General features: G+C 34.4%; 39 protein-coding genes and 1 pseudogene. 23 read left to right on the top strand and 17 right to left on the bottom strand.

The window, feature by feature from the left end; translation table 11 throughout:
- The 14 genes and pseudogenes from HNS40_RS04730 to HNS40_RS04665 form a co-directional block, all read left to right on the top strand.
- Nucleotides 1–1,325, top strand: a pseudogene (locus HNS40_RS04730) (hypothetical protein); the annotation flags it as partial.
- Nucleotides 1,326–1,432: 107 nt separating this feature from the next.
- On the top strand, nt 1,433–3,511 hold the full coding sequence (locus HNS40_RS04725) for a T9SS type A sorting domain-containing protein (RefSeq protein WP_172278193.1): 2,079 nt from the start codon (nt 1,433–1,435) through the stop codon (nt 3,509–3,511).
- An 8-nt stretch (nt 3,512–3,519) separates the two neighbouring features.
- Entirely contained in the window at nt 3,520–7,062 is a 3,543-nt protein-coding gene (locus HNS40_RS04720) for a hypothetical protein (RefSeq protein ID WP_172278192.1), read from the top strand.
- 13 nt (nt 7,063–7,075) lie between these two features.
- Complete coding sequence (locus tag HNS40_RS04715) at nt 7,076–10,609, top strand: DUF6443 domain-containing protein (protein WP_172278190.1); 3,534 nt, start codon at nt 7,076–7,078, stop codon at nt 10,607–10,609.
- 716 nt (nt 10,610–11,325) lie between these two features.
- Nucleotides 11,326–12,327, top strand: coding sequence for a T9SS type A sorting domain-containing protein (locus tag HNS40_RS04710; RefSeq protein ID WP_172278188.1), 1,002 nt, complete (start codon nt 11,326–11,328; stop codon nt 12,325–12,327).
- Nucleotides 12,328–12,360: 33 nt separating this feature from the next.
- A complete protein-coding gene (locus HNS40_RS23655) occupies nt 12,361–14,241 on the top strand; it encodes an RHS repeat-associated core domain-containing protein (protein WP_172278186.1) in 1,881 nt (626 codons plus the stop codon).
- Nucleotides 14,242–14,244: 3 nt separating this feature from the next.
- On the top strand, nt 14,245–15,111 hold the full coding sequence (locus HNS40_RS04700; RefSeq protein ID WP_172278184.1) for a hypothetical protein: 867 nt from the start codon (nt 14,245–14,247) through the stop codon (nt 15,109–15,111).
- A 228-nt stretch (nt 15,112–15,339) separates the two neighbouring features.
- Nucleotides 15,340–16,959, top strand: coding sequence for an RHS repeat domain-containing protein (locus HNS40_RS04695; protein ID WP_172278182.1), 1,620 nt, complete (start codon nt 15,340–15,342; stop codon nt 16,957–16,959).
- A gap of 12 nt (nt 16,960–16,971) precedes the next feature.
- Nucleotides 16,972–17,418 (top strand): hypothetical protein, encoded by a 447-nt coding sequence (locus HNS40_RS04690; protein ID WP_172278180.1) that lies wholly within the window; start codon nt 16,972–16,974, stop codon nt 17,416–17,418.
- 236 nt (nt 17,419–17,654) lie between these two features.
- On the top strand, nt 17,655–17,918 hold the full coding sequence (locus tag HNS40_RS04685; RefSeq protein WP_172278178.1) for a hypothetical protein: 264 nt from the start codon (nt 17,655–17,657) through the stop codon (nt 17,916–17,918).
- 123 nt (nt 17,919–18,041) lie between these two features.
- Nucleotides 18,042–18,707, top strand: coding sequence for an RHS repeat domain-containing protein (locus tag HNS40_RS04680; protein WP_172278176.1), 666 nt, complete (start codon nt 18,042–18,044; stop codon nt 18,705–18,707).
- On the top strand, nt 18,689–19,279 hold the full coding sequence (locus tag HNS40_RS04675) for a hypothetical protein (RefSeq protein WP_172278174.1): 591 nt from the start codon (nt 18,689–18,691) through the stop codon (nt 19,277–19,279). The genes HNS40_RS04680 and HNS40_RS04675 overlap by 19 nt, the downstream gene beginning before the upstream one ends.
- Nucleotide 19,280: 1 nt before the next feature.
- Nucleotides 19,281–19,688, top strand: a complete 408-nt coding sequence (locus HNS40_RS04670; protein ID WP_172278172.1) for a hypothetical protein — start codon at nt 19,281–19,283, stop codon at nt 19,686–19,688.
- Between the two features lie 172 nt (nt 19,689–19,860).
- Nucleotides 19,861–20,298 carry a hypothetical protein gene (locus HNS40_RS04665; RefSeq protein ID WP_172278170.1) on the top strand — a complete coding sequence of 146 codons (438 nt, stop codon included), beginning with the start codon at nt 19,861–19,863 and terminating at the stop codon, nt 20,296–20,298.
- Between the two features lie 80 nt (nt 20,299–20,378).
- Here the strand turns inward: HNS40_RS04665 and HNS40_RS04660 are convergent, their stop codons facing one another.
- Nucleotides 20,379–21,050, bottom strand: coding sequence for a hypothetical protein (locus HNS40_RS04660; RefSeq protein ID WP_172278168.1), 672 nt, complete (start codon nt 21,048–21,050; stop codon nt 20,379–20,381).
- A gap of 264 nt (nt 21,051–21,314) precedes the next feature.
- Between HNS40_RS04660 and HNS40_RS04655 the strand changes: the two genes are divergently transcribed.
- Complete coding sequence (locus tag HNS40_RS04655) at nt 21,315–22,001, top strand: hypothetical protein (RefSeq protein WP_172278166.1); 687 nt, start codon at nt 21,315–21,317, stop codon at nt 21,999–22,001.
- 167 nt (nt 22,002–22,168) lie between these two features.
- Here HNS40_RS04655 and HNS40_RS04650 read toward each other — a convergent pair whose 3' ends face one another.
- The 7 genes from HNS40_RS04650 to HNS40_RS04620 form a co-directional block, all read right to left on the bottom strand.
- The gene (locus tag HNS40_RS04650; protein WP_172278164.1) at nt 22,169–23,482 is read right to left on the bottom strand and encodes a dihydrolipoamide acetyltransferase family protein; all 1,314 of its coding nucleotides are present in this window, start codon (nt 23,480–23,482) and stop codon (nt 22,169–22,171) included.
- A gap of 193 nt (nt 23,483–23,675) precedes the next feature.
- Nucleotides 23,676–24,266 carry a hypothetical protein gene (locus HNS40_RS04645; RefSeq protein WP_172278162.1) on the bottom strand — a complete coding sequence of 197 codons (591 nt, stop codon included), beginning with the start codon at nt 24,264–24,266 and terminating at the stop codon, nt 23,676–23,678.
- A 1-nt stretch (nt 24,267) separates the two neighbouring features.
- On the bottom strand, nt 24,268–25,074 hold the full coding sequence (locus HNS40_RS04640) for a metallophosphoesterase (protein WP_172278160.1): 807 nt from the start codon (nt 25,072–25,074) through the stop codon (nt 24,268–24,270).
- Nucleotides 25,075–25,106: 32 nt separating this feature from the next.
- Nucleotides 25,107–26,642, bottom strand: a complete 1,536-nt coding sequence (gene lnt / locus HNS40_RS04635; RefSeq protein WP_172278158.1) for an apolipoprotein N-acyltransferase — start codon at nt 26,640–26,642, stop codon at nt 25,107–25,109.
- A complete protein-coding gene (locus tag HNS40_RS04630) occupies nt 26,635–27,576 on the bottom strand; it encodes a tRNA-dihydrouridine synthase family protein (protein WP_172278156.1) in 942 nt (313 codons plus the stop codon). The genes lnt and HNS40_RS04630 overlap by 8 nt, the downstream gene beginning before the upstream one ends.
- Nucleotides 27,577–27,637: 61 nt before the next feature.
- The gene (locus tag HNS40_RS04625) at nt 27,638–28,768 is read right to left on the bottom strand and encodes a glycosyltransferase (protein WP_172278155.1); all 1,131 of its coding nucleotides are present in this window, start codon (nt 28,766–28,768) and stop codon (nt 27,638–27,640) included.
- Nucleotides 28,765–29,802 (bottom strand): lysylphosphatidylglycerol synthase transmembrane domain-containing protein, encoded by a 1,038-nt coding sequence (locus HNS40_RS04620; RefSeq protein WP_172278153.1) that lies wholly within the window; start codon nt 29,800–29,802, stop codon nt 28,765–28,767. The genes HNS40_RS04625 and HNS40_RS04620 overlap by 4 nt, the downstream gene beginning before the upstream one ends.
- Nucleotides 29,803–29,815: 13 nt before the next feature.
- On the opposite strand from HNS40_RS04620, the gene ruvC reads away from it, so the two are divergent.
- Nucleotides 29,816–30,367, top strand: coding sequence for a crossover junction endodeoxyribonuclease RuvC (gene ruvC / locus HNS40_RS04615; protein WP_172278151.1), 552 nt, complete (start codon nt 29,816–29,818; stop codon nt 30,365–30,367).
- A gap of 4 nt (nt 30,368–30,371) precedes the next feature.
- On the opposite strand, the gene HNS40_RS04610 is transcribed toward ruvC, so the two are convergent.
- The 8 genes from HNS40_RS04610 to purH all read right to left on the bottom strand — a co-directional run bounded on the left by HNS40_RS04610 (nt 30,372) and on the right by purH (nt 37,864).
- Nucleotides 30,372–31,145 (bottom strand): outer membrane beta-barrel protein, encoded by a 774-nt coding sequence (locus HNS40_RS04610; RefSeq protein ID WP_172278149.1) that lies wholly within the window; start codon nt 31,143–31,145, stop codon nt 30,372–30,374.
- A gap of 125 nt (nt 31,146–31,270) precedes the next feature.
- The gene (gene tatC, locus HNS40_RS04605) at nt 31,271–32,131 is read right to left on the bottom strand and encodes a twin-arginine translocase subunit TatC (RefSeq protein WP_172278147.1); all 861 of its coding nucleotides are present in this window, start codon (nt 32,129–32,131) and stop codon (nt 31,271–31,273) included.
- Between the two features lie 58 nt (nt 32,132–32,189).
- Nucleotides 32,190–32,687 carry a prolyl-tRNA synthetase associated domain-containing protein gene (locus HNS40_RS04600; protein WP_172278146.1) on the bottom strand — a complete coding sequence of 166 codons (498 nt, stop codon included), beginning with the start codon at nt 32,685–32,687 and terminating at the stop codon, nt 32,190–32,192.
- Between the two features lie 75 nt (nt 32,688–32,762).
- Entirely contained in the window at nt 32,763–33,887 is a 1,125-nt protein-coding gene (locus HNS40_RS04595; RefSeq protein WP_172278144.1) for a TlpA disulfide reductase family protein, read from the bottom strand.
- Between the two features lie 10 nt (nt 33,888–33,897).
- A complete protein-coding gene (mreD, locus tag HNS40_RS04590; protein ID WP_172278142.1) occupies nt 33,898–34,395 on the bottom strand; it encodes a rod shape-determining protein MreD in 498 nt (165 codons plus the stop codon).
- A complete protein-coding gene (gene mreC / locus HNS40_RS04585; protein WP_172278140.1) occupies nt 34,395–35,279 on the bottom strand; it encodes a rod shape-determining protein MreC in 885 nt (294 codons plus the stop codon). Before mreC ends, mreD begins: the two co-directional genes overlap by 1 nt.
- A gap of 14 nt (nt 35,280–35,293) precedes the next feature.
- Nucleotides 35,294–36,316 carry a rod shape-determining protein gene (locus tag HNS40_RS04580; protein WP_172278138.1) on the bottom strand — a complete coding sequence of 341 codons (1,023 nt, stop codon included), beginning with the start codon at nt 36,314–36,316 and terminating at the stop codon, nt 35,294–35,296.
- 15 nt (nt 36,317–36,331) lie between these two features.
- Complete coding sequence (purH, locus tag HNS40_RS04575) at nt 36,332–37,864, bottom strand: bifunctional phosphoribosylaminoimidazolecarboxamide formyltransferase/IMP cyclohydrolase (protein ID WP_172278199.1); 1,533 nt, start codon at nt 37,862–37,864, stop codon at nt 36,332–36,334.
- 407 nt (nt 37,865–38,271) lie between these two features.
- On the opposite strand from purH, the gene htpG reads away from it, so the two are divergent.
- The 6 genes from htpG (at nt 38,272) to HNS40_RS04545 (ending at nt 44,995) form a co-directional block, all read left to right on the top strand.
- Nucleotides 38,272–40,179: a molecular chaperone HtpG gene (gene htpG, locus HNS40_RS04570; protein WP_172278136.1), complete on the top strand. Its 1,908-nt coding sequence runs from the start codon at nt 38,272–38,274 to the stop codon at nt 40,177–40,179.
- Between the two features lie 82 nt (nt 40,180–40,261).
- Nucleotides 40,262–40,852: a LemA family protein gene (locus HNS40_RS04565; protein WP_172278134.1), complete on the top strand. Its 591-nt coding sequence runs from the start codon at nt 40,262–40,264 to the stop codon at nt 40,850–40,852.
- A gap of 12 nt (nt 40,853–40,864) precedes the next feature.
- A complete protein-coding gene (locus HNS40_RS04560; protein WP_172278132.1) occupies nt 40,865–41,302 on the top strand; it encodes a TPM domain-containing protein in 438 nt (145 codons plus the stop codon).
- A gap of 13 nt (nt 41,303–41,315) precedes the next feature.
- Nucleotides 41,316–42,110 carry a YgcG family protein gene (locus HNS40_RS04555; RefSeq protein ID WP_216663597.1) on the top strand — a complete coding sequence of 265 codons (795 nt, stop codon included), beginning with the start codon at nt 41,316–41,318 and terminating at the stop codon, nt 42,108–42,110.
- 167 nt (nt 42,111–42,277) lie between these two features.
- The gene (locus HNS40_RS04550) at nt 42,278–44,041 is read left to right on the top strand and encodes an ATP-binding protein (protein WP_172278130.1); all 1,764 of its coding nucleotides are present in this window, start codon (nt 42,278–42,280) and stop codon (nt 44,039–44,041) included.
- A 63-nt stretch (nt 44,042–44,104) separates the two neighbouring features.
- Entirely contained in the window at nt 44,105–44,995 is an 891-nt protein-coding gene (locus HNS40_RS04545) for an SPOR domain-containing protein (RefSeq protein ID WP_172278128.1), read from the top strand.
- On the opposite strand, the gene HNS40_RS04540 is transcribed toward HNS40_RS04545, so the two are convergent.
- Nucleotides 44,984–51,154 carry a PKD domain-containing protein gene (locus tag HNS40_RS04540; RefSeq protein ID WP_172278125.1) on the bottom strand — a complete coding sequence of 2,057 codons (6,171 nt, stop codon included), beginning with the start codon at nt 51,152–51,154 and terminating at the stop codon, nt 44,984–44,986. The genes HNS40_RS04545 and HNS40_RS04540 overlap by 12 nt on opposite strands.
- Nucleotides 51,155–51,424: 270 nt before the next feature.
- Between HNS40_RS04540 and rpsU the strand changes: the two genes are divergently transcribed.
- Nucleotides 51,425–51,616: a 30S ribosomal protein S21 gene (gene rpsU, locus HNS40_RS04535; RefSeq protein WP_172278123.1), complete on the top strand. Its 192-nt coding sequence runs from the start codon at nt 51,425–51,427 to the stop codon at nt 51,614–51,616.
- Nucleotides 51,617–51,714: the final 98 nt, after the last annotated feature.

The raw sequence follows: 51,714 nt of genomic DNA, 5'->3' as shown, positions 1-51,714 counted from the left end.
ATCCTGCCCATACAGGTATGGTTGGATCCGATGGAGATGGTGATACTTGGCTTAATGTCTCAGCAATTGAAGTGCAGACTTATACTTCTTCGCTTTCTTCAACGGATAAATTAATCTTTGCAAGATCAGGTTCTCAATTGAAAAGCACAAAAATCTCCGATTTAAAAAACTATATGCAGAATAATTTGGATTTTGGTTCAGGTGGCGGAGGAACGATTTCACCTTGGGTAACTTCAGGTTCGAATATTTATAGATCAAGTGGTAATGTTGGGATTGGTATCTCAAGTCCTCAAGAGAAATTACATGTCAATGGAACTATCCAGGTTGAGGATGGTATAAAAATGATAGGTAGTACTAATAAGTTAGTATATGGAGAAAGCTCAAGTAGTATTTTCCAAATTTCTAAAAATGTATTTGGCAAAGGAGTTGAGCCTCCTCCAGCAGGAACACAAACCAATATTATCACAATAGATGCTAATAACCGTGTAGGTATTGGAACAGATTCTCCAAGTGCCCAACTGGATGTTGATGGGGATGTAAGAATAGATCAGGAACTGATAGTCCAAAGTACAGCAAATATACTGGGAGATATTGACTTAGGTTTAGGTTCGACTACTATTAGCTTTGGTTCTTCAACTGTTGCAAGAACTCTAAAGTTAAAGTCAAAGTATAGTTATGGTTCAAAGGGAGTTGTACGAGGATTAGCCATTACTGCCGCAGGAAATGTTGGTATTGGAATTGATAATCCAAGTAAAAGCTTGGAAGTGAATGGAACCACAAAAACCTCAGGTTTTCAGATGACAAGCGGAAGTGATCTGGATGGTAAAATCTTACAATCTGATGCAAGTGGAAATGCTTCTTGGGTTGACCCTGGAACATTAAGTGGTGTTGGAATATGGGATGAAACAAATTCTGTTGCAAACTATTATGGTAGTGTAGGAATTGGAACTGCTAATGTAGGAACACATAAATTAGTAGTTGCAGGCTCTATCAACGCTACTCTAATTAAAGTAACAGAAACAGTACCAAGCTCCGACTATGTTTTCGAATCAGATTATTCCTTAATGCCATTAAATGAATTAGAAACATTTGTAAAAACAAATAAACACTTACCTGAAGTAATGAGTGCCGAAGAGTTTGCTAAAGACGGCTATTCTTTAGGTGAAATGGATGATATTTTACTACGTAAGGTAGAAGAATTAACTCTTTATGTGATAGATCAAGATAAAACCATAAATACTCAGCAGGAAACTTTAGAGCAACAACAAATTCTACTCGAAAAACAGCAAAAGCTGATTGACCAATTATTAGAAGCACAGAAATAATATCCTTAAGATAGCTGCTTATGAATGCCCTCCTCTTAATGGGATCGTTCTGGGAGCTAAAGGAATATTCTATTTCTTAATACACGATTTAAATTAAAACCTATATCATGAAGGTAAAAAATATACTAATAAGCTTATTATTAGCTATTATCTCCCATGGACTTATGGCTCAATCGGTCTCCGTACAGTGGCTAAAGAATAGCGATGGTGCCAGCTGGGATTTGGTGAGCGATATGAAAATGGATGCTGCTAATAATATGTTTGTGGTGGGTAATTTCACTTCTACTGCCAAAAGAGACATTAAAAGCAGCGAAGGCAATAAGGACATCTTTATTGCAAAATATAATTCTGATGGAGAACAAACTTGGTTTCATCAAGTGAAAAGCAAAGATTATTGCCATATCAATAGCTTAGACCTCACTGAGGATGGTAAACTATTAATCTCAGGTTTCTTTAATGAGGAAATCATGCTCGATGAATACCAATTGAAAGCAAAAAAAGGAAATCAAGCCTTTTTTGCAGTGATTGATACAGCCGGGAAGTTCCAGATGGTAAAACATATTGAAGGTTATTTTAAAGGCCTACCCATTTTTGTACAACAAAGAGCTGATAAAGGTTATTGGTTTGTGGGTAGTTATACACGAGATTTAGTCATTGATAAAGAAACCTTTAAAGGAAATTATAGCTCCGAAATATTTGTTGGGAGCTTTAATAAAGATGGAGAATTGGAAAACCATTTGATATTAAATGGCAACGGAGATGAAGAGGTAAAAGGAGTAACCACTACTCTGGATGGTCATTTATTACTAACCGGAAGTTTTGAGAAAAACCTTCATATTGGAAGCCAAACTTTCTACTCCAAAGGATATACCGATGCTTTTTTAGTGGAGCTGAATAATGATTTGGAAGTTGTGGATAGCAAACAGCTGGGTGGCGTTTATAAGGATTATGGCAAAAGCATTGGTTTCGACCATGAAGGCCATTATTTATGGGCAGGATGTTTTTCAGCTCAATTGCAAACAGAAGCCCAGTTCCCCATGCAATCTAGTGGGAATTACGATGTGTTTATTGCCAAGTATAATCCCGAGCGAGAACTCCTATGGATGGAACAATTGGGTGGCAAGGCCAATGACTATTTAATGTCGGTGGCATGTAACCAATACAATAGCATTTACCTAAGTGGAAGTTTTAGAGGAAGCATAGAAAAAGAAGAGCAAGAAATAGAGTCGGTAGACTTTTCTTCTGATGTCTTTCTGGCCAAATTTGAGGCCGGTGGCAAATTTAGATATATGGAAGCCTTGGGAGATACCAATGCCGATTATGCTCGACAACTCATTGTCGACACCGAAAACTATATTTACCTCTCCGGAAATTTCAATGAAAAGTTTAAAGCCTTAGAAGATACCAGCCTCCGAGCAGATCAAGAGGACTATTTTCTAACCAGATTGTATGATTGTGATTTTAGCAAAGCCATACAATTGCCTTCAGATACGGCATTATGTGCTCAGATATTTGAGATACAAGCCGACACCAATTATGTGGAATATATTTGGAATGATATTTCAGGAAATTCTACTAAGAAGGCCGATACCACAGCCATGTATTATTTAATAGCTAAAGATGAATTTGAGTGCCTATCCAGAGATAGCATATTCATACAGCTTAACGATGACCCAAGAGTAGACTTGGGTGAGGATATGGTGGTTTACCAAGGTGATGTGATACAATTGGTAGCTGATCCCCATTTAGAATCTTATCAATGGAATGACCAATCTACACTTTCTTATATGGAGATAAACACTCAAAACTTAGTTTTAGGCGATCATCATTATTCGGTTGCTGTTTTAGATACCAATTTCTGTCAGGGCCAAGGAGAAATTAATATTACAGTTTTGGGAATGGATGATTTAGAAAGCGAAGGAAACAATGAGCTAAGCCTACAAATTTACCCCAATCCAGCTAAAGAGCAATGCTTTCTCAAATTAGAGAACCTCAACTTGAGAGAAGCTTTACAACTAGAGTTCTGTACTCTTGAAGGAACTCGATTATGGGAATTAAAACCCGATATATCCTCCATAAATATGGAGATGGAATTAAATGTGCAGGACTTGGTTCCTGGCACCTATATTTTAATGATTAAAAATGGAACTGTGACTCTGGAGGATAGGGTTGTGGTGGTTAAATAAGTATTATAATGAGAAAGATAAATGTTTTAATACTGTTAATGTTTTGTTTGATTGGTACAGTATACTCTCAAATGAATGAAGGTACAGCCCTTCCTAATGTGTTACCTTCAAACCCTAAAGCATATGAATTTATGAAGTATGGTGAAATACCAGTAGGAAAGTATACTGGTGTCCCCAATATCTCAATTCCCATTTATACTATCAATGCTAAAGGACTCGATATACCAATCTATCTGTCATATCATAGTACTGGTTTTAAAGTTAATGAAGAAGCGGGATGGACTGGTTTAGGATGGACTTTAAATGCAGGAGGGTCTATAACTCAAGTTATTCAAGGATATGATGATTATGGGTTCTATAGGCACAGATCATTACCGGATTTTCAGGAAATAGAGCCTAATTTACCTGATGGTGCACTGGCAGGATGCGAACCTTTTTGGATTGCAGGAACTAATCACATAAGCCACGGTGGATTACTACATCCTTCTTATCCAGAAGGTGTTTGGGACAGTGAACCTGATATTTTTAAATTTAGCTTCTTGGATTATTCTGGTAGTTTTATCCTGGATTGGGAAAATGAAGAATTTGTTTGCTTATCAGACCCCAATATTCTCATTGAATCAAACTATTCTGCTGGAGGAACCCCTGGGGACTTTACTATAATTGTATCAGAAGGACATCACTTTGTTTTTCTAATCAAAGAGGTAGGGACATTTATCTCTCACTATTCAGAGAGTGAAGAAATGGGTGGTGGAATAGGCAGCAATATTACAGATCTTGTAAACCATAATGAAAAATCCTTCAGAACCTATCAATTAATTCAAATTATAACAAATCAAGGAGATGTTATCGATTATGAATACACCAATACAGATGAGGTTGATGGGTATCCAAATATTTCGAAGCACATGTACTTTTATGAGCCTTTTTTAAACTCAAGCGATTTCCAAGTTTTGGGAATCAATCAGTTTGACATATTAAAGACTATTACTGCATCCAAACAAGAATATTCTTATTTAACTTCAATTGAATTTGATGGAGGTTATATTAAATTTAATTCTACTGATGATAGGTTAGACATTATCTCAGCTCTAAAGCTAAATAGTATTGAATTGAGGAAAAGTAAAAATAATTATGTGCCGGTTAAGACTTTTAATTTCGAGTATGATTATTTTAATGGTCATTCTAATGGCGAGAATTTGGACTCTTATTTAATAGAAACAAGTATCATTAAAACGAATGATGAACTGACCAAAAGATTAAAGCTATTATCTGTGCAAGAAGTCGGAAAGCCAACTTATGAGTTTGAATACTTTGAAGAGAATCCTCTTCCTAAAAAGACATCTTTAGCAACAGATTATTGGGGATATTATAATGGGGTTTTGATTAATGAATCACTTTTCCCCAATATTTATAGGTTTGGTTTTCCTTATAATGAAAATTCATTCTATGAGCGTATACGTTACAATAATAAGAGTTCAAGTGTTGAGCATACAAAATCCAGTGTTCTTAAAAATATTGTTTATCCAACAGGAGGATACACAGTATTTGATTACGAATTAAATAGTTTTGATAACTATTATGTACCCAATATTGATGACGGTGAGCAAGGTTATTTACGTATAGGTCCAGACCTGCCACAATCCTTAATTGAGCATGGAGCAGCAATTTTTGGGGAAACTACTTTTTTTGAGGGAAGTGCACAGTTAAGCCTGTGGGGATGTGATTGGAATGATTGTGACAATTCACCTCATATAAGAATTTATTCCTATAAAGACACAGAGGAAAATGGCCTCTTGGATGCGTATATAAATAATGGGTATGGTGTGATGCCAACATTAAATGAATTGGGTGCACAGCCAGGGGGAGACAATTATGATGCATATATTGATCAGGTGATTGATATAACAATGGATAATCCTGAGCCCAATGCAGTTGAGCATTTTCCAGATCTAGAATACGAATTCAAAAGAGGATTAGTTTGGGTAGAAAATGTGGGTGGAGGCTGCGGATATTCGCCTCCGTCAATAGCCAGTGGTGCATATCTACATTTGTCCTATTTTGATTATGGGGAAAATAATAATCTTTCATTTGGAAGTGGACTACGAGTGAAGAAAATAGAATCTTATAATGAAAATGACAACCTGATCGGAAAAAATGAATTTATATATGAAAGAGGAAAATTAATGTCTCCACTTGTATATGCAAATAAGCATACTACTCCTTTTCATGACGAAATGTTAGAGCTTGTTTATGATGACCCCATTATTCCTTGCGTTGAGGTTTGTGAGGAAAGACGTGTACATGCATATAAATACAATATTTACTCTGCTAGTTTGACAGGAATATCAACTTCAGCGAGTGGCAGATATGTCGGGTACACTGATGTTATTGAAAAAAATATTTCAACTCAAAATGATGAAAACAGTACAGGTTATACTGTGACTACTTTCTCAAATGAGCCGGATCAGTCTTCCCTTGGATCTGGCATAGGTTTTTTTTCAACAAACTCAGTTATTTTACCGCCTGAAAGACCAAGCCTAGAGAATGGATTATTATTAGGAGAAAAATATTTTCAAAATGATTTAGAAAATCCTATTTCTGAAACAGTCAATTTATATCAGCCTGGAGTTATTAATACTTGTTTCTATGGAGCCAGATATTCACTAATTGAAAAAAGATTTAGTTTCGTGGATGCGTGTCGCTGTTTTTATGAGACTTATAATAAATGGCAAATAGGGGCTTATCCAAATAAGCAACGAGCTAAATCTTTATTAACTGCAAAAACTGAAATCCATCATTTTGATGATATTAATAGTATAACCAAAACAGTTGAATATGACTATGATGATCATCATCAGTTAAGCTACTCCAAAACAATAAATTCAAATAATGATGTGGTCGAAAGCTTTTATAAATATCCCTATGATTTTTATGGAATATCTCCATTTGATGATATGAGACTTAGAAATAAAATCAGACCAATAGTTGAACAAGAACAAAAGGTGAATGGTCAACGTATTCAACTTAAAAGACTTGATTATATCAGAAAATTAAGCACCTATAGTTTTCCAATTTTTCCAGTAAAAGGCTATAGCGAAGCCAATGGGTCTTCTGGTCCTTTAGAGCTTAGGGTTGATTATCATGAGCATGATTTCAAAGGAAATATACTTGAAGTATCCAAATCTGATGATGTGCATATCGTTTATTTATGGGGCTATAATTACCAGTATCCAATTGCTAAAATTGTTAATGCTGAATATATTCAAGATGTTAAAAATGCCATTGGAGTTGATTATGAGGTCTTACAACAGAAATCCAGTAGCGAATTGGAAGCCATATTCCATAATTTAAGGAATCATCCCAATTTGGAGGGTACTCAAATATGGACCTATACTTACGAACCATTAAAAGGAATGGCATCAGAAACCTCTCCAAATGAAAAAACCACAACCTATACCTACGATGATTTAGAAAGGTTGAATATTATCAAAGATTTTAATGATAATATTATTGAATACATTGAATATCATTATTTTGAGGGAAATTAAATACCAGAAAAAAATGAAAAAAATATCTATAAGTATTATAATTATTGTTTTCAATTTATTAACATATGCCCAAAGCTTTGGTGATGATTGGAATTATAGAGCAATATCAACATATAATAGTGATGAAGAAGTAGCAAGAGTTTCTTTAACTTTAAGTCCTGGTTTTAATACAGCTAATCATAATAATTTTGTTGGATACATTGACCCAGATTTACCTTTAAATGGAGGTGTTTCTGAAACTGATGGAGAATTTAATATGAATTATGTTAGGGTTTACCATCCTTTAAAAGATAATTCAACTCAGATTCCACCCGTACATGACCAAATAGATTATCATGAGTGGAAAGAAACCATTAATTATTTTGATGGCATTGGAAGGCCCATTCAAACTGTTAATGTAAAGGCCTCCTCTTATGATAATGATATTATACAACCTACTATTTATGACGAATTTGGAAGAGTAAAAAAAGAATACCTCTCCTATGCTATTGCTCAAGATGGAGAAAATGGACCTGGTGGTTTCAGATCTAATGCAGTAGAAGAAAACAGTGAGTATTACCATAACTATTTTTCTACAGGTGATGGCTTTTCAGCATTTGCAGATAAAGAGTTTGATGGTTCTCCTCTTGATAGAGTTGTAAAACAAGGATCTCCAGGAGCAGCATGGCAGTTAAGTGAGACAAGTGGTCATTTTATTGAATATAAATACCTGTCCAACTCTAGTTCTGCCGAAACCTTCCCAATACTCAAGGTGGAAGTCGGTAATCTGGTCAATTCTGGAGAAGTTTTTTCTACAAATACTCTATTTAAAACTATTACAATAGATGAAGATGGTAATGAGAATGTTGATTATAAGGACTTTGAAAATAGGGTCATTGTGAAATGTGGAGAAGAGAATACCAAGACTTATTATGTATTTGATGACTTGGGATTACTAAGATATATAGTTCCAACATTAGCAGCATTAAAATGTAATGGTTCATCTGTCCCAACAGAAGATGAAATAAATGCCCTATGTTATTATTATGAATATGATCATAGGAATAGAATGATATTAAAGAAACTTCCGGGAGCAAGTCCGGTTTATTTGGTTTATAATAAAAGAGACCAATTAATTCTATCGCAAGATGGCAATCAAAGACCCTACGATAAATGGTCTTTCACAAAGTATGATGTTTTTAATAGACCCATAATAAATGGTGTTTGTACAATTCCAAGTACTACTGTTAATGACATCAGAACGACAGCCATGAGCTCAGCAAGCTATGAAGATTTTGAAACTAATACCGGATTTAATAATACTGCCTATTCAAATACCACTTATCCCATTTTATCCTCACAAGATGAGATACATACAGTTAATTATTATGATAGCTATCAAGTTTTGGATATTCTTTATACCGATAATATTTATAAATTTGCTGATGATGAATTAGACTTTTTGCATTTGACAAGTGGTGAAGCAAATACTGAGGTAATAGGTCTGCCTACTGTCTCATCAACTAAAGTGCTTTTAAACGATTCAGAAACAGTAATTGATGATTTATTGTTAAGTGTAACTTATTACAATATTTATGAGCAGGCCATACAAAAAATAAGCGATAATCATTTAGGAGGAGTAGATATTGTCTCCTATAAGGTAAATTATACTGGAGATATTATTGAGTCAATTGATAAGCATATATTAAATGACCAAGAAACTAAAATTAGGCAATTATTTTATTATAATCAAAACAAATTATTGACAAGTTCTTTACATTCCGTAAATAATTCCTATCCTGTAGCAACAGTCAATAAATACAACGAACTTGGGCAATTAAGCTATAAAAGCTTACATGCTAATATGCAAAGTGAAAATGCAATTCAGCAAATTGATTATGATTATAATATCAGAGGCTGGATGATAGGGATCAATAATCCCAATAGTTTAGGTGATGATTTATTTGCCATGCAATTGGATTATAATACTGCAAGTAATCAACAATTCAATGGAAATATTGGTGCTATTAGCTGGGCAAGTGAAACATTTGATGATATCAAAACCTATGATTTTGTTTATGATGGTTTAAATAGAATCGAAGCTTCGGTTTATCAAAATAATGGCCTTTATAATACCACCTATACTTACGATGCTAATGGAAATATTGAAACATTAGGTAGGTATATGGATATTGGAGGTGTAGCCCAAGAAATAGATCTTCTTGATTACGATTATAATGGTAACCAGCTATTATCTGTTAATGATCAATTTGGAGATTATTTTGAAAACTATGGATTTAAAGATAATGGGGTGTTTAATGCTGTTGAGTATCTTTATGATGATAATGGTAATATGGAAAGCGATGATAATAAAGGGATAGAAAACATTGCTTACAACCATTTGAATTTGCCAATAAGTATTCAATTTAACAATGATAAAGCAGAAAGCAAAAGCATAGGCTATATCTATACGGCAAATGGAACCAAATTAAGAAAGCACACACACGATGGTAGCAAAGAAAGCATAATAACAGATTATGTGGGAGCTTATGTCTACGAAAATACTACCCTACAATTTATCCAAACCAGAGAAGGCCGTTTAGTACCCAATGAAAGCGGAGGTTATAATTACGAATACGCCCTGCAAGATCATCTAGGTAATACCCGAGTTATGTTTAACGAAGAAGGCGAAGTATTACAAGACCAAAGCTATTATCCCTTTGGTATGAGTATGGGAGAGGCATTGACTTATAATGATATTATAAGTACTCCAGAAAATAAGTATCTTTACAACGGAAAAGAATTACAAGATGATTTTGGATTGGACTGGTATGAATATGGTTTTCGGTTTTATGACCCACAGTTAGCTCGATTCCCAAGCCTTGATCCTGTTGCAGATAAATTTGCTTATGTGTCACCATTTAATTATGCTGAGAACTCTCCAATTTCAAATATTGATTTGTGGGGTCTTCAGGCTGTTTCTAGTATAATAGCTGCTGCTATGCATAGAGATAATCCCAAACTAGCTAAGGATGCAGAATATCTAAAAGGATCTCAAGAAGCTGAAGGACTCGGTATAATTTTAGGTGCAACGGCTATGACTCCAATTGCTTCATCAACAGTTGGGTTTTTTGTTAGATCAGCACCAGAAGTATACGGTGAAACAAGACTGCTTGTAGCATTAACTCCAGAAGTATTAAGGTTTCTTTCAACCAAAAATCCAAGAGTAGTATCTGCATTTTTAACTTTTCTGAATTCTATCAAACCTGAGGGAGAAGTTTCTATGCCGACTGGCTTAACTACAACAGAAAGCTTAATTTTACTATTTAGTTTATTTGATCAAGGTTTAATTGGTGATAGTAGAATTGATGTAAAGAAGAAGTTAAAGTCTGATGCCCCAAAGTCTGATGCCCCAAAGCCTGATGTTCCAAAGCCTGATGTTCCAAAGCCTGATGTTCCAAAGCCTGATGTTCCAAAGCCTGATGTTCCAAAGCCTGATGTTCCAAAGCCTGATGTTCCAAAGCCTGATGTTCCAAAGCCTGACAAACCACAATTAAATAGGTTATAACAAAGATAAATATTTATTATATTTGCTATTTTAATCCATATTAAAAATGCAAATTTGATTTATCGCCTTTGTTTAATAAAATATAGAAAAAAATGAATTTATATGCGATAATAATCTTTATAATATTTTTCGGTCCATTTTTTTTCAAGGATCTGAAGTCAGAAAATTTAGTCAAATTCCCTTTGATTCTGAATTTTGTTTTTACATTATATCTATTTCAATTGTATTCTACTGATATATATAAAGATTTAATTTGGCTATTTGAAGAATATTCTACTATTTTTCAAGAAATACAAATTAGTAAAGAATATTTATTTCAAAACCTAATTAAACTATTTGATACTGTTGAATTTATGTTTAACAACTATATTATATACGTAATTGTCTTGTTGGTAACTAGAAAGCCTAAAGGGAGGATTGCTCTTATTAAAATCTTACCAATTTTATGGGTTATGGTGTCAATTAGTTCAATTTTGGCATATAGAGACATAGAAGAATGCCCTAATTTCAAAATCTTTATTCCTTTTGTATTGTTTGTTATAGGATTTTTCTTATTTGGTGTAAATTATTGTTATAAACAGAATTTCATGAAAAGAATTTTTGTGAATGATTAAATGTTTTTAAACTTATAAAATTGTAGGGTCTTACTTAAAATTCCTATTTAAATCCTGTTTAGTGATGCTTCCTTCAAATAAAACTTTAAAAAAAATAAAAACATGAGAAAAAGCGCTTTGTTAATATTTATCCTCATTCACGTATCCGTTTATTCACAATCATGCTTACCAGATGGGATTCATTTTCAAAATCAGTATCAGATTGACCAATTTTCCCAAGACTATCCATATTGTACGAGAATTGAGGGACCTGTTATCATAGGGGATTATAGCATAACAGATTCAATAAGCAGTTTGGAAGGATTAAGTCAATTAACATCATTTGGCGCTCAATTAGCAATTGTAGGAAATGACAATCTTATGAGTTTAGACGGACTGGAATCTGTTCATACCATTGATGGGGCTTTATATTTGTGGTGGAATCCTCGTTTAACGGATATAGATGCCCTTCAATCCTTAACTACTATTGGAGATTATTTAGCCTTAAACAGAATCGATAATCTTATCAGTTTAGAGGGGCTTTCTTCATTAACAAGTATTGGAGCACTCTTAGGAATATATGTAAATAATAGCTTAACAAGTTTGAATGGTCTGGAGCAATTAACATCTGGTCCCACAGATATTCGCATCGGTTATAATGATAATTTAGCAGATATTTCCGGCATCAATAATATTGACCCAAACTCAATAAGTGGTTCAGTAAAAATTTTTAATAATCCAGCTCTTTCAATGTGTTCTAATCAATTTATTTGCGAGTTTATGTCCTTATCTAGTGATTCATTAGATGTACATGATAACAGCGAGGGTTGTAATAATCTGACAGAAATAGAATCTAATTGTGATACTTTATCAGTCAATAATCAAGAGTTCGAAGATGAATTGGTTATATTTCCAAATCCTACAAAAAGATTCTTGACCTTTAAAACACCTCAAGAATCTAAGGTTGATGAAATTATTATTTATGATATGGCAGGTCAAGTAGTAATGGCGTTTGCATCAAATGCTAATACTATCGATATTTCTGGTCTTAGGCATGGAGTTTTTATACTAGAATTAATTTTTGAGCAAACTTCACCTGTTCGTAGAGTTATTGTGAAAGATTAGGGAATCATCAGTACGGGTGACCTATTCAAAACAGTGGAGCAACACACTGCCAATGGAGAGGAAATAGAAATTAAACAAAGCTTCACTTACGACCATGGCAAGCGTTTAATAGAAACAAGTCATCAAATTAACGAAGAAGATGAAGTGGAGATTTCCAACCAAAAGTATAATGAGCTAGGCCAATTAAGCCATAAGAAACTCCACGGCGCTCTACAACAAATAGATTATAAATACAATATCAGAGGATGGTTAACAGGCATAAATAATCCCAATAATTTGGATAATGATTTATTTGCCATGCAACTAGATTATGAAACAGGAATCAACCCACAGTATAATGGAAATATCAGTTCAGTATCCTGGAGTAGTGAGTATTATGACGATTTAAAGCAATACGAGTTTGAGTATGATGCTCTAAACCGACTAACAGCGGCAGACTATGCCAATAATGCAGCCTATTCCACTTCTTATGCTTACGATAAAAATGGAAACATCAGCCACCTCTCTCGAAATGGGATAGTAAATGAAACAGTAGGTGAAATTGATGATTTGTTCTATGCCTATAATGGAAACCAATTAAAAAGAGTCACCGATTTTGCCACTGGAGATTATAATTCATTTGGATTTAATGAAAATGGGGCTAATAATACCATCGATTACGATTATGATGCCAATGGCAATATGATTTTGGATGAAAACAAAGGAATATCAAGTATTTCTTATAATCACCTTAATTTGCCAACCAAAATTAATATTGAAAGAGAAGAAAGCAAGCAAATAAAATATATCTACACAGCCACAGGCAATAAGCTTCGAAAACAAACCATAGGTAATGCCGCAGAAAACATCACAACCGATTATGTAGGGGCTTTCGTATATGAAACCACCGATGACCTAGAGATTCAATTTATCCAAACCAGCGAAGGCCGTTTAGTACCCAATGCAGGAGGAGGCTATAATTACGAATACGCCCTACAAGACCATTTAGGCAATACCCGAGTGATGTTTAACGAGGCAGGTGAAGTTTTACAAGACCAAAGCTATTATCCCTTTGGTATGAGCCTAGGAAATGAATTAACCTATCAAAACACCGATGATTCTCCAAAAAATAAATATCTTTACAACGGAAAAGAGTTGCAAATGGATTTCGAACTAGATTGGTATGATTATGGAGCACGGTTTTATGATGCCGCTTTGGGGAGGTTTACTACAATAGATCCTTTAGCTGAGTATGCTTTTAATTGGACTCCCTACAGGTTTGGCTATAATAACCCTATAAAATATTCCGACCCATCTGGATTAATGGAAGTTGTACAGACTCATCAATTAGGTGAATATTCAGGTTATTTAAATACTAAAGAATTTGCAATGTATTATAAGGAACAGTCGGATAATGCTGATACTTTAATACTGCTTAAGGAGGTTGAAATTGTGGCTAATAACGAAAGTAATACTTTGTTTTCAGATGGATATGTGCTATATTCGAAAAAAGCGAGGGAATTTGGAGGTCGCAAATCACAATATGATTCTAAATCCATTGATTTAGATGCGCTTATGGAATTTTTGAGTTGGAACCCACATGGTATACCGAATTTATCTGATGACTTAGGTATGTTTTTACGATCTATATATGATAAGATGATTGGAGCCCCTGAGAATGAAGAAGAGCCACCAGTCCCTGTATCTGATGAGAAAGTAAAGGAGGAAACTACTGGAAAAGGGAAAGTGCCTGAAAAAGATTATCATTCTAAAGTAGATGTGCTAGGTAGAATCTATATTAAATATTATGGTCATTTGGATTCAAATATAATGATTGGTCCGATTTATTATATTGACAGGGAAACAAAAGATACTCTTGGTGGAGAACGTTATACGAATGAAAGTTGGGGTCCTGATCCTAAAGCTAAAAAGTAAATTATGTCAAAATATCTAAAATTAATTATAATAATAATTGTATTCAATGCTTGCAATAATGAGGGCGATATATTGAAGAAGGTTGAATACTATTCAGAAAGCAAAGTTATCCGCTCAGAAAGATTTTTCAATTCATTTGAAGATGATAGTCTTGGTAATGTTACAATTGTTGAATATGATAGAGTGGGTAATAAAAAGGCTAAGTACGAATTGAAGAATTTTTTAGTAAACGGAAGGGCTTTTACGTTTTATCCAAATGGTAATATTAAGAGAACAAGTAATTTCAAAAAAGGAATAGAATTTGGAGTTAGAAAGGATTTTACTGAGAAAGGTGATATAAACAATGAAATACTATCTGTCAAAGGAATAGAAATTCTATTTAAAGATTACAAAGAGTATTCAAATCCAAAATTGATAGAGTGTAAGATTTATCCTGTAAGGAACGATACTGCTTTTGATTATGAGGGTAGGATTATATATGATACGAATATGAATGTAATTGATTCTTTGACATTTTATTATGATGTACTTAAAGTAAGTAGTCAGACTTCAGGAGTAATTAAATTGAATGTGGTTTTTTTGGGTACAGCATATAATGAGTATAAAACAAATATTAATCTATTACTTGGAGAATTGAATGTTGAATGTTTTTCCAATGGAAAAAATATGTTAAAGGATACAACTAGAGTTATTAAATCTAATAAGAATGAATTAGAATTTAGTTACAATAAATCAGATATTGAAAATGACTTGTTAACTGGCTTATTACAACTTGAATTGTATTCTCTCGACGGAAAAGAAAAAATTAGAGATGTTTATTTTACCTTTTATTACGATCTAAATTCAGAATATTCGTTGGATGATATGTAATTACTTTTGGATATGCTGTCTTGTTAATTTATTAGGTGTTGTTATAAAATTCATAAGTAAATATTTATTTAGAGTTGATGATTTTTAAAGCAAAAATATAATGAGCTAGGCCATTTAAGCCATAAGAAACTCCATGGCGGCCTACAACAAATAGATTATAAATACAATATCAGAGGATGGTTAACCCAAATTAATAATCCCAATAGTTTAGACAATGATTTATTTGCCATGCAATTGGATTATGAAACAGGAACCAATCCACAGTTTAATGGAAACATCAGTTCTGTATCGTGGAGTAGTGAGTATTATGAAGATTTAAAGCAATACGAGTTTGAGTATGATGCTCTAAACCGACTAACAGCGGCAGACTATGCCATTAATGCAGCCTATTCCACTTCTTATGCTTACGATAAAAATGGAAACATCAGCCACCTCTCACGCAATGGGATAGTAAATGAAACAGTAGGTGAAATTGATGATTTGTTCTATGCCTATAATGGAAACCAATTAAAAAGAGTAACAGATTTTGCCACAGGAGATTATAATTCATTTGGGTTTAATGAAGGTGTTGCCAATTACACTATCGATTATGATTATGACGCCAATGGCAATATGATTTTGGATGAAAACAAAGGAATATCAAGTATTTCTTATAACCACCTTAACTTGCCAACTAAAATTAATATTGAAAGAGACGAAAGCAAGCAAATTAAATATATCTACACAGCCACAGGCAATAAGCTACGAAAACAAACCATAGGTAATGCCGCAGAAAACATCACTACTGACTATGTAGGGACTTTCGTTTATGAAACCACCAATGACTTAGAGCTACAATTTATCCAAACCAGCGAAGGCCGTTTAGTACCCAATGCAGGAGGAGGCTATAACTACGAATATGCCCTAAAGGATCATCTTGGCAATACCCGAGTGATGTTCTCCCAAACGGGAGATATATTACAAGACCAAAGCTATTATCCCTTTGGTATGAGCTTAGGGAATGAATTAACTTATCAAAACACCACTGATTCTCCCAAAAATAAATATCTTTACAACGGAAAAGAGTTGCAGACCGATTTTGAATTGGGTTGGTACGATTATGGGGCGAGGTTCTATGATCCGCAGATCGCCCGTTGGCACGTTATTGACCCAATGTATGATCGTCATTATGATTGGACACCATATGCATATGTTTTAAACAATCCGATTATTAATATTGACTTATATGGATTTACTGATTGGAAAGCAATAATGAAAGGTTCGGCGATGGTTGTTGGCGGATTAACTTCGGTGATAGGCGGAGTTGCTATGGCTTCAACTCCAACAGGAGTTGGGCAGTATGCAGGAGGTGCAGCAATAGTTACTGGGGTTCCTACTATGGGAGTTGGAATAGGTATGATAGCAGCAGGAATTAAAGATGATGGAACGGCACAAAATATTCCAACGGGTCCAGGAGAAACGGCTGGTATGGCAGGAGATAAATTAATGGGGAACGAAAATAATGAATTACGAAATGCTGGCTCTGCTCTTGACCTAGGCATTAATATTGCTACAGCAAACCCACAAACAGCAATAGAGGAAGTTGCATTGGGAGTTGACATTGCAATATCAGTTGATAACATTGTTAACAATGACAATAGCAGTACTGGTACTAATACTAGTTCCAAGCAAACAACACAATCAAATAGCAAGTCTGAAAATGGAAATGGAATTGATTTAGTGTTAGGTCAGCATTTGAAGAGTTCTGATCCAGACTATTGGAACACATTAACAAATGAACAGCAAACAGGATATAATCAAGATAGAGTTGATAGATATCAGCAGCACCTTATAAATGATGACAAATAACAAACTAAAAATATGCTTGAAAATCAGGATAATAAAACTGTTAATAGTATGGATGTAAAATTTAAACCAGCTTTTTTAAACAAAGGCTTCCTTTATTTAATTGTTATAGGGCTTATAATAAGTCTAATTATCTTTATTACCTTGAGCATAGACATTACATTTCGGTACATGTTTAGTGCCTTGATTGTCTTTGCTGGTCTGCTTGTTGTGTTTTTTATCAATAGAAATGAGCCAGAGAAAATAGAGATTAAGGATAACAAAATCTATATCACTTTTTTTAATAAGTCATTTTTTAAAAGAAAGCCTATTGATTTTTCTATTCAAGAACTTGAATCTAAAATAAGTGAAAATGGAATTATTCATTTGACTAATAAAGGAAAGTTAATTGCAATAATCAGAAAAGATGCTTTGATGGAAAGTGACTGGAAAGAATTAAAAAAATTGCTGGTTTCAGGCTAATTAAAGACTGGCATATATCTACAATAAAACCCGGCATCGTCCGGGTTTTTTATTTAGCGTAAGCGTGTTTATTTTTAAAATCACGTATAAGGGCACCCGCTAGCGCGGATTTGTAATCCGTGCGTATAACATAGCCAAAACCAACAATAAAAATTTCTATCTTTGATTCATGTCCGATAAATACAAAACGCACGAGCCAGATAAAGCCTATTTTATAACAATGACAACGGTTGGTTGTGAGACAGATAGAGGATGAGCCAGAAAGCAGACGAGAATGGCTATTGCCATTATTGCAAAAATACTGTGAGCATTTAAAGCGAGAACAAGAATATAAATTATGGCAAAGTGGTAATCATTCTAAAGTTATATATACCACAAAGTTCTTTTATGAGAAATTGAATTATATTCACCAAAACCCAGTTCAAGATATGATTGTTGAAAAACCAGAGAATTATTTGTTTAGCTCTGCACGGAATTATGCTGTTTGTCGAGCGTTTTAGATATTATATTGGAAACGCCTGAATTGAAGACTTATGTTTAATGATATGGTAAACAGTGTTATATGACGCACGGATTGCAAATCCGCGCTAGCGGGAATTGGCGGTTTGGAAATAAAATATGGTATGGACGATCAAAGGTTATACCAAAAAGCTACTTTAACCAATGGTATTATTAAAGAAAAATACTTTATTGGAGGATTGTACGAAAAAGAAATAACAAACGGGATAGAGAGAGAATTATGCTATATTAGCACTCCAGCTGGTACAATAGCGGTTAAAGAATCCAAAAACAATACAGATAAATGGTATTTCTTAACCCACGACCACCTGGGAAGCGTTCATTGCATATTGAATGAAGAAGGAAATATTGAACAGGAATTAAGTTTTGACCCATTTGGAAACAGAATAGATCCTTTAACATGGCAAGCATTTGAAGATGGAACTGAACCCGATTATATATTTGATAGAGGATATACTATGCACGAACATTTAGATAATTTTGATCTAATCAATATGAATGGAAGAGTTTATGATCCTGTTGTTGCACGATTCCTTAGCCCTGATCCTTATGTGCAAGCTCCCGGTTATTCACAAAGCTTTAATAGGTACTCTTATGTGATGAATAATCCACTGAAATATACTGATCCAACTGGAAACAAATGGTGGCATTGTGCTTTGGGTGATGTGTTGTCTGGAGGTGCACTAAGCTCTGCTGCAGTTTTATTTGGGATCCTGTTATTGCAACACTTAATATACAAACTGCAACAGCCATGTCGACAACTTCATTAACAACACTAGCTTATGATCTTGTAAAAAATGGCAAAACCACTCAACTTACAAAAAATGCATTTGCTATTGATCTTGGAATGATGAACAATATCCCTGCTTTTGAGTCACCACAGGCTATTGCTGGCAATTATTTAGCCCATTATAGAAATTTGAATGGAGAAGTATCAAATGTTGAGAATGGCATAGGATATACGTTAGTAAATGGTCCTGGTCAAAGACAAGGTGTAACTTTAGGAGGATATATAAATGGATGGGGTATAAGACAGGATTTCAAACAAGATCCTTTATTTGTTCATGAATTTGGTCACACAATTCAAAGTAAACTAATAGGTCCAATGTATTTGCACTCCGTAGGAATTCCTAGTGGTTTAAGTGGAATTTTTGACTATGAAACTAACACAATAACACATGACCATAATAAAACTTGGTTTGAAATAAATGCTAACCAGTTTGGACAAGCTTTTTTTACCCCAACTTATCAGGTTGGAGATTCTCCATCACAATATCCAAGAGATTATAATGAAATAGATTGGAATTGGTTTTTATTATTTAATCCATTAATACTACTGTAAAATGAAAACTATAATAAAAATTGTATTAATCGTAATAGCGTTGAATTTTATCAGCTGCGAAAAGCTAATACCTGATAGATTGTATTCAATTTGGACTGTAAATAATAGTAATTATATCGTTTATAGAGAGAATAGTGTTTTACACCCTGACACATCGTTAATCGGAAATTATAATGATGTAAATTTAATAAATCCGGGGGAGCGATTATCTATTGATAGTTTTGATCCATGGGAGGATAGGTTTAGTGAGGTTTTCAAAAATGACACCTTAATAGTTTTTTTTATTAATGTTGATACAATTGCCAAATATGGATGGGAATCAACTAAACGTGATTACAGAATTATTGAAAGAAGGGAATATAGTAAACAAGATTTAGCTAAGCAAAACTGGATGATTTATTTTCCGTAACTCATCACTAATATGGCAAAGGGTATGTCAGATATTAAAGTGCCATAAAGTAAATATTTTTTTTACCTGAAGAAAAAATTAAATATAAAAAAACAAGATACTTTATTACAAAAAGATCAGAAATTCTAACTCAATATGGTAATAAATATTATTAACGATAATAAGTAACAATATGAAAACAATTCTTAAAAACAGTTTAATATCAATACTATTAATTCTAACAATTGGTGCCTGCAAAAAATACGATGAAGGCCCGGCAATTAGTTTACGCTCCAAAGAAAAAAGGCTTTGCCAAACATGGAAGAGTAAAGAAATGTATAGAAATGGTGAAGTTGAGGAGGTCAGCAATAAAAGTTTGTATATGAAATTAGAAAAAGATGGTTCTTACTTGATAACCGCAACTTATAATAATAGTGACGGATCTGTAGTTACAAACGATTATACCAGTGAGTGGAGATGGGCAAATAACAAAGAAGATATAGAAATTAGAAGTTTTTTAGATATAAATTCATGGGATACCTACCATATCAAGCAACTTAAATATAAAGAGATAATTCTTGAAAGAGATTATAAAGGCGATCTAATGCGCTATGTATATATAACAGAATAATTTCACTTTTGAAAATTTAGCTATAAAAGCAGGTGTAGAAATTAGGGCTATACCTGTTTTTATTGTTTTAATTAGAAATGTTAAAAGTATACATAAAAAGTTACATCAATTTCCTGATCTTTGTATAAATAATAAGAATTGTTAATATCGGGATAATACCAAGTTGTGTTATCGTAATAAGCCATAATGCTATATACATTACTGCCATACTCCATTGCAGGAATATTTTCAAATGTTAAAAAGCCATTTTCGTTAGCAGTCCCAGTAAAATAAGCTTCAGCCAGTAAATCATCAAAATTATATTCTATGTTTGTGAAATTAGGGTGAGGAATTAACGCTATTGATATATTGGGATAAGTCTCAAAATTAACTATTGAAATATTAACAGTTCCAGCATTAGAATATGGGTTCACCTCAATTGTTTTGTTTTCACCCGAAATAACTTGGAAATACTCTTCAATAGAATATTTCAACTTTCCTAATTGTGAACTCGCTCTACATCCGTATTCACCTTCTAACAATTTTCCTGCATCAATAATGCCACTACTACCAGTTGTACTACTTACAAGAGTATGAGAGGAAGAGGAAAAAATTTCCACATCGGCATTTTCCACAGCATGTTGATTATTATCTATAATTTTTACGGAGATAGCTGCACTGTTTGTTACTACAGTTTCATTGTCGGTGCATTCGTCTTTGGTGCAAGATGTCATTATTACAAATAAGACAAATAATAGGTTTAGTTTTTTCATGATGATTTTTATTATTGAATCGATAGTTTATGGAGCAAATGTATGAAAATAAACTATTAAGTTTAGGTGTATTACAAAAAAATAACTGGCTTGTCTCATTTGTAATATATATGGTTGGGTTCTCTAAAATTATTAGGAAATATTTTTAACTAATAGTTTAGTTTTGTTTGAAACGCTGCATTTTAAAACACAATTTGCAAAACAATTTTACTGGAAATAGAAAATCTAAAATATCCCTACCTTAGCTCCATAAAAGCACAAATTATGAAATATAGCCTCCTCATTTTGTTTTTTCTCTCTATGATTTCCATTGGAAATTCCCAAGAAGCCAAATCATTCTTTACTTTAAAAGGAAGTTACTCTATGCCGGTGGGAGACTATGCAGCATATGATTTAGAAAAGGGATGTTTTACCACGGAAGGAATAAGCCTTGGGGCAGAAGGAGCATGGTATGTTTATAAGAATATAGGCTTTGGCGCAGATATTACTTATAGCCTGCATTCGGTAGATGCTATTGGTATTGCTAATAAAAAGATGGAGGATGCCATATTATTAAATCAATTATATGTTCGGTCTGATCCTTATAAAATGATGACCACTTTGGTGGGCTTTTATTATTCCATTAATGTGATAAATAGATTAACCATCGAACCCAAGCTATTGGGCGGCATGATGTTTGGCAAAAGCCCATGGCAGCTTTTTGAGCAAGAGTTATACCTACTCGGAGAGTCTTATTATAAAATCACCTCCTCAAAAGCTCGATCCTTTGCTTTTAAAGCTGGTGTCAGTTTTAAATATGAATTAAGCTCTTGTTTGGCTCTATCTTTATTTGCTGATTATAGTCAATCTGATTTGAGCTATGGCTTCTATTCTTCTTCTGGTGATTTGAGCTATAAAGATAGAAAGACTGCTTATTTTGATTTTGGGGTGGGTTTGGTATTGTTGTTTTAGTTGATGAAGAATGTAAAAGAAGAGGAACGCTAATTTTTAATTTAGGATTTTGGCGAACTTGCACGAGTTTTGTGATGATTCTAAGCAGTTCTCAAATGCTATGAATATCAGTAAGGGCATAAAAAAACCGGAAGTCTTAACTTCCGGTTGTATAATAAATATAAATATTAGAGTTTCAAATTCATATCGAAGTTTTCAAGATAATCTCTTAAACTTCTCAAGTACATTCCACCTAAAGCACCATCTACAATACGGTGATCGTAGGCCAAAGAAAGAATCATGATGCTTCTAATGGCAATTACATCTCCCTGAGGAGTTTCTATAACTACTGGTCGTTTAACAATAGCACCGATTCCTAAAATAGCAGCTTGTGGCTGATTGATAATAGGGGTTCCGGTAAGGCTATCGAAGCTACCAAAGTTAGTAATGGTGAATGTTCCGCCACTGATGTCATCAGGGTTTAGCTTGTTGGTACGAGCTCTTCCGGCTAAATCATTAACCGATTTTGCTAATCCTACTAAATTCTTCTGGTCTGCATTTTTAATGACAGGAACAATTAGGTTTCCATCAGGAAGTGCAGCAGCCATTCCTATATTTATGTTTTTTCTGTAAATTATATTTCTACCATCAACTGAAGTATTGATTCCTGGATAGTCACGCAATGCTTTTGCAGCTGCCTCAATAAAGATGGGAGTGAAGGTAATTTTCTCGCCCTCTTTTTTCATGAATGCATCTTTATTCTTATTTCTCCAATTGACGATATTAGTCACATCGGCTTCAATAAATGAAGTCACATGGGGAGAAACTTGCTTGCTCATCACCATATGGTCAGCAATTAATCCACGCATTCTGTCCATTTGCTCAATTCTATCACCAGAACCAGCACTAACAGCCGGTGCAGAAATAGTTTTAACAGCAGCTGGAGCTGGACTAGCAGGTGTAGCTACAGTTTTAGCTTCAGCTTTTGGGGCATTATTCCTGGTTTCTAGATAATTCAGGAGGTCTTGTTTGGTCACTCGGCCTTCTTTGCCGCTTCCTGCAATATTGTCTAATTCAGTTAAGCTTACTCCTTCAGTTTTTGCAATGCTTCTCACCAATGGAGAATAAAACTTATCAGAAGAAGAAAAGTCACCCGCCTCTACATGTGCAACGGCTTCAATCTCCGCTTCAATGCTAGCTGCTGCAGCGGCAGGAGCTGCTGTATTAGCTTCTGGACTTTCGTCATCATCTTCTTCATCGCCATCCATAGCTATAATAGCTATTACTTCGCCAACAGCAATAACATCTCCTTCCTCGTAGAGGGTTTTAATGATTTTACCTTCTACAGGAGAAGGAATTTCAGAATCTACTTTGTCGGTAGCAATCTCAAGAATGGCATCATCCTCGTCTACAGAATCTCCTTCAACTTTGAGCCATTTTGTAATTGTTGCTTCTATGATACTTTCGCCCAGTTTGGGCATGATTATTTCAAATTTTGCCATTTTATTTCTTTATTATTTTGTGTGGATCGATTACCAGATGGTAATAATCCAAATGCGTTGCAAATATACAAAAAAAGAATTTATGTAGAATTATTCTAAATTGAAATTATGGGCTTGTTATGATATTATAGAAAAACTTAACAGTTTTTAAGAAGACAACGGAGTAATCTATGATTGATTAAAGTCCAGTGTCTTAAAAATACCATTTAAAACCTAGGTCGAAGTTGAAAATATGGTGGAGTTTTACCGTTTTATTATCGAAATAAGTATAAAGTCCAAAATCATCACAGCTCAGATCCCAATATATTTCAACAACTCTTCTTTTGCCACTTGTGATGGTGAAAAAGTAATTTTGGCCGATGCTGGGGCCAATCCTATTATTCGCAGGCCACCAATAATATCCCTCAGGGTAAATTCCCTTTTTGTTTTTATTATACTGTTCTCCTATGGCATGTGAGCTGATAAAACCGATATTTATTGGAACGATACTCAAGTTCTCATTTACTCTGAAATGCCAGGGTTTATAATTAGATTTTAAATTAAGGGTAAAAACTCGAACCCCACCAATTCCAGTGGGAAGGTAACCAGCTAAGAAATCTATGGCTATTTTATCGTTAACAAAATCAAAACCCATTCCTCCAGCTATCCATCCAATTCCACCGGCATATTGAAGAGAGGCATGGTCAATATGATACCATTTTGTGGAAGTATCAGAATAAATAATTTGAGCTTTTGTAACAAGGAAAAGACCTAATAAGGCTATGAAGAAAATATATTTTTTCATACTAGAACTCCACCTTTTCCATGGAGTAATCAGCTCTATTATTCGCTGTTTTCCATATTTTAATTTTCAAATACAATCTTTTCTGTGGGCTACTGGTATTGATATATTGAATATCACCATAATAGGGAAAAGAATTTGCGAAATCATGATTATGACCATTTAATTGCATCATGGTTTTTCCTGGGTAATGGATGGCATCTACAAAGGCATCAGAAAGGCCTTCATTAAAATCTACATTGTCTGGAGGTACATGATTTATAATGATAGCTCCATTATAATTGGCGGTATCTTTAAGTTGTTCCTCAAGCCAGGTGATATTTGGTACATTTGAGGCCCAGATAAATTCACGACCGTTGGTGTTTATAAATACAAAATTAAAGCCCTGAAGCATAAATGAATAGTCAAAGGAACCGAACATGTCTAAGTATATTTGACCTCCATTATAATTGAAATCGTGATTACCAACAGAGCACAGATAGGGGAAAGGAAGACGGTCGAATATTGTTTTCATGGCTTCGTATTCTTGCAATACTCCAAAATCGGTCATGTCGCCAGTGAATACCATGAAGTCGATTTCCTGGTCTTGCTTGGCGTGTTCAACCATATCTAGAGTCTCGTCGTAAAATCTTTGTACATCTCCTGTTAGCAAAAAACATATGGTGTCTTTGGGTGGAAGATCTAAAACTTGAATGAGGTTCTTATGATTGCTGTATTTCTCCTCATACGGAACTTTAGTCTCATATGGACTATATTTCACACAAGACCCCAAAGCTAAGGTAATAAGGACATAAAAAAAGATATTTCGCATTCATTCGTATTTAGATTGGCAAAAATATAGAATTATAATGATGACTTATCATTTTGGAAAGATTTATGATATTTTTTCATGCTCATAAGGAAAATAAGGAAAGCTATACTAATGATGAAGTATCGGATTTTAGATTCATTTTGACTAAAGAAAGTAATATTAGATATTAATTGGCATTTCTGACTTAGGATATCTGTAGTTTTATATTTGGTAGATTGTAAAATATTACCTTTCTCGTCAATAAACCCGCTAATTCCAGTATTGGCTGAGCGGGCAATAAACCTTCGGTTTTCAATGGCTCTCAATCGGGAATAGGCAAAATGTTGTCTATGCCCTGGTGTGTCTTGCCACCAATCGTCGTTGGTGATGACTAGAAGAATCTGAGCTCCCTTTCTGGCCATTTCACTAGTGATGTCGGGAAATGCAGATTCAAAACAAATCAAAGTTCCGATTTTCCCTGCAGAGGCTAAATCGAAAACTCGTGCTTCTTGATCTCTACCAAAACTCGCAGAATTGCCACCATCTTTTTCTATTTGCTTCTGAAATACTTGATAAAACCAATCGAAGGGCATACTTTCTCCAAAGGGTAGAAGCTTTTGTTTGTGGCGGGTACTTATGATTTCACCCTCCTCTAAATATAAGGCAGAGTTATAGTTGAGGCTATCTTTTGAATAAAATCCACCAATGAGCTGTTTGTGATGGGTTTTTGTCCATTTCAATAATTTTGATATGCTTTTAGGGTAGTTATTTTTGCTGACGTCAAAATTTTCTGGAATGGCGGTTTCGGGAAGAACGATAAGAGGTGCCGTCTTTTTGCTATTAAGCTGATGAATGATTCTTTCACTTTGTGCTAGAGGAGTCATGCCATTAAACTTCTCAATATAGGTGTCAATATTGGGTTGTATGACACTAATTTCAATTGATTGGGTAGGTGGAGTTTCTTGGTTTAACAAGTGGTAGGAGAGAAGTAATGGAAGAGAAATCACAAGTGATGTTGAAACGAAAAATATGGAAGTCTTTATATATTTCTGATTCAATAATGATTTAATAAATCTAAATATCAATCCATTAATGATGAGAATCCAAAAGGCGCCTCCATAAATTCCTGTATACTCATACCACTGAATCCAATTCGGGTTATTGGCAAAAACATTTCCAAGGTCCATCCATGGCCATGATAAAGACCAGAATAAATGCATAATTTCAAAACTCAGCCAATAAAAGCTCAAAATAATCTCGATGGGAACTTTTTTCAGTTTTTGCTTGGTGAAATGCCCAAAGGAAATGACAGAAGCCATTAAGAAAGCATTGATGATCCAAGCGCTGATACTTCCAATTACGGTAGAATGAATCATCCAATAAACAGATAGGAGGTGCCATACAATAAAACTTAAAAAACTCAGTAAAAACAGATTCTTCCAATTTCCATTTTGGGTTTTATCAATTAGATAATAAAGCGGGACAAAAGCAAAAACAACCAGCCAAGAATGTTCGGTAATTTCTGGCCACGATATTCCAAGTAATAGACCAGAAATTAAAGCCAATGTTATTTGAACAGCTTTATTCATCCAATTCAAATTGATGGAAAATAAGATCTGTTGCTTTGGTATAGGAAGCCCATGATTTGGATTTCTTAATCAACTTATATACTTTATGGCTATCTACAAAGCTATGAGCTAGGTATTCCCAAACACCCTTCATTTTAGGTACCAACTGATGTCCTTGGTATTTGTTTAAATAATGATTGATGAGTTTTTGATGGAAAGAAGATAAGCTTTCTTTAAGGTTTGTAACTTCACTTCCTTTTGCCAAAAGAGCCAACTGAGGTTTCATAATCAAGCCTCTGCCCAGCATGAACTTTTCTATCTTTCCTTCAAATAATTCTTGAACACTCAAGATTTCTTTTTTAGAATTAAGATCACCATTATAAACCAATGGATGCTTGGATTGTTCTATTAATGGAAGAACTAGCTTAGGCTTTGCATAGCCTTTATACATTTGTTTGGCTGTTCGAGCATGAATGATGATTTCTTTCAAATCAAAGGTATTAAACAGATCAATTAAAGGGAATATTTCCTCATTCGATTCCAAACCCATACGACATTTGATAGAAATTTCAATGGGCATTTGGGGCATAATATTTTCTAAAATCACCTTCACCAAAGCGGGTTGGTTTAATAATCCAGCACCCATATTCCTTTTGCTCACCATTGGGTAGGGGCAACCTAAATTCCAATTGACGGTTTTATGTCCAAGCTCTTTTAACCTTTCGGATTCTTTTAGAATTAGTTCCGAATGACTACTTAAAATCTGAGGCACATAGTTCAAATACTTATTTAAAGGAGATAAGGCATCTTTTAATTGTGAATTTTTGGCATCCTTATGACTTTCGAGTCGAATATAGGGACCAAAATACTCATCTATTCCACCAAAAACTTCATGGTGAACTGAGCGAAAAACATCATCTGTGATACCTTGTAATGGACTGCTGCTTATTATCATTAAAATGGTTTTTATTGATTGCGAAATTAGATTAAAAAATGCTTACCATCACTTCATAATATTACTTTTTATAGATTCTTCCTTTCCATGTGAATCCTTTAAATTGACCAAATATGGCCGAATAACTAATAAAGAATGGATAGAATAGATTTAGAGGGATAAAGACCCACAATAAGTGTTTTTGAGAGGAGTCTGATGTTGCTTTTTTGAGGAATATGAAATCCACAAATCCCTTCAGAATAAATAGATAGACAAAAGTGCTGGGGAGTTGTATTTTAAATATGGAGCCTATGGCGAGTATGACAAGGCTGAGGTTGGCAAGAAAAACGAGTGTTGAGGTAAATATTAGAAATGAGTCTTTATAACCTGCCGATTTGGAAACCCATCTCATTCTTTGATTTAGCCATCCTGAAACATTTTCTTCGGCAGTGGTTGTTATCCAATAGTTTTGGTCTTTAATAAAAGTGATAGCACTAGGTCCAAATCTTCTTTTCACCTCTTGAAGAAGGAATATATCGTCACCACTCTCATATTTATGATTCATAAGGTCCTCTTTCTCTTGAAGCAAAATTTCTTTCCGGAATGCCATATTGGCACCATTGCACATGATAGGTCTTTGTAGACCAATAGCAGCGCCGCCACTGGCGATCAAACTCAATAATTCCAAAGCCTGCATCTTTTGAAAAATGGATGGACTGTGATTTATTCTAATTCCGCCACTGATTAGTTTTATTGCTGGGTTTTCAAAAGCTTTAGTGCATTCTTGAAGCCATAATCTTGAAAATTCACAATCTCCATCAGTACATTGAATAATATCATATTTTGCTAGTGAAAAAGCTTTTCTGAGAGCCATCTTTTTCCCTGTTTCATGACTAGAAAGGGTGTTTAAGGTAATATCTATTTCAGTATTGGATTTTTTAAATCTTTCCATCAAATTTAGGCTGGAATCATCGCTGTGATCATTAATAAGAATGACTTCAAAATGATTTCTTGGATAATCGAGGTCCAAGATGGATTGAAAAAGGGGGGCTAAATTTTCTTCTTCGTTTCTAGTGGCAATAACAATGCTGATTTTCTTTAAACTAGAGGATTTAGGATTATTATCCTGAATTTTAGTCCATGCCCAATAAAACCTTAAAATCACAAAGATATAAAGTAGAACAATAAGCCAACTTAAGATTACGATTATCATTCTTCAGGATTTTTATCTGTTTCCTCTATTAGGTCTTTCTTTCTAATAAACTTTAAGTTAAAGATAAAAGCACCTCCAATTACTGCTGCGAATGCAATATTGATTAACCAAAGTATAGATGTAGCAGCAATTAAACCGAGTTCAAATTCTGCCTGCGAATATTGACCTATCAATTGGAATACAAAAAGGGTGATTAAGGCCCTTACACCCAATTCTGCAACTGCAATACTCGGAATGATAGTGATTCCAAAGAAAACTAAAAACACCACCATCATTCCATCGATTATGGATAAATCGAAGTGAAAAGCCAGTAATAATAAATAGAATTGAACAGAATAGATTAAATACCTAAGGAGACTATAGGACAAAACTTTTACTAATTCATCCATTCTGTATTCAGCTAAAATATTAAGATGTTTGATAATAGGGTATCTGTAAATTCCAAAAGTTCTATTTAGTCTATTCTCAATGCTAGGGAATTTGAAGAATATAATGAGGAGGATAATATCTATACTAAGAATTAGAATTATAGAAATGGCTATCCATATGTTATTCCATTGTAAAAAATCGGTGACTATAGTTTCAGAAAAGTAGATAAGAGCCACACTTCCCATGAGTATGGTTATCAGCAGCTGACTTAAATTCCCAGTAATGGTAGCAACTGTTCCATCAAGTCTATCCCCCTTCTTTAAAATAAAAATTCGACCTAAGTAATCGCCAATTCGGTTGGGGGTGAAAATACTGATGGCTGTTCCTGCAAATACTGCTTGGATGGAATTACTTAGCTTTACATTTTCTATCTTTCGCATGAGAAATCTCCACTTGATGCTTTCAATGAGCCAGTTAAGTGGCATCAAACCAAAAGCTAATAGCAGTAAAAGAGAATCTTTCTTAGATGCATTGAGTACTCCATTGATACTAAATTGTTCTTGATGTTTACTTAGCTCAAAGAACAAGAAAATATAAACTAAACTAACAAGCAATATCTTAAAAAAGAGATTAAAGCTTTTTCGTATTTTTGTAGAAATCTTCACTTAAACATAAATTTTGAAGCAGGATCGAATTATTTTGGGCATTGACCCGGGTACAAATATAATGGGTTATGGTGTAATACACCAGCAAGATAATAAAATAAAGCTGGTTACCATGGGGGTATTGAAATTAGCTGGTTATGATAACCACCCAATGAAGCTTAAGAAAATATTTGAGCGCACATTGGCTCTAATTGATCAGTATAAGCCAGATGAGATAGCTATAGAGGCACCCTTTATGGGGAAAAACCCCCAGAGTATGCTAAAGTTAGGAAGGGCACAGGGAGTAGCTATGGCTTCTGGGCTTTATAGAAACCTTCCCATTTTTGAGTATGCACCTCGAAAAATAAAACAGTCCATAACAGGGAAAGGAACAGCTTCTAAAGAACAAGTTGCCGGAATGTTAAAACATCTATTAAAAATGACAGAAGAGCCAGAGTATTTAGATGCTACAGATGGATTAGCAGCTGCGGTTTGTCATTATTTCCAAAAATCTTATGGGTTTGAAAAAGAATCGTATACTGGTTGGGGTAGTTTTGTAAAGAAAAACCCAGAAAGGATAAAATAATCTTTTACCTAGACCATCTATTTGAACGTCTAGATTTAGATCTATTGAAGCTACCCTGAGTTTCTTTTGCATTGAAAGTATACCTTAAGCCTACAGAGAAGTTCACATAGAAATCATTATCATCGTTACCATTTTTACCGAATCTAGCATCTAGTTTGTCTGAATTAACAAGAAAAAGAGTTCCATCAATAACAATGGTGAGGTTCTCATCAAGGTTGAATGCTCCGCCAAGGCAAAGAGGTAAAACCCATTCACTCACTCTTTTACCATGAGTAGTTTCTTTACCTTGCATTTTTATAGTGTCTAAAGTAGAGCTATTGCGAAGCACAGAATTAAAATCTATTTGCCCATATCCTATTTTCCCATAAATGTAAAAGGGAGTTTGTTCGTTGGCAGGGTATAACAGTTGAGTAAAATTAAAGATTCCTTGAATTATATACTGGTTATAATTATTTTCGAATTGTAGTCCGGGTGTAGAACCTATAAGTTTCCCACTAGAAAATGTGAATTCGGCTCCCCCCCAATCTGTAATCCATTTCCCGGCTGTTAAAGAATAAGCAAATGAACTTTCTTCTCCGATTTTCTTAAATAGATCTTGATCGTGAGAACTTACATCTCCATAAAAAAGGTTGAGCCCAATATTGGCTTGGACATACCAGTGTTTCCAAATCATACCACCTTTGTGAGTATCAAAGCTTCTTTGAGCCATGCTACTTCCACTTATCATAAGTAGAAATGTGATGATTAATAAAGCTTTTTGTGAGATTTTTGATTTCACTGTTAGGTTTTTTTTAGATGCGTATTAAAGAAAAAAATAATCCTATAGAACAAATATATGATCTTTTTTCAATACCACAATGTGCTTAAAGGGAAATATTAAATTTTTAACCCTCGCTTAGTTTGCTATCGACTTCTTTTTTTTTGTGCTCTTTTAGCCATAAATATGCTAAACTCATAAAGCACCATCAGTGGTAAAGTTACTAGTACTTGGCTAAAAACATCAGGAGGGGTGATTAAAGCAGAAAGAATAAGAACGATTACTAACATGTATTTTCTGTTCTTCTTTAGAAACTCAATGCTAACTAAACCTGCTTTTGTTAGGAAGAAAATAACAACAGGTAGTTCAAAAACGACTCCGACAGAGATGGTAACAGTAACTACAGTGCTGATATAGCTAGTTAAGGAAATGGTATTTGAAACTTCTTCGCTAACATGATAGGAACCAAAGAAATTCAAAGCCAGCGGGACGATTAAAAAGTAGGAGAATACTACTCCCGTAATAAATAGGAGGCTACAAACTAATACGGTTCCACCTGAATTTTTTCTTTCGTGCTCATGTAATGCAGGTTCCACAAATTTCCAGAATTCATAAATGATATAAGGAGCGGCCATCACTACACCAGCCATAAAAGAAATATACATATGGGTCATAAACTGTCCAGCCATATTTATGTTGATGATTTTAAGGCTGAAATCGGAAACACAGAAATAGTCGATATTGATAAGCATCCCCAATTTGCATAATAGTTGATTGGTAATGAAATCAGCTTCCTTAGGTGCTAGAATAATAGTATTAAAAACAAAACTCTTATAGATGAAAGCAACAATAGCTAGTAATATGATAGCTACTAGAGAACGCACCAAATGCCCCCTTAATTCTGTGAGATGATCCCAAAAAGTCATTTCTTTCTCATTGGGCTCTTCAGTCTTCGGTGAAGCTGCTTTTCTACCTTTATTCTTCTTTGTGGAGATTGTTTCGGCCATTCATTAAAATTTGAGCAAATATATTCAAATTAAGATTATAAATCAGTTCAATTTATGATTAGTATAAGTCGAGAAATTCATGTTCATTTCCTGACCAAATGAGGAATTTTTGAAAATCGGATTGGGAAATCTTTAATGAAGCAGTATTGTCATTAGGATGAAAACTTAAAAATTCACTATTCAATAAGTTTTTATCAAAGAATACATAAACATGATTATCATTATCATTAATCAACCCAAAAAGACTAACCGAACCAGGTTTAACACCTAGGTATTTACTCATTCTTTTTTCTGAGGCAAAGGAGAGTTTCCCTTGTTTTAATTTTTGTTCCAAATCACGAATCATGAGTTGCTGTTGGTGCTCAAAGATGACTAAATAATGCTTATTGCCTTTGTGATTTCTGAAAAATAAATTTTTACAATGGGTAGATTTCATTTGGCCCCAATACTTAACGGCCTCTTCAATGGTTGGAGTGGGAGGGTGCTCGTGTAACTCACATTCTATATTTAACTCCTTTAAAACCTCAAAAACTTTATTTCTATCGTTCAATTCCATCCTCTAAAAAATATAAAAAGCCGTCTTTTTATGAATAGTGTTTCATAAAAAAGACAGCTTTTTTGTAGTACAATATTATTTACCGAATATCTCGGCTAATTTTTCTCCAAGAGCTTTGTCTCTTAGGTTTTTCTCTAAAATAATTCCTTCAGGGCTTAATAGTATATTTTGTGGGATAGATCGAATGCCATATAATTTACCAGCGGAATTTTTCCAGCCTTTTAAATCCGAAACCTGTGTCCAAGTTAAACCATCGTCTTCAATAGCTTTTAGCCATTTATCTTTATCATCATCAAAGGAAACACCTAAGACATCAAAGCCATCAGCGTTATATTTATTGTAATTTTCAACAACATTAGGGTTTTCTTTACGGCAAGGGCCACACCAAGCAGCCCAAAAATCAACCAATACATATTTCCCTTTAGTGATTTCAGAAAGTTTTAATGGGTTTCCTTTTGTATCATTCATGGTGAAATCAATCAATGGTTGGCCTATTGCAGTCTTTTTAACGATTTCTATTCTTTCTGTTAAAAATATGCCAGGATTTGATGATTTTACTAAAGGTGTAAGTCCTTCGTATAAAGTTAGCATATCATCTGTTCCTAAGGCATCTTCACTATCCATTAATATCTGTGCTGCTGCAATATTATCAGCATTCTTAGTGATGAAAGACTTGATGTATTCTTTTTTTAAAAGTTGAGCACCATCATATAAGTCGTTGAGATGATCTTCGTTTTTAGCTTTTTCTTCATCAGTCATAGCACGATATTCGTTATAATAGTAATCTTGCCATAGCTCGTCATACTTGTCCATATTGGTTTTGGCTTCAGCAAATGCAGCTTGAATTTCACTACCTTTAATTTCAACCTTATCAATACTGTCTTTATGAAGGTTGATGCTATATGCTGTGTTTTCGAGAAACAGGGGGATTCCACCTCTATAAGCATCGGATACTAGATATACAAATTTGACATCTTCAGTACTTCCACTCATGTTGAATTTCTCTTCAACAATAATAGCTGAATCAATGGTTTCCCAACCATTTTCTCCTCTAACTTTGATAAAGGCATTTCCTTCTGTGACTCCTCTGAATTCGCCAGCTATTTCATAAGATTCTTGTTTCTGCTTAGCTTCGTGCTCACAAGCCGAGAAAATTCCTAAAGCAATAGCAAAAAGCATTAAATATTTAATGTTTTTCATAAGATTGAAATTATTGTTGTTTTTTATAAATAACTAGTTGTGATAAAAATATGGCAATAAAAGTAGCAAAACTACTGAGAATAATGCGATAAAAAGTATCTAAAAAATGGCTAAATCGAAAAACTTCTAAAATAAAGTAGAAAACATGGTGAATGAGAATAAGAACGATTGAGTAGCTGATGAACCAGCGAAAGCCTATATGACTTAAGCTATTACGTTTTCCTTCATCTACATCAGTAGTTTTGAAAGCGTATAATATATAGGGCTGTAAAAAGGCTATTAATACTGTTGAAGCAGCATTTAGCCCTGGGCTTTGTGAAAAAATATCAATACTGAATCCCAATAGGAAACCAGAAATTAATCGGAGCCATGCTGGAGTATTCGCCGGTAGTAGAATGATAAAAAGGACGTAGAAAGCAGGGTTGATATAACCAGAAAATTGAATATGATTAAAAACCAATACCTGAGATATTACCAGGGCAAAAAATATGAATATGCTTTTAAACATTATCTTTCATCCTCCAATGTTTTTTCTAATAAAATTTGCTCTTCATAGAACCTGTTTCGGATAATAGTAACATGTTTTAGGCTGCTAAACTTAGTAGATAGTTTCACGCTTATATAATAGGTATTATCGGATGTGTTTCGATGATAATCTTGAATAACTCCAAGCATGATCCCTTCGGGAAATATATGTGAATAACCACTTGTAATAATACTATCTCCAACTTTTATTGGAATATAGGTTTCAATACTATTGAATTGTGCAAGGTTTGGATTTTGACCATCCCATTGTAAAATTCCTAATTCATTATTGGTTTTTAGCTTAGAACTAATTCTAGTTTTGATATTTAATAAAGAAACTACGGTGCTGAAATCTTCTGATGCACTATAAACAATTCCAACTACACCATTAGGGCCTATGACTCCCATGTTTTCTCTCACCCCTTGTGCAAGCCCTTTATTAAGCATTAAATAATTTTTTTGCTTATGAATAGAATTGCTAATAGTTTTAGCGCCAATATATTCGAAAGCTAAAATATTGGTATCCTGAGGAAGGAATTTATTTTGAGTACTGTCCCACTTTATCAAACTGTCATTTACCGAAATAGTATCAAAAGCAATGAAGTCCCTATCTAGGAAAGATTGGTCCAATTGACTCCTAAGTCTTTTATTTTCTTCAACCAATTGCTCATTAGCTTCACCAAGATCGAAATAGTGAACTATACTTTGCCAACTACTAAAAGCTTCCCCACCCATTTGGTTGCTGGTATAGGAAAATACAGCAGATTGATGTCCATTAGAAACAACCATACTTAAGGCAATAAACTCAAGTATTAAGAACAAAAAGAAAGCGTAGTTTTTCCAGAGGAAATTAAGAAGATTCTGCATTAGGCCATCCTCTCTTATTTAATCAAGAATGTGAACTTATTAAAGTTTTTCAAAGCAATTCCAGTTCCACGAGCCACAGCCCTTAATGGATCTTCAGCTACATGAATAGGAAGCTTTGTTTTTTGGTGAATTCTAACATCTAATCCTCTTAACATAGATCCTCCACCAGCTAAGAATATACCTGTACTGAAAATATCTGCAGATAATTCAGGAGGTGTCATCTCTAAAGCATGAAGAATAGCAGATTCAATTTTAGAAATGGACTTATCTAAAGCATGAGCTATTTCAGAATAATTCACATAAATCTCCTTAGGAATTCCCGTTAGCATATCTCTACCATGAACGGCATAATCTTCAGGTGGGTTTTCAATCTCTGTAGAAGCAGCTCCTACATGGATTTTAATTTGCTCTGCAGTACGTTCTCCAATAGTGATATTATGTTGCTTACGCATATAGTCGATGATGTCCATATTGAAATCATCACCAGCTACTCGAATAGACTTGTTGTTTACAATTCCACCAAGTGCAATAACGGCAATTTCACTCGTTCCCCCCCCGATATCAATAATCATGTTTCCGGTAGGTTCCATCACATCAATTCCTATTCCAATAGCAGCAGCCATAGGCTCATGAATCAATTTCACTTCTTTGGCTCCTGCTTGTTCAGCGCTGTCTTTTACAGCGCGTTCTTCTACTGGTGTAATTCCAGAAGGAATGCAAATCACCATTTTTAAAGAAGGCTTGAACCATCTAGATGGAGCTTTTGTCATTTTGATCATTTCTTCGATCATATATTCTGCTGATTCAAAATCAGCAATTACACCATCTCGGAGCGGACGTATCGTTTTTATATTTTCATGAGTCTTACCATGCATCATTTGGGCTTTTTTACCCACTGCAATAATTCGACCTGTATTTCTTTCAATGGCAACTATGGAGGGCTCGTCAACTACTACCTTGTCATTATATATGATAATGGTATTGGCAGTTCCTAAGTCGATAGCCAACTCTTGTGTTAAGAATGAGAATATACCCATTATATCTTGAGTTTATTAATGTTTAAAATGTCTATTTCCTGTAAATAGCATACTCATATTGTTTTGATTACAATAATCAATGCTATCCTGATCTCGCACTGATCCACCAGGTTGAATCACCGCTTTAACACCTGATTGATTTGCTATCTCTACTGAGTCAGCAAACGGGAAAAAAGCATCTGAAGCCAATACAGATCCTTCTAAATCTAAATTGAAGGCTTCAGCTTTTATAATCGCTTGTTTTAAGGCATCAACTCTACTTGTTTGACCTGTTCCACTACCAATCAACTGTTTGTTCTTCACCAATACAATAGCATTTGATTTGGTATGTTTCACTATTAAGTTAGCAAATACCAAATCCTCAAGTTCTCTGATGCTTGGAGCCTGTTCTGTGATTACTTTCGTATCCTCTTTTGTCTCACTAACATCATCGGAACCTTGTACTAAAGTACCATTTAAAATTGATTTATAGATTTTTGTTGGAAAATCATAAGAATCAGCTTGTAAAATTATTCTATTTTTTTTGCTTTTCAGCACTTCTAATGCATTTTTTTCATAAGAAGGGGCAATTATTATTTCGAAAAATAGTTTATTGACAGCTTTAGCCGTTTCTTCATCCACTTCTTTATTACAAGCCAGCACACCACCAAAGGCCGAAATAGGGTCGCCAGCTAATGCTTTATTCCAGGCTTCAGATAAGCTTTTGTCGGAAGCCAATCCACAGGCATTGGTATGTTTTAGAATGGCAAAAGTTGGTTCGTCAAATTCTGATATTAATTTAATTGCTGCATCTAAGTCTACTAAGTTGTTGTAAGAGATGGCTTTACCATGGAGTTGAGAAAATACTTTTTCTAAATCACCATAAAACATGCCTTCTTGATGAGGATTCTCACCATAACGTAAAACAGCACCGTTTTTTTGTGATATTTTAAAAGAAGGAATTTCTTCAGTACCATTAAAATAATTAAAAATGGCGGTATCGTAATGAGAAGAAACATTAAAGGCTTGAGCTGCGAAATACTTACGATTCTCTATGCTAGAAGCTCCATTTTGTTTCTGAAGCATTTTAAGAAGCTCACCATATTGATCCTGAGAAGGAATAATAATAACATCTTTGAAATTCTTAGCAGCAGCACGAATTAAACTAATTCCGCCAATATCGATTTTCTCAATAATTTGACTTTCTTCGTCAGCTGTAGCCACTGTTTTTTCAAAAGGATAAAGATCGACTATTACTAAATCGATGGCTGGAATATTATACTTCTCCAATTCTGCTAAATCTTCGGCTAAATGACGACGATGTAAAATACCACCAAAAATATCGGGATGTAAAGTCTTCACTCTACCGCCAAAAATACCTGGGTAGTCGGTAATTGATTCAACAGTTTTTGCTTTAAAGCCTTGTTTTATAATGTGATCGTAAGTCCCGCCAGTAGAAATAATCTCTACATTTAATCGGTCTAGTTCTTCTAAGATTTCCTGTAATCCGTCTTTGTGAAATACAGATATGAGTGCGGTTTTTATAGTTTTCAATTCCTTAAATTTAATGTTCTACGGTGCCTCTGGCTGTCGTCGGCAAAGGTCTTAAAAAACATCCACTTGGCAATGAAAAAAGGTCAGCTTTTTAACTTGTGTTACTAACAATTTGTTAAGAGGGATTTTTAGTCTTTATAATTAAGAATTTAAGGGGTGGGGAGGCGTTTTATATGGCGTGTTTTCAATTGCAAAAAAACAAGAACTATTGAGAATGTTAAGAATTAACAAAAGGTCTGAAACCTAAGTCCAATTTTCTTTTCCCATTAAGTCCTGTCTCCCTTCATTTATTCAATCGACATACCAGCCATCCCCTCATTGTCCAATTTAATTAATTTCTTGCCAAAATGACAGAGAAAAAACAATGGTATCTTTTTTGTAAAATAGCCCTACAAAAGAAATAAACTAAAACATATAATATCATGCAAGAGGGAAAAATTAATGTACAGACGGAAAATATATTTCCTATCATTAAGAAGTTCTTATACTCAGATCACGAAATATTCCTAAGAGAATTGGTTTCCAACGCTGTGGATGCTACTCAGAAATTGAAAACACTAGCTTCAATGGGCAAAGTGAAAGATGAGCTGGGAGATCTAACTATTCAGGTTATAGCTGATAAAGAAGCCAAAACCCTTACTATTAGAGATAGAGGTATTGGTATGACAGCTGAGGAAATTGATAAATACATCAATCAAATTGCTTTTTCAGGTGCTGAAGAGTTTGTGAACAAGTTTAAAAATAAGAGTGAAGCAGAACAAAATGCTATTATCGGTCATTTTGGCTTAGGTTTCTATTCTTCTTTTATGGTTTCTGATAAAGTAGAAATCTTTTCTAAGACCTATAAAAAAGGAGGCTCAACAAAAGCTGTTCGTTGGGAATGCGACGGAAGTCCTAATTATACGATAGAGGAAACTGATAAAACAGAAAGAGGAACTGATATTGTTCTACATATTTCTGATGAAGAAAAAGAGTTTCTTGAAGAAAGCAAGATTTTAGAATTGCTTAATAAATACAGCAAATTTTTACCTGTGCCCATTCAGTTTGGTAAAGAAAAAAAACAAGAGAAGGTAGAAGGTGAAAAAGATAAAGATGGTAACGATGTCTATAAAGAAGTAGAAACTGATCGTATCATCAATAATAGTGACCCAATTTGGAAGAAAGCTCCTGCAGAATTAAAAGATGAAGAATACAAAAACTTCTATCATGAGCTTTATCCAATGAATTTTGAAGAACCTCTTTTCCATATTCATTTAAATGTGGACTATCCATTTAATCTAACAGGAGTTTTATACTTCCCTAAATTAAAAAAGAATCTAGAGGTTCAGAAAGACAAGATTCAATTATACAGTAATCAGGTTTTCGTTACTGATTCTGTTGAAGGAATAGTGCCTGAGTTCTTAACTTTATTACATGGTGTAATTGATTCTCCAGATATTCCATTGAATGTATCTCGTTCTTATTTGCAAAGTGATAGAAATGTGAAGAAAATTTCTAATCACATCACTAAGAAAGTAGCTGATAAGTTAGAGGAGATTTTTAAGAATAATCGAGAAGAGCTAGAGGCTAAATGGGACGATATCAAAGTATTCATTGAGTATGGTATGATTTCTGACGAGAAATTTAGCGAGAAAGCCATGAAGTTTGCTTTATTGAAAAATACTGATGGTAAACATTATACTTTCGAAGAATATAATACTCAAGTTAAAGAGACTCAAAAGGATAAGGATAATAAAGTAGTTTATCTGTATTCTACTGACAAAGATGAGCAGTATAGTTATATTCAGGCCGCTAAAGATCGTGGTTATGATGTTTTGGAAATGGATGGTGTTTTAGACAATCACTTCATTAATACATTAGAGCAAAAATTAACTGATGTTCAATTTAAAAGAGTAGATGCTGATACCATTGAAAAATTAATTGATAAAGACGAAAAGTTGCCATCTAAATTAGACGAGAAACAGCAGGAAGTATTAAAGCCTGTTATCGAGAAGAATATCGATAAAGCTAAATTTACTGTTGTTTTCGAATCTTTAAGCGAAACAGAATCTCCAATCATTATTACTCAGTCTGAGTTTATGCGTCGTATGAAGGATATGGAAAAACTTGGTGGCGGAGGAATGATGGGGTTGGGTGGATTCCCTGAAACATATAACCTTGTGGTGAACTCAAACCATCCTTTAGTAACGGAAGTATTAGAGGAAAAAGAAGAGGAGGTTCAGCAAGCCAAGGTGAAGCAAATGTACGATTTAGCTTTGCTTTCTCAAAGTCTACTGAAAGGTAAAGAGCTCGCTGATTTTATCAAACGAAGTTTTAGCCTGATTAAATAACATTAACAAAAAGGCTTGTCACTTCGACAAGCCTTTTTTGTATCTTTGAAATTGAAATATTGTAAATTAAAGAGATGATAAAATGAAGAAATCTTGGATAGTTATTATCGTTATTGTGCTGTTTGTTTTAATTGGTTTCAATTACGGAAAAGGAAAATATAATAGCATGGTTGTGGCTAACGAAACTGTTGACGCACAATGGGCACAAGTGGAAAATGTATATCAAAGAAGAGCCGATTTAATTCCGAATTTGGTAGCTACTGTAAAAGGTTATGCTGGTCATGAAAAAGAGACCTTAGAAGGTGTAGTACAAGCAAGAGCTAAAGCTACCTCTACTACAATTAATGCCAATAATATGAATCCAGCTGCTTTACAAAAATTCCAAGCAGCACAAGATGGATTGAGTTCTGCATTAAGTCGTTTAATGGTGGTTGTCGAAAAGTATCCCGACTTAAAAGCTAATCAGAACTTCTTGCAATTACAAGCTCAGTTAGAAGGAACGGAAAACAGAATTACAGTTGAGCGAAAACGATTCAATGAAACAGCTCGTGACTATAACTTGTCAGTTAAAATGTTCCCGAATAATTTGTTCGCTAATATGTTTGGATTTGAAAACAAAGCATACTTTGAGGCAAAACAAGGATCAGATGAGGCACCAAAAGTTGAATTTTAGAGTTAAATAAATATGCCAAAAGCAAAAGGATTTTTTAGTACAGCAGATGAGATGATGATTCTCAATGCTATTCGTCATGCGGAGAGTAATACTTCTGGTGAAATTAGAGTTCATGTGGAGGATCGTTGCAAAACTGATGTTCTAGATCGAGCTAGTCAGGTTTTCGATCTTTTAAAAATGCAGAAAACCAAACTTCGAAATGGAGTACTGTTTTATTTAGCCGTGAAGGATAAAAAGTTTGCCATTATTGGAGATGCAGGAATTAATGCTAAAGTTGCAGATGATTTTTGGGACGAAATTAAGGTTATGCTTTTGCAAAATTTTAAAAAAGGTGAATTTGCTAAGGGTATATCAGATGGGATTGTGAAGGCAGGAGATCAATTAAAGGTCCACTTTGAATATATGGATGATGATGTGAATGAATTGCCAGATGATATTTCCTATGCTTAAAAAAACAAAAATCATGAAGAAACACATAACTCTAATTATCAATCTGTTTTTTGGATTTCTATTTGCTCTGTCAGCTCAAATACCTGAAAGACCGTCTCCTCCAAGATTGGTAAACGATTTTGCCCATATTTTGACATCCGCAGAGATTAATAATTTGGAGAGAAAATTGGTAAATTATAATGATACCACTTCAACTCAAATTGCAGTGGTTACGGTATCAGATATAGCAGGAATGGATGTGGCTCAATTTGGAACAGAAACTGCACATAAATGGGAAATTGGACAAAAAGGAAAAGATAATGGTGTCCTGTTATTAATAAAAGCGAAAACTGTAAAGTCTCGTGGCCAAGCAAATATTGCAGTTGGTTATGGTTTAGAAGAGTTTATTCCTGATGCTACGGCTAAGAATATCATTGAATACGAAATGCTTCCTTTCTTCAAGGAAGGAAGGATGTACGATGGAATTGATGCGGCAACAAGCAGTATGATGTCTTTATTATCAGGTGAGTTTTCTGCTGATCAATATAATCAAAGAGGTGCGGATGCTGGTGATGCGGTTGGAATTATCGTATTCTTATTCATTATCGGAATATTTATGTTTGCTGGAAGGGCAAGAGGATCACAGCATGGTCTTTCTTCTCGTGCCTCAGGATTTCCTTGGTGGATATTCTTATTCTCAGGTGGAGGTAGAAGCAGTGGGAGTGGTTGGAGTGATTTTAGTGGCGGTAGTGGAAGTTTTGGTGGTGGTGGCTTTGGTGGCTTCGGTGGTGGTGGCTTTGGTGGTGGTGGTGCCAGTGGTAGTTGGTAAAGCTCATTAAAGAATTTATATGCACAAATGATCAATTGATTGCTTGGGTGTTTTTTTAAGCGGAATAGGATTTTGTGAAAGGCTCTATCTTTAAAAATAGTATTCAGAATTCATCATTTGTTATCTAAAGCAAATTATACTATCTTTAGTTCTCCAAAAATGCACTAATGAGAACTTACCAAAGAGGATTCGAACAAAACTCTATAATCACTATAGTCACCTTTATACTTCTGTATATAATGGTGTTTTTTGCTTTAGATTCTCCTCTGAATCATTTGCTATTTGCTTGGCCATCTATAATCATCTATTTGGTGATTATGGGAGGGCGCTTTTGGATGTTATTCAATGGGCAGAAAACCACAGAAGATTATAAAATTACTCAAGTTCTGATATATGCTGGTGCCATATTTTGGTCCATGAATTATGGTTTGGGTTTGATAATGCAACCAAGTATTCAAGAAAACCTATTAATCATCATCTTTCTCATGGGAATTGGAGCCGCTGGAGCTATTGGATTATCAAAAGATAGTAAACTGACAGTAGGCTTTCTTTTGAGTTTGTTTGTGCCTTCTGCTATTTTTTCCTTCATATATTTGGACAAGTTGAATCTGTTTATTGGACTCGCATTTGCGATGTATTGTGTTTACTTAATGTTTTATTCCAATAAATATTATAGAATTTCTCAGGAAAATATAGCAGGTAAATTAGAACTTGAACATCAAAATGAAGCTCTGGAGGATCATCAAAAACTATTAACTATACAAAATCAACAATTAGAAGAAACCTTAAGTAAGGCAAAAATGGCAGATAAGGCCAAAAGCCTTTTTCTAGCCAATATGAGCCATGAAATACGAACACCTTTGAATGGGATTATTGGGATGAGTCATTTGTTGAAACAGACTGAAATGAATGGAGATCAATATAAAAAAGTATCTATCATTGAATTCTCAGCCGAAACACTAGTTTCTTTAGTGAATGATATCTTAGATTTTTCTAAGATTGAAGCAGGAAAGTTAGAGCTAGATTTAGATCATTTTAATCTCCATGAAGTCATCAATAATACTTGCGAATTATTTGTTGAGAAAAGTAAAGAAAAGAAATTGGAATTCCGCTGTGAAATATCACCCGATGTTCCTGTTTTTGTTTACAGTGATGAGATCCGGATTAAGCAAATTCTAATAAATCTAATTAATAATGCCATAAAATTTACCAGTGCAGGAGGAATAGATATTCACATTAACGTTGAAAATAAAACAGAGAAGGGTTTGTTTTTAAAATTTGAAGTTATTGATTCTGGTATTGGGATTAGCAAAGAAAATCAGGAGAAGTTGTTTTCTGCATTTACACAAAGTGATGCATCATTCACGAGAAAATTTGGTGGGACAGGTTTGGGTTTGGCTATTTCAAAAAAACTGTCATCATTACTTGGAGGGAATATTGGTTTAGAAAGTGAATTGGGAAAGGGTTCTAATTTTTGGTTTACGGTTTCTGTTGAGGAAGGAAAGGAGAAAATACTGCAACAGGATGTCGCTGAAGTAGGAATAAGAGAAAGCTTGCAAATTTTATTATCAGAAGATAATAAGATTAATGTTCTTGTGGCAAAGCAGATGATTGAAAATGCAGGTCATAGAGTGGTAGTGGCTAATAATGGAATGGAAGCGGTGGAATGTTTTCAACAACAGGAATTCGATCTAATATTAATGGATATCATGATGCCAGAAATGGATGGCTTAGAGGCCACTTGGATTATACGACAAATGGAAAGAGAAAAGAACACCCCCAATATTCCTATCATTGCTTTAACCGCAAATGTGGTTCAAGAAGACCAAGAAAAATATATATCCGCAGGAATGAATGATTTTATAAGTAAGCCCATCCATCCTCAAATTCTGCTTGAAAAAATAGAAAAGTTATTTCAAGATTCAGAATAATTCTATGAATTCATATGTAAATTCTATAGGTTTTGTAGTTTTACACTTATTTATACGATGTACATGAAAAAAATATTTTCTCTATTTATTGTTTTATTACTTTTTGCCATTGGTGTTTTGGGTCAGAATAAATCCATCCCTGAAGATTTTTGTATTACCCAAAAAGAGTATCAATTATACGAACTCATCAATCAATATCGTGCTAAACTGATGCTTGAACCCATTACCTTAAGTAATTCTTTATGTTTTGTGGCTAAAACCCACGCCAAAGATTTGTCTCAAAACTATCCGATTGGAGAGGATTGTAATATGCATTCTTGGTCAGCAAATAGTGATTGGAAATCATTCTGTTTTCCTGCCGATCAGAATAGGAAAAACGATATTAAGGATAAAGCTAAAGAATTAACTTCTTATCCTGGTAAGGCTTGGGAGATTACTTATTGGGATAACCAAGAATTAAATTTGGATAATGTGGTAGAGTTTTGGACCAGTATAGAATATACCGCAGCCATGCTCAGTAATACCGAAAAATGGAAAGATAAGGTTTGGAGGAGTATTGGTCTCGGTATCTATGATGGTTATGTTTTGCTTTGGTTGGGAGAAAAGGAGGATGTTGAATTAAATACCATCGTCTGCGAAACTGGAGAAAGAATAATGAATAAATCCATCCCAAATGAATTGATTGTGCCGGTAGCTAGTCAAATGAGTTCATCAAGTAACACTGTAAAGGCAAAGCACTATTATATTATTATAGGTAGTTATAAAAAAAAGGCAGATGCACAAGCGGCCATTGATAGTTATCATCAGATGGGTTATCCCAATGCACAGTTAATTGAAGAGCAAGGAAGAGTTAGGGTTGCTATCGATAAACTAGAATCCGAAGTAGATGCAAATGAATCTTTAGCAAAGTATCGTAATAAATTCCAAGGGGCTTGGGTTTTTTTAAAGCAGTAAAGTTACGGAACCTTTCATTACTTTGTGGTTGCCATTTAAATCCTTAACCCTAATTATCCAAGCATAACTGCCAATATCGGCAGGTGTGCCATCTTGCATTTTTCCATCCCAATGGTGGAAATAATCTTGACTATGGAAGAAAAGCTTTCCCCATCTATTATAAATTTTTAAGTCGTATGATTCCATTTCGAAATATTTTCCAATAGGTCCAAAGGTCTCGTTTATTCCATTTCCGTTTGGTGAAAATCCAGAAGGTACATACAAGTTATAAACTGGGAATACATAAAAGAATTTCTCCATGGTATCTTGGCAACCATAATCATTCATGGTAATAAGCTTTAGGCTATAATACCCCGTGTCGTATATGCTATCGCCAATATGAGGTTCGTATGTGTTTTCCCATACAATTGTATCTGATAATAGCCATCTAATATATGGGTCTTCGTTAACTAAATTGGTGACCTCAATCTCTGATGAATTACTAACACTTATTTCTTCAGGATCTAATAGGAAATCAGCATCTATAATAGGATTGATGAGGAGGTAGTCCTCTAGCTCTAAAATGCTTTTACAAAAATGGTCTGAAATATTTTCTAATTTCACATTATATATACCCTCCTCATAAATATGATAAACAGTATCTCTATTGGTTGTATTTATCGCACCATCTCCGAATATCCATAGACGTTCTGCAATTGTGCCGGTATTAATATAACTGGTGTCGATAAATTGAATCTTTGCTTCTCCACAATGGATAGTACTATCTGCAAAAAAACCTATTTTAGGTTTTGGATGAATAGTGGTGTTGAGCAGTAAACTATCGCTACAATTGTTATTAGCAGTCATTTTTAACTGAACATTGTAGGGACCATCTTCATTATACAAATAAGAAAAAGTATTTGCTCCTGGAGAATATTGGTAAATTGAATCTACACCATTTCCTAAGTTCCAGCTTACCCATTCAAATTCTGCATTATTGATACTTGATTCATTTTGAAATTCTGAAATTTGACCATAACATACTTCATTTACGCTAAAGCTGACTTGGGGGCTTGCTAAAATTTCAACTTCTTTTTCAGAACTGTCTTTAATAATCAAATCTTCAATCTGATATTTGATTAATAATTTTGTTTGATAGTTTCCAGGATATTGGTATTGATAATAGATAGTATCTTGTTCTACAGGGATATTTTGCATACTACCATCCCCAAAATATATTGCTTTACTTGTGATAGAATAATCTGAATTGGTATAGGTGCTATCAATAAAAACAGCTGGAGTATTTTGACAAATCCAGTTGGTGTCATTATAATAATGTACCAAGACACAAGGGTAATGATTGATTTCTTGCATACTTATGTCTGAGCAGCCATTTATGTCTTGAATATATAAGCTGCTGTGATAAGCTCCATATAGAGGAGGGTAATGGTGGAAATGGTCTGGGGAATTAGGGCTATGTATTTCTAGATGTTCTCCATCTCCATAGTTCCATTTCCAGTAAGTTAGGGGGGTGTCTGCAGCAATACTTTCATCAGTAAAGATGCTGCTGTCATTACAATAGCTTTCTGTGAATTGGTATGATGAAATAGGGTTTTCCCATATTTTAACTTGTTTTCTGACTTCGTCAATACAACCATTTATATTCGTGGCTTGTAGAGTCACTTCAAATTCTCCAGGATTTATAAATTTATGAAGCGTTTTATTATTTGTGCTAATCAGTTGAGGGCTTCCATCTTGAAATTCCCAAGTATAATAAGAAATACTATCTTCATCAGGTTTAATAATAAAGGTGGATAGTTCTGTAGTATCACCAAAACAAACGGTATCAGCCTGAAATCCTATTTGTAATTCAGGCTTAATAAAAATATTTTTTGTAATAGAATCTCTACATCCTCTTTCGTCTTTTATCAATAAGCTCACATCATAATAGTATCCAATATCCAAAAACACAAAATATGTTTCTGGATCGAAAGAAATATGACCATCAGGGAAATTCCACTTTAAATAATTTATATTGTTCTCGTTGGAGTAAGAGCTGTCACAGAAATATACTAATCCTTCAGTACATGCGGTATCACTGCTAATGAAATTGGCAACTGGTGGCTCCCAAACCCAGGCTGTTTTAGTAATAGTATCACTACAACCGGCATCGTTACCAGCAATTAATTGAATCTCATAATAACCAGGATTATTATATAAATGATTTGGATTTTGTTCAGTACTAGTTTCTGTGTCTCCAAAATTCCAAATCCAGAAATCAATAGCTGATTGAGGTTGAGAAAGATCTGTAAAACTAGTTGGGGTATTAAAACAGACGGTGTCAGATCTAAAATTAGTGATAGGAGCGTTGTAAACTGGAACCATATGGCTTTTATTGTTCGTACAGTTATTGGTATCGATAATACTTAGGTTTACTATAAATTCTCCGTCAGTTGTGTATTCATGAGTAGGGTTTGAGTAATTACTCGACAGGCCATCTCCAAAATCATAATCCCAAATACTTATTGCCCCCATATTTATGAAATCGGAGTCGTTGAACTCTGTGGGGGTGCCGAGACATGCCTCAGTATAGGAAAAGTCTACTTCTGGATTTTCATAAATTTGAATGGGTATTTGAATGGTGTTTGAACATCCAATAGAGTTCATGACGCTGAGTGTGACATTATGATTTCCTGCAATTGAGTAAATATGAAAAGGGTTTGGTTCTTCAGAGTAATTGCCATCACCAAAACTCCAATTCCAAGAAGCAATATTTCCTTCTATAGCTTCACTGTTATCTGAAAAATGAATAGTAGTGTTTTCACAAGCTCCTCCATTGGTGTAGGAGAAAGAGAAATCGCTAATCGGGTTGTTTTTTACCCAAACACTATGCGTGACTTGATCAATACAAGAGTTTTCATTTTCCACCAGCAGTGTTACAGTGTAGAGGCCAGCTTGTGTGTATAAATGTGTAGGGCTGGAGACGGAACTAATATTACCATCTCCAAAATCCCATTCCCAAGTAGTTATTCCTACATCTGAGGAGGATAAATCATTAAAATTGGTGTAGGCACCGAAGCAAATGGTATCAAAACTAAACTCAGATATTGGATTTTCGTAGACAGGCACGATGTGGTCGATGGCGTTCTGGCAACCATTAATATCGGTAATAGAAAAAATCACATTAAAATCTCCACTAGTAGAATAGGAGTGCGACGGGTCGGATTGGTTAGAGAAGTTTCCATCCCCAAAATCATATGCCCAAACACTAGTATTTTCTACATCGATAAAGTCGCTATCTGTGAATAGGGTCGACGACCCTAAGCAGGCTGGGGTAAAACTAAAATCAATTTCAGGTGCTAAATTGATAATGATTTGTTTTTGGATAACATGGATGCATGAGGCAGAATTGGTTACTGTTAAAGTTACGTTATAAGTGCCAGGGCTATCGTATTCGTGAATTGGGTTTGTTACCGTTGAAAAATTTGAATCACCAAAATTCCAATACCAATTTGTAATATCATAACTCAGACTAGTGCTTAGGTCGGTAAAACTAATATCACCCCCAGGACAAAAGGTGCCATTTAAGGCTTCGTAGTTGAAATTGGCGTGTGGACTGGGAAGTACTTCTACTGGTTTCGAAATACTATTGGTACAACCTTCGGATGTTCCAACTTCTAAACTTACGTTATAGTTAATCACACTAGTTGGAGGATAAATATAACTAGGGTTCTGGTTTGATGAAGAACCACCATCGCCAAAACTCCAAGACCATTGATTGATAGGTGTGGACTGGCTGATAATGGTTGATAAATCAGTAAAATGTGTTGGGTTAGATTGGCAAGATAAATCATAGCTAAAGTCAGCAACAGGAACTTCAAATACATTTAGTGAGTGAGAGACTGAGTTACTGCACCCGTATATGTCAAAGACTTCTAGATGAACGAAATACTCTCCAGTTGAGGTGTAGGTGTGAGAAGGATCTGAGCTGTTTCCGGTGTTGCCATCCCCAAATTCATATGACCACGAATTTATTTCTGATGAATTACTATAATCACTATCAATAAAGTCTGTTGTAGACCCTAGACATACTTCGGTAAAGGAGAAGTCAACTTCAGGACTGCCAATTATTTCAATAGTTTGAATACTGTTTGAATAGCATCCTCCAGAATTCCCCACCCTTAACTCCACTGAATAGGTACCGGAATTTGTATAGGTATAGTTAGGATTCTGTTGGTTTGAGTTGTCTCCATTACCAAAAAACCAATTCCAAGTCTCGATATTTCCTTGGGAGCTTGTACTTTCATCAATAAATTGTATTTCGGAAAATTGACAAGGGGCACCATTGTTAAATTGATAACTAAATTCCGTCTGAGGTGATTCTAAAATCTCAACTGTTTTTGATAAAGAGCTACTGCATCCCGCTGTTGTTTCAACTGTCAGAGTAACATTAAAATAGTTATTGTTCTGAATTGAGTAAGTATGACTTGGATTTTCTTCGATTGAGGTATTTCCATCCCCAAAATCCCAATACCAAGAATTTACTGGCGTATAAGAACTAGGACAATAAGATAAATTGTTAAATAAAGTTGTTTTTCCCTCGCAGACGGTATTGTTAGAAAAGTTAGCTATTGGATTATGAAATACTTTAACACTTCTAGTAATACTATTAGAACAGCCATTTTCATCTGTTATGCTAAATGTGACATTATAGTCGCCAGGGGCATCGTAAACATGACTAGGATTAGATTGTGATGAGGTATTATTGTCGCCAAACTCATAGAACCAAGAGGTGGTAGTTTCCATATTAATATGATCACTATCATTGAAAAAGGTAGCTTGGTTCTCACAATCTTCAGTAAAAGAAAAGTATATATTAGGAGGCTCATATATTGAAATGCTTTGACTTATAGAATGGGAGCATGCATTTTCATTCTCTATCGTCAAGGTTACCGTATAAATTCCTCCAGTGAAATAAGTATATGTTGGGTTTTGGATATTTGAAATATTTCCATCTCCAAAATCCCAATTCCAAGTCACGGTGTTTTCAAATAAAGACTCATCGGTAAATTGGATTTCAGATTCTCCACACTCTACTCCGTTATCAAAAGAGTATGAAAAGTTTGCAGTGGGGATTTCGGTAACGGTAACCGATTTAGTGATATTGTCAATACAGCCTCCATTATCAATGGTAAGGGTTACTTCAAACACTCCGCTATAGGAATAGATATGTTCGGGGTTTTGTTCTGTTGATGAATGTCCATCTCCAAAATCCCAACTCCAGCTAATTTCTGAATTAGAAGTGGATAAATCAGTAAATTGAGTAGCTTGTTGAGCGCAAGCGCTTGTAAAACTATAATCGGCTACTGCGCTTTCGCTCACATCAACAAATATAGAAGTAGGGTTACTGCTTCCTTCAGAGGTGGAGACATGAAGTGTGTAGGTGCCAATATGGTCTTCAGTAGCATTTGTGATTATAGGGTTTTGCTCGGTGGAAATGTAATCATTAGGGCCTAACCAAGTATAAGAGCCTCCATCGGGAGAAGCATACAATTCGATGGTATTCCCTTCACAAACTGGGCTATTACTGGAGGGGTTAATAATCATATCAGAACATGCTGTTTCACCAGCCCCATCAGATTTTTCAATAGTAACTGTGCATGGGTCTTGAGAGTAATTCATGACTACTAGAATATAATAATCTCCAACATTCATATTTTCCGAAGGAATATTGCAGTATTCGTTCCAAGTGTAACTATAGGAACAGTCCACTTCATTAATAGATGCTAATTGATCAGTACAAGCTCCATAGGGGCTGTCAAAAGGTCCCCAGCAGATAAAATCAACATCTTCTTCATCAGGGTTGTATATATTGAGTTCAATATCGCCGACCTGTTCAATTTGCATGTGAAACCAAGCAGGATTTCTCTGTTGATTTAAACAAGCATAGTCTGGACCAATTTCTGCATCGTCAAAATCAAGTCCCCCAGGATAGGTAACTGTCTGGTATGTACATATTAACCAAGATTCGATACAATTAAAGTTTTGCCCAAATGAATTTACATTCAAAAACATAATCATATAAAAAACACAAGCCAGTCTAGAAAGACTGACGCCAGTAGTAAATTGTAAAATGCTTTTGTTTTTGTAAATAGGAGCAAGGCTACCATTTTGAAACATAATTCTTCCTTAAAAATAATATAAATATTTCTTGGAATGTTGGTATTTGTGTGGGTCAAAGATATTAATTATTTAGTATTAATAGTACCTTGAGCCTATTAAAATCTTAAAACCTTGAGTTTGAAAATGATACTTATTTTTTAAAATAATATTGCTAAATAAATAAAATAAACTATTTTTGTGCCCCGAAACTAGCCGCATTTTTATTAAAATGCTGATGTGCAGTTCGTTATTTAATAATTAATTTAAAAGAAAGAGAGCGTATTTAGTATGATTATTGTTCCGGTAAAGGAAGGCGAAAATATTGATAGAGCCTTAAAGAAGTTAAAGAGAAAGTTCGAGAGAACTGGAGTTGTTAAAGAATTAAGAGCTCGTAAAACCTATATCAAGCCTACCGTAAGAAAACGTGAGCAAAAACTCAAGGCTATTTATGTACAGCATTTACAAGCTCAAGAAGAGTAGTAAATTGTCTGTAATTTAAACAAAAGACTGTTTCATTTAAATGAAACAGTCTTTTTTTATGTTTTCATTAAGATATTTTAAGAGATAGAGGAGTCTAA

Source organism: Lentimicrobium sp. S6, assembly GCF_013166635.1.
GTDB lineage: Bacteria > Bacteroidota > Bacteroidia > Bacteroidales > UBA12170 > UBA12170.
This window is presented reverse-complemented; position numbering and strand designations above follow the sequence as displayed.

Excerpts from the sequence above, each read along its gene's own strand:
- HNS40_RS04665 (WP_172278170.1), top strand. The coding sequence starts at position 19,861 with ATGAAAACAATTCTTAAAAACAGTTTAATATCAATACTATTAATTCTA.
- HNS40_RS04630 (WP_172278156.1), bottom strand. The coding sequence starts at position 27,576 with ATGATAATAAGCAGCAGTCCATTACAAGGTATCACAGATGATGTTTTT.
- tatC (WP_172278147.1), bottom strand. The coding sequence starts at position 32,131 with ATGGCCGAAACAATCTCCACAAAGAAGAATAAAGGTAGAAAAGCAGCT.
- rpsU (WP_172278123.1), top strand. The coding sequence starts at position 51,425 with ATGATTATTGTTCCGGTAAAGGAAGGCGAAAATATTGATAGAGCCTTA.
- HNS40_RS04555 (WP_216663597.1), top strand. The coding sequence starts at position 41,316 with ATGAAGAAACACATAACTCTAATTATCAATCTGTTTTTTGGATTTCTA.
- HNS40_RS04600 (WP_172278146.1), bottom strand. The coding sequence starts at position 32,687 with ATGGAATTGAACGATAGAAATAAAGTTTTTGAGGTTTTAAAGGAGTTA.
- HNS40_RS04595 (WP_172278144.1), bottom strand. The coding sequence starts at position 33,887 with ATGAAAAACATTAAATATTTAATGCTTTTTGCTATTGCTTTAGGAATT.
- mreC (WP_172278140.1), bottom strand. The coding sequence starts at position 35,279 with ATGCAGAATCTTCTTAATTTCCTCTGGAAAAACTACGCTTTCTTTTTG.
- HNS40_RS04695 (WP_172278182.1), top strand. The coding sequence starts at position 15,340 with ATGCAATTGGATTATGAAACAGGAACCAATCCACAGTTTAATGGAAAC.
- HNS40_RS04720 (WP_172278192.1), top strand. The coding sequence starts at position 3,520 with ATGAGAAAGATAAATGTTTTAATACTGTTAATGTTTTGTTTGATTGGT.
- HNS40_RS04650 (WP_172278164.1), bottom strand. The coding sequence starts at position 23,482 with ATGGCAAAATTTGAAATAATCATGCCCAAACTGGGCGAAAGTATCATA.
- HNS40_RS04550 (WP_172278130.1), top strand. The coding sequence starts at position 42,278 with ATGAGAACTTACCAAAGAGGATTCGAACAAAACTCTATAATCACTATA.
- HNS40_RS04710 (WP_172278188.1), top strand. The coding sequence starts at position 11,326 with ATGAGAAAAAGCGCTTTGTTAATATTTATCCTCATTCACGTATCCGTT.
- HNS40_RS04680 (WP_172278176.1), top strand. The coding sequence starts at position 18,042 with ATGGACGATCAAAGGTTATACCAAAAAGCTACTTTAACCAATGGTATT.
- mreD (WP_172278142.1), bottom strand. The coding sequence starts at position 34,395 with ATGTTTAAAAGCATATTCATATTTTTTGCCCTGGTAATATCTCAGGTA.
- HNS40_RS04675 (WP_172278174.1), top strand. The coding sequence starts at position 18,689 with ATGTCGACAACTTCATTAACAACACTAGCTTATGATCTTGTAAAAAAT.
- HNS40_RS04700 (WP_172278184.1), top strand. The coding sequence starts at position 14,245 with ATGTCAAAATATCTAAAATTAATTATAATAATAATTGTATTCAATGCT.
- HNS40_RS04660 (WP_172278168.1), bottom strand. The coding sequence starts at position 21,050 with ATGAAAAAACTAAACCTATTATTTGTCTTATTTGTAATAATGACATCT.
- HNS40_RS04655 (WP_172278166.1), top strand. The coding sequence starts at position 21,315 with ATGAAATATAGCCTCCTCATTTTGTTTTTTCTCTCTATGATTTCCATT.
- HNS40_RS04560 (WP_172278132.1), top strand. The coding sequence starts at position 40,865 with ATGCCAAAAGCAAAAGGATTTTTTAGTACAGCAGATGAGATGATGATT.
- HNS40_RS04565 (WP_172278134.1), top strand. The coding sequence starts at position 40,262 with ATGAAGAAATCTTGGATAGTTATTATCGTTATTGTGCTGTTTGTTTTA.
- HNS40_RS04640 (WP_172278160.1), bottom strand. The coding sequence starts at position 25,074 with ATGCGAAATATCTTTTTTTATGTCCTTATTACCTTAGCTTTGGGGTCT.
- HNS40_RS04540 (WP_172278125.1), bottom strand. The coding sequence starts at position 51,154 with ATGTTTCAAAATGGTAGCCTTGCTCCTATTTACAAAAACAAAAGCATT.
- HNS40_RS04545 (WP_172278128.1), top strand. The coding sequence starts at position 44,105 with ATGAAAAAAATATTTTCTCTATTTATTGTTTTATTACTTTTTGCCATT.
- HNS40_RS04725 (WP_172278193.1), top strand. The coding sequence starts at position 1,433 with ATGAAGGTAAAAAATATACTAATAAGCTTATTATTAGCTATTATCTCC.
- lnt (WP_172278158.1), bottom strand. The coding sequence starts at position 26,642 with ATGAATAAAGCTGTTCAAATAACATTGGCTTTAATTTCTGGTCTATTA.
- HNS40_RS04645 (WP_172278162.1), bottom strand. The coding sequence starts at position 24,266 with ATGAAAAAATATATTTTCTTCATAGCCTTATTAGGTCTTTTCCTTGTT.
- HNS40_RS04670 (WP_172278172.1), top strand. The coding sequence starts at position 19,281 with ATGAAAACTATAATAAAAATTGTATTAATCGTAATAGCGTTGAATTTT.
- HNS40_RS04715 (WP_172278190.1), top strand. The coding sequence starts at position 7,076 with ATGAAAAAAATATCTATAAGTATTATAATTATTGTTTTCAATTTATTA.
- HNS40_RS04690 (WP_172278180.1), top strand. The coding sequence starts at position 16,972 with ATGCTTGAAAATCAGGATAATAAAACTGTTAATAGTATGGATGTAAAA.
- htpG (WP_172278136.1), top strand. The coding sequence starts at position 38,272 with ATGCAAGAGGGAAAAATTAATGTACAGACGGAAAATATATTTCCTATC.
- HNS40_RS04580 (WP_172278138.1), bottom strand. The coding sequence starts at position 36,316 with ATGGGTATATTCTCATTCTTAACACAAGAGTTGGCTATCGACTTAGGA.
- HNS40_RS04625 (WP_172278155.1), bottom strand. The coding sequence starts at position 28,768 with ATGATAATCGTAATCTTAAGTTGGCTTATTGTTCTACTTTATATCTTT.